Source organism: Ruegeria sp. F11 (genome assembly GCF_056533855.1).
Window position 1 is genome coordinate 288358 of sequence record NZ_JBQFOW010000003.1, and the last position, 57671, is coordinate 346028.

General features: G+C 59.5%; 45 protein-coding genes and 1 tRNA gene (2 of these 46 only partly in view). 18 read left to right on the forward strand and 28 right to left on the reverse strand.

All coding sequences use genetic code 11. The features are described 5' to 3' along the window. On the forward strand, nt 1-2068 hold the 3' portion of the coding sequence (locus ACR0NJ_RS05810) for an NADP-dependent isocitrate dehydrogenase (RefSeq protein ID WP_480816177.1). The gene continues 146 nt to the left of window position 1, outside the view; 2068 of the gene's 2214 nt are visible here — the last part of the coding sequence; the start codon falls outside the window, past its left edge; its stop codon occupies nt 2066-2068. Between the two features lie 364 nt (nt 2069-2432). Here the strand turns inward: ACR0NJ_RS05810 and ACR0NJ_RS05815 are convergent, their stop codons facing one another. The 13 genes from ACR0NJ_RS05815 to ACR0NJ_RS05875 form a co-directional block, all read right to left on the reverse strand. After that, on the reverse strand, nt 2433-3434 hold the full coding sequence (locus ACR0NJ_RS05815) for a glycosyltransferase family 2 protein (protein ID WP_480816178.1): 1002 nt from the start codon (nt 3432-3434) through the stop codon (nt 2433-2435). 164 nt (nt 3435-3598) lie between these two features. Continuing rightward, the gene (locus tag ACR0NJ_RS05820; protein ID WP_480816179.1) at nt 3599-4705 is read right to left on the reverse strand and encodes a peptidoglycan-binding protein LysM; all 1107 of its coding nucleotides are present in this window, start codon (nt 4703-4705) and stop codon (nt 3599-3601) included. 43 nt (nt 4706-4748) lie between these two features. After that, nucleotides 4749-6011 (reverse strand): type 2 periplasmic-binding domain-containing protein, encoded by a 1263-nt coding sequence (locus ACR0NJ_RS05825; protein ID WP_480816180.1) that lies wholly within the window; start codon nt 6009-6011, stop codon nt 4749-4751. Between the two features lie 21 nt (nt 6012-6032). Further along, on the reverse strand, nt 6033-6818 hold the full coding sequence (locus tag ACR0NJ_RS05830) for a PP2C family protein-serine/threonine phosphatase (RefSeq protein ID WP_480816181.1): 786 nt from the start codon (nt 6816-6818) through the stop codon (nt 6033-6035). 3 nt (nt 6819-6821) lie between these two features. Further along, on the reverse strand, nt 6822-7871 hold the full coding sequence (locus tag ACR0NJ_RS05835; protein WP_480816182.1) for an FHA domain-containing protein: 1050 nt from the start codon (nt 7869-7871) through the stop codon (nt 6822-6824). Nucleotides 7872-8063: 192 nt separating this feature from the next. Beyond that, nucleotides 8064-10187, reverse strand: coding sequence for a serine/threonine-protein kinase (locus tag ACR0NJ_RS05840; RefSeq protein WP_480816183.1), 2124 nt, complete (start codon nt 10185-10187; stop codon nt 8064-8066). Between the two features lie 338 nt (nt 10188-10525). Next, nucleotides 10526-11812: a dynamin family protein gene (locus ACR0NJ_RS05845; protein ID WP_480816184.1), complete on the reverse strand. Its 1287-nt coding sequence runs from the start codon at nt 11810-11812 to the stop codon at nt 10526-10528. Continuing rightward, nucleotides 11809-13851 carry a dynamin family protein gene (locus ACR0NJ_RS05850; protein WP_480816185.1) on the reverse strand — a complete coding sequence of 681 codons (2043 nt, stop codon included), beginning with the start codon at nt 13849-13851 and terminating at the stop codon, nt 11809-11811. Before ACR0NJ_RS05850 ends, ACR0NJ_RS05845 begins: the two co-directional genes overlap by 4 nt. 66 nt (nt 13852-13917) lie before the next feature. Further along, complete coding sequence (locus ACR0NJ_RS05855) at nt 13918-14775, reverse strand: hypothetical protein (RefSeq protein ID WP_480816186.1); 858 nt, start codon at nt 14773-14775, stop codon at nt 13918-13920. Nucleotides 14776-14798: 23 nt separating this feature from the next. Continuing rightward, nucleotides 14799-15200: a hypothetical protein gene (locus ACR0NJ_RS05860; protein WP_480816187.1), complete on the reverse strand. Its 402-nt coding sequence runs from the start codon at nt 15198-15200 to the stop codon at nt 14799-14801. 48 nt (nt 15201-15248) lie between these two features. Next, complete coding sequence (locus ACR0NJ_RS05865) at nt 15249-16985, reverse strand: dynamin family protein (RefSeq protein ID WP_480816188.1); 1737 nt, start codon at nt 16983-16985, stop codon at nt 15249-15251. Between the two features lie 8 nt (nt 16986-16993). Continuing rightward, complete coding sequence (locus tag ACR0NJ_RS05870) at nt 16994-19006, reverse strand: dynamin family protein (RefSeq protein ID WP_480816189.1); 2013 nt, start codon at nt 19004-19006, stop codon at nt 16994-16996. Nucleotides 19007-19011: 5 nt separating this feature from the next. Further along, nucleotides 19012-19605 carry a hypothetical protein gene (locus ACR0NJ_RS05875; RefSeq protein WP_480816190.1) on the reverse strand — a complete coding sequence of 198 codons (594 nt, stop codon included), beginning with the start codon at nt 19603-19605 and terminating at the stop codon, nt 19012-19014. 328 nt (nt 19606-19933) lie between these two features. On the opposite strand from ACR0NJ_RS05875, the gene ACR0NJ_RS05880 reads away from it, so the two are divergent. Then, nucleotides 19934-20018 (forward strand) — tRNA-Leu (locus tag ACR0NJ_RS05880). 57 nt (nt 20019-20075) lie between these two features. Here the strand turns inward: ACR0NJ_RS05880 and ACR0NJ_RS05885 are convergent. From ACR0NJ_RS05885 to ACR0NJ_RS05915, 7 genes are all read right to left on the reverse strand, one after another. After that, complete coding sequence (locus ACR0NJ_RS05885) at nt 20076-20804, reverse strand: metallophosphoesterase family protein (protein WP_480816191.1); 729 nt, start codon at nt 20802-20804, stop codon at nt 20076-20078. A 112-nt stretch (nt 20805-20916) separates the two neighbouring features. Then, nucleotides 20917-21717, reverse strand: a complete 801-nt coding sequence (gene hpaH / locus ACR0NJ_RS05890; RefSeq protein ID WP_480816192.1) for a 2-oxo-hept-4-ene-1,7-dioate hydratase — start codon at nt 21715-21717, stop codon at nt 20917-20919. Continuing rightward, nucleotides 21714-22568 carry a fumarylacetoacetate hydrolase family protein gene (locus tag ACR0NJ_RS05895; RefSeq protein ID WP_480816193.1) on the reverse strand — a complete coding sequence of 285 codons (855 nt, stop codon included), beginning with the start codon at nt 22566-22568 and terminating at the stop codon, nt 21714-21716. The genes hpaH and ACR0NJ_RS05895 overlap by 4 nt, the downstream gene beginning before the upstream one ends. Further along, nucleotides 22565-23962 (reverse strand): pyridoxal phosphate-dependent decarboxylase family protein, encoded by a 1398-nt coding sequence (locus ACR0NJ_RS05900; RefSeq protein ID WP_480816194.1) that lies wholly within the window; start codon nt 23960-23962, stop codon nt 22565-22567. The genes ACR0NJ_RS05895 and ACR0NJ_RS05900 overlap by 4 nt, the downstream gene beginning before the upstream one ends. 91 nt (nt 23963-24053) lie before the next feature. Beyond that, nucleotides 24054-25037, reverse strand: coding sequence for a 3,4-dihydroxyphenylacetate 2,3-dioxygenase (gene hpaD / locus ACR0NJ_RS05905; RefSeq protein WP_480816195.1), 984 nt, complete (start codon nt 25035-25037; stop codon nt 24054-24056). Between the two features lie 87 nt (nt 25038-25124). Beyond that, nucleotides 25125-26636 (reverse strand): 5-carboxymethyl-2-hydroxymuconate semialdehyde dehydrogenase, encoded by a 1512-nt coding sequence (gene hpaE, locus ACR0NJ_RS05910; RefSeq protein WP_480816196.1) that lies wholly within the window; start codon nt 26634-26636, stop codon nt 25125-25127. Between the two features lie 4 nt (nt 26637-26640). Continuing rightward, on the reverse strand, nt 26641-27036 hold the full coding sequence (locus ACR0NJ_RS05915; protein ID WP_480816197.1) for a 5-carboxymethyl-2-hydroxymuconate Delta-isomerase: 396 nt from the start codon (nt 27034-27036) through the stop codon (nt 26641-26643). A 105-nt stretch (nt 27037-27141) separates the two neighbouring features. On the opposite strand from ACR0NJ_RS05915, the gene hpaR reads away from it, so the two are divergent. Beyond that, entirely contained in the window at nt 27142-27582 is a 441-nt protein-coding gene (hpaR, locus tag ACR0NJ_RS05920; protein WP_480816198.1) for a homoprotocatechuate degradation operon regulator HpaR, read from the forward strand. 21 nt (nt 27583-27603) lie between these two features. Here the strand turns inward: hpaR and ACR0NJ_RS05925 are convergent, their stop codons facing one another. Together ACR0NJ_RS05925 and ACR0NJ_RS05930 are read right to left on the reverse strand one after the other, a co-directional pair. Beyond that, entirely contained in the window at nt 27604-28956 is a 1353-nt protein-coding gene (locus ACR0NJ_RS05925; RefSeq protein ID WP_480816199.1) for an aminotransferase class III-fold pyridoxal phosphate-dependent enzyme, read from the reverse strand. Nucleotides 28957-28989: 33 nt separating this feature from the next. Then, a complete protein-coding gene (locus ACR0NJ_RS05930; protein WP_480816200.1) occupies nt 28990-29769 on the reverse strand; it encodes an IclR family transcriptional regulator in 780 nt (259 codons plus the stop codon). A gap of 108 nt (nt 29770-29877) precedes the next feature. Here ACR0NJ_RS05930 and ACR0NJ_RS05935 point away from each other — a divergent pair, with 108 nt between their 5' ends. Genes ACR0NJ_RS05935 through ACR0NJ_RS05955 form a run of 5 tightly spaced genes read left to right on the forward strand, consistent with a single transcriptional unit; the run spans nt 29878 to nt 35706 of the window. Next, complete coding sequence (locus tag ACR0NJ_RS05935; RefSeq protein WP_480816201.1) at nt 29878-30807, forward strand: tripartite tricarboxylate transporter substrate binding protein; 930 nt, start codon at nt 29878-29880, stop codon at nt 30805-30807. Between the two features lie 60 nt (nt 30808-30867). Further along, nucleotides 30868-31404 carry a tripartite tricarboxylate transporter TctB family protein gene (locus ACR0NJ_RS05940; RefSeq protein WP_480816202.1) on the forward strand — a complete coding sequence of 179 codons (537 nt, stop codon included), beginning with the start codon at nt 30868-30870 and terminating at the stop codon, nt 31402-31404. A gap of 7 nt (nt 31405-31411) precedes the next feature. Continuing rightward, entirely contained in the window at nt 31412-32932 is a 1521-nt protein-coding gene (locus ACR0NJ_RS05945; RefSeq protein ID WP_480816203.1) for a tripartite tricarboxylate transporter permease, read from the forward strand. Between the two features lie 6 nt (nt 32933-32938). Next, a complete protein-coding gene (locus ACR0NJ_RS05950) occupies nt 32939-34423 on the forward strand; it encodes an aldehyde dehydrogenase (protein WP_480816204.1) in 1485 nt (494 codons plus the stop codon). 23 nt (nt 34424-34446) lie between these two features. Then, complete coding sequence (locus ACR0NJ_RS05955; RefSeq protein WP_480816205.1) at nt 34447-35706, forward strand: Tm-1-like ATP-binding domain-containing protein; 1260 nt, start codon at nt 34447-34449, stop codon at nt 35704-35706. Between the two features lie 16 nt (nt 35707-35722). Here the strand turns inward: ACR0NJ_RS05955 and ACR0NJ_RS05960 are convergent, their stop codons facing one another. Next, nucleotides 35723-36490 (reverse strand): extensin-like domain-containing protein, encoded by a 768-nt coding sequence (locus ACR0NJ_RS05960; RefSeq protein WP_480816206.1) that lies wholly within the window; start codon nt 36488-36490, stop codon nt 35723-35725. Between the two features lie 28 nt (nt 36491-36518). Continuing rightward, on the reverse strand, nt 36519-36815 hold the full coding sequence (locus ACR0NJ_RS05965) for a hypothetical protein (RefSeq protein WP_480816207.1): 297 nt from the start codon (nt 36813-36815) through the stop codon (nt 36519-36521). 300 nt (nt 36816-37115) lie between these two features. Here ACR0NJ_RS05965 and ACR0NJ_RS05970 point away from each other — a divergent pair, with 300 nt between their 5' ends. Both ACR0NJ_RS05970 and ACR0NJ_RS05975 read left to right on the forward strand, forming a co-directional pair. Further along, complete coding sequence (locus tag ACR0NJ_RS05970; RefSeq protein WP_480816208.1) at nt 37116-38552, forward strand: aminotransferase class V-fold PLP-dependent enzyme; 1437 nt, start codon at nt 37116-37118, stop codon at nt 38550-38552. A gap of 95 nt (nt 38553-38647) precedes the next feature. Further along, nucleotides 38648-39100 (forward strand): Lrp/AsnC family transcriptional regulator, encoded by a 453-nt coding sequence (locus tag ACR0NJ_RS05975; protein ID WP_480816209.1) that lies wholly within the window; start codon nt 38648-38650, stop codon nt 39098-39100. A 25-nt stretch (nt 39101-39125) separates the two neighbouring features. Here ACR0NJ_RS05975 and ACR0NJ_RS05980 read toward each other — a convergent pair whose 3' ends face one another. Then, complete coding sequence (locus ACR0NJ_RS05980; RefSeq protein WP_480816210.1) at nt 39126-41177, reverse strand: M10 family metallopeptidase C-terminal domain-containing protein; 2052 nt, start codon at nt 41175-41177, stop codon at nt 39126-39128. Between the two features lie 225 nt (nt 41178-41402). Here ACR0NJ_RS05980 and ACR0NJ_RS05985 point away from each other — a divergent pair, with 225 nt between their 5' ends. The 5 genes from ACR0NJ_RS05985 to ACR0NJ_RS06005 all read left to right on the forward strand — a co-directional run bounded on the left by ACR0NJ_RS05985 (nt 41403) and on the right by ACR0NJ_RS06005 (nt 50877). Next, nucleotides 41403-45221, forward strand: coding sequence for a beta strand repeat-containing protein (locus ACR0NJ_RS05985; protein ID WP_480816211.1), 3819 nt, complete (start codon nt 41403-41405; stop codon nt 45219-45221). A 45-nt stretch (nt 45222-45266) separates the two neighbouring features. Further along, nucleotides 45267-46109, forward strand: coding sequence for a SapC family protein (locus tag ACR0NJ_RS05990; protein ID WP_480816212.1), 843 nt, complete (start codon nt 45267-45269; stop codon nt 46107-46109). A 139-nt stretch (nt 46110-46248) separates the two neighbouring features. Then, complete coding sequence (locus tag ACR0NJ_RS05995; protein WP_480816213.1) at nt 46249-47439, forward strand: TolC family protein; 1191 nt, start codon at nt 46249-46251, stop codon at nt 47437-47439. Beyond that, nucleotides 47436-49583, forward strand: a complete 2148-nt coding sequence (locus tag ACR0NJ_RS06000) for a type I secretion system permease/ATPase (RefSeq protein ID WP_480816214.1) — start codon at nt 47436-47438, stop codon at nt 49581-49583. Before ACR0NJ_RS05995 ends, ACR0NJ_RS06000 begins: the two co-directional genes overlap by 4 nt. Continuing rightward, the gene (locus ACR0NJ_RS06005) at nt 49567-50877 is read left to right on the forward strand and encodes an HlyD family type I secretion periplasmic adaptor subunit (protein ID WP_480816215.1); all 1311 of its coding nucleotides are present in this window, start codon (nt 49567-49569) and stop codon (nt 50875-50877) included. The genes ACR0NJ_RS06000 and ACR0NJ_RS06005 overlap by 17 nt, the downstream gene beginning before the upstream one ends. Nucleotides 50878-51043: 166 nt before the next feature. Here the strand turns inward: ACR0NJ_RS06005 and ACR0NJ_RS06010 are convergent, their stop codons facing one another. The 3 genes from ACR0NJ_RS06010 to ACR0NJ_RS06020 form a co-directional block, all read right to left on the reverse strand. Next, nucleotides 51044-51745 carry a response regulator transcription factor gene (locus tag ACR0NJ_RS06010; RefSeq protein WP_480816216.1) on the reverse strand — a complete coding sequence of 234 codons (702 nt, stop codon included), beginning with the start codon at nt 51743-51745 and terminating at the stop codon, nt 51044-51046. Further along, nucleotides 51742-53610: a hybrid sensor histidine kinase/response regulator gene (locus tag ACR0NJ_RS06015; RefSeq protein ID WP_480816217.1), complete on the reverse strand. Its 1869-nt coding sequence runs from the start codon at nt 53608-53610 to the stop codon at nt 51742-51744. The genes ACR0NJ_RS06010 and ACR0NJ_RS06015 overlap by 4 nt, the downstream gene beginning before the upstream one ends. Before the next feature lie 126 nt (nt 53611-53736). Continuing rightward, a complete protein-coding gene (locus ACR0NJ_RS06020; protein ID WP_480816218.1) occupies nt 53737-55266 on the reverse strand; it encodes an alkaline phosphatase family protein in 1530 nt (509 codons plus the stop codon). Nucleotides 55267-55480: 214 nt separating this feature from the next. Between ACR0NJ_RS06020 and ACR0NJ_RS06025 the strand changes: the two genes are divergently transcribed. The 3 genes in view from ACR0NJ_RS06025 to ACR0NJ_RS06035 are tightly spaced (at most 5 nt apart) and all read left to right on the forward strand, a layout consistent with a single transcriptional unit that may run on beyond the window. Continuing rightward, nucleotides 55481-56605 carry an ABC transporter permease gene (locus ACR0NJ_RS06025; RefSeq protein ID WP_480816219.1) on the forward strand — a complete coding sequence of 375 codons (1125 nt, stop codon included), beginning with the start codon at nt 55481-55483 and terminating at the stop codon, nt 56603-56605. 1 nt (nt 56606) lies between these two features. Beyond that, complete coding sequence (locus ACR0NJ_RS06030; protein WP_480816220.1) at nt 56607-57422, forward strand: ABC transporter ATP-binding protein; 816 nt, start codon at nt 56607-56609, stop codon at nt 57420-57422. A gap of 5 nt (nt 57423-57427) precedes the next feature. After that, a protein-coding gene (locus tag ACR0NJ_RS06035; RefSeq protein ID WP_480816221.1) for an MlaD family protein crosses the window boundary here: on the forward strand, nt 57428-57671 show its start. The gene runs 1073 nt beyond the window's last position; 244 of the gene's 1317 nt are visible here — the first part of the coding sequence; it begins with the start codon at nt 57428-57430; its stop codon lies beyond the right edge, outside the window.

The following is a 57671-nucleotide window of genomic DNA, read 5'->3' on the forward strand; positions in this document are numbered from 1 at the left end:
TCGCATCCTCGCGACCTTTCCTGAGAACCTGACCGACGCGCAGCGCATCACCGACGATCTGGCCGCTTTGGGCGAGTTGGTGAAGACACCGGATGCCAACGTGATCAAGCTGCCAAACATCTCGGCCTCGGTCCCGCAGCTGGTGGCAGCCATCGAGGAATTGCAGTCGCAGGGCTATGATATCCCGAACTACCCCGAAGAACCTTCGACCGATGAGGAAAAGGCGATCCGTGCGCGCTATGACGCGATCAAGGGCTCGGCGGTGAACCCGGTTCTGCGTGAAGGTAACAGTGACCGCCGCGCAGCGCGGGCGGTGAAGAACTATGCCCAGAAAAACCCGCATTCGATGGGCACCTGGGCGTCGGACAGCAAGACCAAAGTCTCTTCGATGTCGGGCAATGATTTCTATGCCAACGAGAAATCGGCCACCATCACCGCCGCGCAGGCCGGTGACGCGAAGATCGAATTCGTGGGCAAGGGCGGCGGCGTGACCGTCCTGAAGGACGGCTGGCCGCTGGACGAAGGCACCGTGGCTGATGCGACCTTCATGTCGGTCAAGGCGTTGTCGGCGTTTCTGGCCGAAGCTATCGAAGACACCAAGGCAGACGGCACCATGTTCTCGCTGCATATGAAAGCCACGATGATGAAGGTCAGCGACCCGATCATCTTTGGCTATGCGGTCAAGGCGTGGCTGGCCCCGGTGTTCGACAAGTTCGGCGCGGAATTGGACGCGCTGGGTGTGAATCCGAACTCGGGTCTGAGCGATCTGCTGGAACGGGTTCAGGGCAATGCCGATATCATGGCGGCCATTGATGCGCTGAAAGGCGACCGCCCGTCCATGTATATGGTCGACTCGGACCGCGGCATCACCAACTTGCACGTGCCCTCGGACGTGATCATCGACGCCTCGATGCCAGCGGTGATCCGCGCGGGCGGCAAGGGCTGGGATGAGGCCGGCGCCAAGGGTGACACCAACTGTGTGATCCCCGACCGCTGCTATGCGCCGGTCTATGATGAGGCCATCAAGTTCTTCAAAGCCAATGGCGCGCTGAACCCGGCCACCGCTGGAGCCGTGGCCAATGTCGGCCTGATGGCGCAAAAGGCCGAGGAATATGGCTCGCACCCGACCACGTTCCAAGCTCCGGCTGATGGCACCATCCGCATCGTTCTGGCCAATGGCGAGACGCTGCATTCCCACGAGGTTGAACAGGGCGATATCTGGCGGTCCTGCACCGTCAAGACGGCGCCCATCGAGAACTGGATTCAGCTGGCGATGGACCGTCAGCGCCTGACCGGCTCCGAGGCGATCTTCTGGCTGGACGCGAACCGTGCCCATGACGCCGAGCTGATCAAATACGTCAAACCGGCGCTTGAGGCGGCTGGCGTGGCTGACAAGTTCCTGATCATGGCCCCGCGCGAGGCGACGCACCAGTCGCTCGAGACCATCACGGCGGGCAAGGACTCGATTGCCATCACCGGCAACGTGCTGCGGGATTATCTGACCGACCTGTTCCCGATCCTGGAACTGGGCACCTCGGCCAAGATGCTGTCGATCGTCAAGCTGATGAATGGCGGCGGTCTGTTCGAGACGGGCGCGGGGGGTTCGGCCCCGAAACACGTTCAGCAACTGGTCGAGGAAAATCACCTGCGCTGGGACTCGATGGGTGAGTTTTGTGCGCTGGGTGAATCGCTGAACTTCCTGGCCGACAGCAAGGGCAACGCCAAGGCCGGTGTTCTGGGTGCCGCTGCCGAGGCCGCGACGCAGGGCATTCTGGACAACAACAAATCGCCCAGCCGCAAGGTGGGTCAGCCCGACAACCGCGACAGCCACTATTGGTTCGCGCGCTACTGGGCCGAGGCACTGGCCGCGCAGACAGATGACGCGGAACTGGCTGCCGAGTTCGCTCCGCTTGCGCAGGAACTGGCGACTAAGGAAGAGCAAATCCTGTCAGAACTGGCTGCCGCGCAGGGCGGGGCCGCTGATCTGGGCGGTTACTATCACACCGATCCGGTCAAGACCGCAGCCGTCATGCGCCCCAGCGCGACACTGAACGCGATCATCGACTAAATCCATCGGCCCGCGCCAATACGGCGCGGGCCAATTCGACTTCAAGAAAATCCCAGATATCCGCTGGCGGCTACAAATGGTCGGGCTGTGATTTGCCTGAACATAAAGCGTGTTACATCCAATCATTGCTCAGCTAAGCGGCCCAGAACAAACACATACTCGTCCGCCCAATTAAAAAACTGCAAAACTTACGGGATTCCCCCAATACCCGCCGCTGAATCGTCTTGGTAAATTGGAGCCAACCAGAGATAACTACCGGTGGCGCCTTGGGGCACTACCACTCACTCAGAAGAAATGGCCAGCATTTTGGGTGCTGGCCATTTACTTTTCCGGAAGTGTCAATGACCAGCCCCGGTCTGGAAAATCAGGTTTTGGTTTTCAGCTCCAGCGCCTGTGCCACGCCGGGATATTGCAGGTAGGACAGCCGCCTGGCCTCCCTGCGGCCTCGCGCCAGCGAATCCAGAATAAGCGCGCACACCACCGAGAGCATTGTCGCGACAAATCCGGATGCCGCCACGATGAGAGACGGAAAGCGCGCCACCAGACCCGTCTCAAAAAACTCGGTCAGGACCGAGATAAAGACCAGCAGCGACGGGGCAAAAACGAACAGCGCCAGAGACAGGAAAAACGACATCGGCTTTTCCTCTTTGATCAACAGGCTGATCATTTTGAGAATGCGCCAACCATCCCTAAAGGTCGAAAGTTTCGAATTCGAATCCGGCAGGCGCGAGACATAGTTTGTTTCGACTTCGCTGATCGGCATCCTCATTTGCATCGCGTGGACCGTCAGTTCGGTTTCGATCTCGAACCCGTTCGACGCGGCGGGAAAGCTTTTCACAAACCTTCGGCTGAACACCCGATAGCCGGACAACAGATCATCGATATTGTTGCTGAAGAACAGCTTCACCAGCCCAGAGAACAGCGCATTGCCGAATTTATGTCCCGGTCGATAGGCCTGTGTTTCCTTATTCACCCGCGCGCCGTTCACCATATCGAGGTTTTGCGAGACCAGCGTCTTGATCAGGTCCGGCGCGGCAGCGCTGTCATAGGTCGCGTCACCATCGGCCATGACATAAACATCCGCATCCACATCCGCGAACATCCGGCGCACAACATTACCTTTGCCCTGCAACGCCTCGGTACGGACAACCGCACCTGCAGCGCGCGCAGCTTGGATCGAGCCATCGGTCGAGTTGTTGTCAAACACATAGATCGTCGCTTCCGGCAGTGCGGCCTGAAATTGCGCTACAGTTTCACCGATGGCGATGGCCTCATTGTAGCAGGGCAGGATGACAGCGATATCAAGCGCCTGTAGCTCAGGCGTCACCAAGGCGTCGCTGATGAAATCTCCTGTGCTCTGGTTCATGAGCGTCCTGTGTCCTTCAGGTCATGCTACTTGCTGTGACGGTACCTTATTCACAGGCAATTGAGTACGCGGTTCGTCGAGATGGCGGTTAAAAACAAACATCTGTTGCCAAAAAAGGGCCGATCTTGCGACCGGCCCAAGTGTTGGTCTGTTCGACCGAGGGATCAGTTAGATGCCGCGTTCAGCTTTTCGTTCTGCTCGCGCAGCGTGTCCGAGATGATCGCGTACCATTCGCCGGATTCGCGCATTTCATTCAAACCCTTGTTCATCATCGCGATATACTCGCGCGCGAACGGGTTGGTGCGATGGGCCAGGAAGCTCATCGAAGACAGCGTCGAAACATACGGGTTCTCAACGATGTCGGACGAAGTCAGGCCCATGTCTTTCATGGTCGATGCGTACAGCTCAACCTCAAACGCCGCGACGTCCGCTGTGCCAGTCAAGACGGCGTCCAGGCATTCGCGGGCCGAGTTCGGCTGAACCACGGTTGTGTTCGTGCGGTTCAGGCCAACTTCTTCCAGAACAACCATGCTCCAGCCTGCCATGCGGCAGACGGTTGCGCCTTCAAAATCGGCGAATTCCGTTGCGCCTGCGTAATCGCTTTCCGGCAGGGTGAAGAAACCGCCGACGACGTCGTAAACCGGTACGGAGGCGACAAACTGAGTGCAACGGGCCTCTGTTTCCTTCGACCACTCATAGGTACGGTTGGTGCAATCCGGAACCGTCCAGGCGATCGAGATATCGAATGCGCCAAGTGGCAACAGCGTATCCAGGTGCGAGCTCCAGTCATCGACAAAGCTGACCGAATAGTCGCGGCTGTTGCCCGCCCGCTGCAGGCTGGTGGTGGCCAGACGGGTCATGATGCCGCCGCCACCGAGTGCCTCGGTCGTGAACGGCTCCCAACCGTTACCGGCGACCATTTTGATCGGCGGGGCGTAAACGTTCGAGCGTTTCACACTTGCCGCGCGCTGCTCTTCGGCAGCGATGATTTCCTGCGCGGACTGACCGTTGGGCAAGCTGCCGTCGGTACAGGGCAGGGCCAGAACAAGGCCGGGTTCCAACGCGTTCGGATTGGTGATCACGTTGCGGTTCGCGTTGAAAATCGGCTGATAGTTCGAGGTGCCGTAAGCCGCGATGGCGATTGTGGCCATCGTGTCGCCATCCGAGACGGTGTAGTTTGTACAGGCTTCCTGCGCGGCCGCGGCTCCGGCGCTCAGGGCAGTGACGGCGCTGGCCGACATCACGACTTTCTTAAGGTTGAATTCAAACATGTTCACGTCCTCCAGACTGTAGGTTTTCAGGCCGTTCGGGGCCTTAGCCATTTTCCATTTGATGACGAAGAGCGGTTGAGACGATGTCGCGCCACTCGCCGGATTGCTGCATGATTGCCAGACCCTGATTCAGCGTTTCAAGGATCGCCTCACCGTCGGGATTATCTTTGTGGGTCATGATGTTAAGCGGTTTGATAGCCGCCAAGTTGGGGTTTTCGATGATGCGGTGTTTGTAGCCCAGCCGCCCAATCGCCTCGACGGCCAGATGAGCTTCGACGGCGACGATGTCGGCGGTGCCTTCCATGACTGCATGAAAACAATCATCCGGGGACACGGGGCGCATCAGCGTGATGGCAGGCTCGTAAAGACCGACGGCATCCATATGCGAAAGCGACCACCCCTCGGGCCGGCAGATCGTCGTGCCGGCGAAATCGGCATAGGTCAGCGTTTCTTCGAAGCCCGAACCGTCACGGGCGAAAAACGTATCCACCACTTCGTAGAACGGGTTCGAGAAGTTATAGGTCTCACAGCGCGAGCGGTCTTTTTCGGACAACGCTGCCGCCTCGTCGCAATTTGGGCGCGACCATGGGAAGGTTCCGTCAAAAGCCAGGGTTGGCATCAACAGATCCAGATGCGACGACCAATCGTTCACGAACTGGATCTTGTAGGACTGCTCCGGGGCCGCGCGCAAAAGGGCCGTTTCGACCAGATGCGTGTAGAGCCCGCGATGCGGCAAGGCCTCATCCGTGAAAGGCGCATAGTTTCCGCCTGTGATGAGCAGAAGCTGGCGATCCCGAATCTCGGGGCGTTCTCCGGCGTCGGCGTCGCGGATCAGCGCGGCCCCTTCGGCGCGTGCCGCCTCGATTTCTTCTTTGGCCGCCGCTTTGGCCGCAATCACCGCATCCTCACTGGCTTTCTTGGCCTCGGCCTGCGCTTCCGCGACGCGGGTTTCGGCCTCGGCGATGGCCTTTGCGGCGCGCTCTTCCGCGGCCCGGACCAGCTCAGCCGCCATTTCAGAAGCCAGACGTTCAGCTTCGGTTTCGGGTTCGACCGGCGCGCGCCCGACTTCTTCAAGGCAGGGCAGGGTCAACACGTCACCGACGCGGATGATATTCGGGTTGGACCCGATCACATCGCGGTTGGCATCAAAAATGATGCGGAAATCTTCGGTCGCATAAACCTGGATCGTCAGTTCCCGCAGGCTGTCGCCGCGCTGAATCTCGTAGGTCGAACATGCCTCTTGTGCCGTAGCTGCGCCTGCTGCAGCGGCTAGGGCCAGGCTGGATATGATCAGTTGTGCTCTCATGGGTCCTGTTGCTTTACCTTCTTAGGGTCTTGTCAGTTTCACGACGGCGATGGACAGGTTGTCCTGATCCGGATCGTTCTTAGCCTGCACCGCCTGCAGCAATGCATCTGCAATCTCTTGCGCCAGTGCCTGTTTGTGGTCCTGAAGGACGGATTGAATCTCGATATCGCTGAGGTATTGCAGCCCGTCGCTGCCCAGAACGAGGATATCGGCGGGCGTCAGTGTCAGAGGGGCTTCGGGGCAATCCACCTTTGGAATGGCCCCGCCCATGACGACCGAGGTTAACTGGTTGCGGTCCGGGTGCGCTTGCGCCTCGGCCTCAGTCAATTCACCTTGCGCAACCTTGGCGTCGATCACCGGGGCCATCGAGTGATCTTCGTTGATCTGGGCCAGTTTACCGTCTCGGAACAGGTAAAGCGGGCTGTCTCCGATAGAAATCCAGTAGAGCCGCGACCCCAGCAAAAGGGTGCCCAACAGCGTGGACCCCATGTTGAACCCAGCACCCTTTGCCTCGTTATGATTGGCGATGGCGGCGTTGGCCTGCATTGCGGCCAGAGGCAACGCATCAATGGCCGAGAACTCGGTCAACTCATCGCCGTCCAGTTCTGCATCCAGCGCGTCGCGCCAGGTCGAGACGACAATATCCGAGGCGACCTCGCCCGCGTCATGACCGCCCATTCCGTCGGCCACCACAACGTAGCCCGCATTCACCGCGTCATACATATGCGCGGCAATCGCATCTTCCTGCGTGTCGCGCCGACCCTGATCGAGGATCAGCGCAATATCATATGCCGGGGTCGCCAGCATCTATCAGGAGTCCCGCCAGTCAAAGCCGTCGTCACAGAAGGCGGTAAACCGGATCGAAGTTTCGCTGATGCGGATCAGGTCTCCGCTGGTCAATGCGACGGTGCTGAGAACGGGCTTGCCGTTCAACCGCACAAGATTGGCCTTACCGCCGTGACCCAGATAACATTTGCGATCCTCAGGGTCATAGGCGATCACCGCATGGTTCGAGCGCGAAATTCCTGTGTCACCAAAATCAAGCTGGATCGCCTGATCGTCATTGCGCCCGATCTGCATCAACCCTTCGGTCAGGGTGATGCTCGAACCACGGCCCGGACCGCCGGTCACAACCAGCCAGCCCACCGGATAGGTTTCCTGCGCGGCTTCGGTCTTGGCAACCGGTTCCGCCGTTTCCATCAGGTCCTGAACATGGGTGTCCGCGCGCTCAAAGCCGAGGAAGGTGGTTTTCACACGCGACCGGCGATCCTCGACCGGGGCTGGCGCGGGTTGTTCCGGTTCGGGGGTCACGACGACCTCCGGCTCGGGGGTTACGAGAACTTCCGGTTCCGGGGTTACGAATACGTCCGGTTCGGGTTGCGGTTCCGGTGTCTCCGACTGAACCTCTGCGGTCGCTTCGACCGTCTCTTCGGGTTCAGCAATCACGACATCTTCCGGCTCGACCTGTACGTCGACCTCGGGCGTTTGAAGCAAGGTCACAACCGGCTCGGATTCACCTTCCGGTTCCTCTGCAAGGATCAACACCTCAGCTTCGGCCTCATCGGTTTCCACCGGATCTTCGGCAAAGAGCGATTCCTCAACCGGTTCTTCCTCTGCGCTGACCTCGGTTTCGTCTTCCGCGAAGTCGGGCATTTTGTCTTCCGGCATCAACTCGTCCGTTTCCTCATAGGACTCGGACGTCATGTTCCCACCCGCCAGCGCCTCGCGCAGGGCGTTGAAATCGGCGATGGGCTCCTGCTTTTCTTCCGCAACGGCGGGGGTTTCTTCTGCCGTATCTTCTTCTTTGGCTTTGCCGGCACCTTCTAGAAGCCGGCTCAGAGGGCTTTTGTATTTGAACATGGTGTCGACACCTTTTTAACTGACGGCACGAAAACCTGTGCCTGGGGCTGCTACAAACCGCCGCACTCTTTGCAGTGGCACTTACGAAACTGAAAAAAAAGATAACTTTTACGACTGCGACGGTCCGGCTCCCGTCAGGATGTTGTAATCCTCAGCAAACACGCGCTGGCAGATTGTTGTGAACCGGTCTGATTACTCCTGCGCCAATTGCATGACCGCATCTGTTTCGGTCCCGTTCCGCAGGACGGTTAGACGCGCTTCGGGGTGGTTTTCGGCAACAAGACCGGACAGTAAGGCATCCAGACTTTCCGGCCCGTCAAACGCGGTTCCGGTCTGGGCTTCGCTGAGCAGGACATCGCCAGGCTGCAGAGTGCCAACAGCTTCTGATGGAACATCGGTGACAATGGTTGTCCATCCCATTTCGCCGGTACCCCGGATGGTGAAGGCATACCCCGTCTCAAGCCCAACCGACCGGATTGCGGGCAGGGCGAGCAACCCGTTCTGCGCGCGCGTTGCGCCCAGTCGGCGATAGCGGGCGGTCACGCGGGTATAGCCGTCCGGGTCAACCATGAGGTTTTCCAGAACCTGCGCCGCCAGCGACGCATCGGCCCGAACCGGCTCACCGTTCAGAGTAAAGATCGCGACACCGCGCTGCACCCAGTCGCCAATGACGGCCATATCGGTTCCGGCTTCAAGGCCGGTCACCGCGATAATGTTCCCGGTTGAGGCGCGACGGAGAGATGTTGCAAACGGAATTTCCACGTCCCAATGGGCAAAGGCGACCTGATTTTCCAGCAGGTCAACTGGGGTCGCAGGGGCAGCGGGCACTTCGGGCTCCGCTGCGGCCTCTGCGGGTTCGGCGACCACCGGTTCTGCGGGGGCCACTTCTGTGGTGGCCGGTTCCGCAGGTTCGGCCTGAGCCTGCTCGACAGGTTTCGCCGGAGAAATTTCTGTATCTTGTGCGGGCGCTTCAGGCTCCACCGCCAATGTTTCTTCAGGGGTCGGAGAGGGCGTTTGAACAGCAACGGCCTCAGTCTCGGCACCCAAGTTGAACTGACCGTTTTCCATCAGGAAGTAGCCGCCACCCGCAAGGGCGGCCAGAACAATCACCGCCGCGACGATTGCCTTACCGCTGCCGCCCGATCCGCTTTGCACCACGGTGTCAACAGCGACCGGGGCTTCTTCTTTCGGAGCAATCTTCGCCAGACCTTCGTCTTTCTTGTCCGCGTCGCCTCGAACAAGGTCGGAATTGCCAGCCAGCAGGGCCGTGACCACAGCTTCGGCGTTTTCGCTTTCAGCCTTGATCCGGGCCTTTTCCGCCTCTTTGTCTTCGCGGTCCATGCCCACAATGACGGAAACCGGGCGGTAGGCGAAAGTGTCGAACATCACGCCGGGGCCGCGGAACATGCGCAGCCAGTCGAGCGCCGATTGCAGACGGTCGGTGGCATGCACCTCCATCGCTTTGTCAATCGCTTCCAGGAAGCCGTCAGGATACCCTTCAAAGCGTCCCGCTAGAGGCGAATAGGGATCATCTTGACTGTTATTGAATGCATTCAGGCGGGTCTGGCCGTCAATCGGGCGCTCGCCGCTGATGGCGTGATACAGCGTGGCCGCCAGAACATAGAGGTCACTGCTTGGCCCTTGCTCGGACCCGCGCACGTAGAATTCGTGGGGCGAGTATCCATCCTTGATAACACGCAAGGTCAGCAAAGCCGCCGACTTGTTGGCAGCCTGTTCGCGCGCCGCGCCAAAGTCGATCAAAACCGGATCACCGTTTTCGTCGATCAGGATGTTGTCCGGCGAGATGTCCCGGTGCAGCATCCCGCTTTGGTGGATGAAAGAGACCGCCGACAGCATCTTTTCCGTGACCTGCACGATAAAATCCGGTCCGCCATCGTTGTCGGGGTTTTCGACAAAATCCAGCAGGTCACACCCCCGGATCAGATCCATCGCGATATAGGCGGTGTCGTTGTCCTCGAATACCTGGTGGACGTCGACGATGTTGGGATGCACCAACCGCGCGTGGTTGCGGGCTTCCTGAATGAACAGGTCAATGATCGAACGCAGATCGTCCTTGTAGGCGGGATCGTTGGGTTCGACAAAATCCCCATTGCGGCGGCACAAAGCACTTGGGAAGCATTCCTTGATAACGACATCGCGCTCAAGACTGTCGCGCGCCAGATAGGTGATCCCGAAGCCGCCATTGCTGAGATACCGCAGGATTTCGTACTGCCCGCGCAGAAGCTTCGCCCCCGGCTGCAGTCCTTCAATTTTTGGTTCGTCGTGCGTTGCGCCGACAGCCTGGTTGTGGCTCATTTCTTTTCGCCCGTTCTAATCGTTTTGCGGTTTCTTAACTGGGCAAACGACCCGCAAACTCACAACCAAATACAACCGCAGGACACTTGAGAACGGTTAGACGGTTCAAATTTGACTTTATTGGGGCCGCCTCATGGCTTCACTAAGGATCGAATTTGCAGGATTCCCATATTTAGTGATCTGGGTGGCTTTAGAACAATATATAGATTATTCGGGTGCAAAAAATGTGGACTGACACCTCGATTCAAGGTGCTTGGTCTCTGATTGCGAAACAATAGAGGGGCGATTCCACAGCGCTTCGAATCGCCGCAGTGCAGCTCAATTGCAGCGGGAAACGGTCATGTTCCGGTTTTGGTCTGCAGGGTTGCCAAAGTGCTGCCAGCCCATGCCAGATTGTCGCTGAGTTGCGCCAGAATGCTGATCGCATCCTGCAAAGGCGCATCGCCGCTTTCAAACTGCAGCAGCAGCAGAAGGTCAGTTGCCTTTTCGAACTCGGCTGGAATCCAGTCCGCGTCGGGGTCGATCTCGCCGCCCTGTTCCAGACGTTCGGCAAAATCCTCGACAATTTCCTGACAGCTTTGCAGGAAAGCCGCCGGTTCAATGTTCGAGGATTCGCGAAGATCATCATAGATGCTGGCAATCGCAGCCAGCCAGTCTTCCAGAATCGGGTTGCTCAACGGCGGCAGCGCCGATTCAAGCGCCGACTGTACCGATGGGCTGTCGGTAAGCTCGGGTTCCGGTTCGGCTTCACCCAGTGTTTCGAGATAGGGCAGGAAGTCCTGCTGCAAATCCCTGCGCGCCGCGTCCAGATCGTTCTGACGGCGGGTCGAGGCCACTTCCAACACCTGCTCGGCCAGAGTCTGGCCGCCGCAGGTTTCCCACAACTCAAAATCGGGCTCGGGCTCCTGCGCCATGGCCCGGACAGCGACCGGCGTGCCGATGGGGACCACCGCGCGGAACATGTCGCCCTTTTCCTTGTTCAGACGCGCCACAACCCGGTCCAGCGCGTCGCGCACAGGCGGCAGGTCGGCATGAGTCACGGCCAGCAGGCTGTTGTCGCGCAATTCCTGCGGAACCTGCGTCCACAGATGCCGCTCAGTCTCGCGCCAGGCGTTGGTGCCGTTGGTGCACCAGATGGCGCAATCGACATATTCCAGCAACTCCAGCGTCGACTTGTAGCTTTCATCCAGTGCGCCCGATCCCGGCAGATCGAACAGAGAGAGTTCGCGCAGGGCAGGGGTGTTCAACCCGACCGAAATGAAATCAGGACTGTCAGCAGCAGCCTTTTCCAAAGCGATGCCGGAATAGGTTTTGGGTTCCTTGCCCCACCAACCAACCGTCGTTTCCGGTGAGTCGGCATAGGCGACAATCACCAGCGGCAGTTTCAGGTGCTGCGGCCCTGTAGGCAGAATGTCAGCCCCGGCCAGCATATTGGCGAGGCTCGATTTGCCCGCGCCAAATTCCCCGGCGAAACCGATATTGACCGCGTTAGACAGCCGCTCGGCATGGGCCAGCGCGCGGGCGCGCATGTCGTCCAGCTCCGCATCCGAGGGTAGGGTTTCAGTCGCAGTCAGAAAGCGCTCAAGCTGACGCACTGCCTGTTCGGTTCCGGGAAATTCGATCATTCCGCCGCCTCTGCCTGTCGTTCAATCACCGCGTCCGTGCCGAAAACTGTCCCCAGTTCATCCGAGATGCGGCGCGCCCGGTCGAAGGCACCCTGTGCCTCGGCCTTGGCATTGGTTTCTCCGGTTCCGGCCCTGTGTTCAAGATGCCCGGCCAACAACGCCAGGTAGTGATCCAGAACCGTATTCAACCGTTCTAACAGATTTTCGCGCGCGGTATCTATCAAATCGTCGCCGATCAGCTCGAATTCCTGCACGATCATCCGTTCGGCGCGCGAGACCACGCTGTTGCGCGAAATCAGACGCGACAGCCAGTTCACGCGCAGTTCGACCGTGATGCCGCGGGTTAGCGCAGTAGTGTCGGGACGGAACCAGCGTACCGCGCTGGTGTTCATGCGGTTGTCCATCGGCTCCTGCCAGCCGGGCAGGGCGCGCAGGGCGGCGTTGCTTTGCATGTCGATGGCGTAAAGCTCGCTGAGCATTCGCTGGCGCACAACCTGCGTGGCTCCTTGCGTCAGTTCCCGCATGCGATCGCGCAAGGGCGTGAAGTTCAGTTCGGTCTCACCCCCCCTGGCCAGCAGCGGAGATTGCCCATTCGGCCCCCGCACCACGGCCGAGACCGCCTCGGACACCGTGTCATCCATGACGCCGCGAAGGTTGGACAGTATATCGTCCATATCCTGCGTCATCTCTTGCGTCTTACCTGCGATCAGCGTCCGCAGGTCGGTCAGGGTCTTGTCGTTTTCGTCCGAGCTGGCCGCGTTCGCCGCGCTTTCATCTTCCAAAGCGCGCAGGTGGACCTGAGACCGCTCCAACTCACCCTGTGCAAAACTATTCAGGTGCTGCCATGCCATCCGCATCTGTTCATTGCGGGGGCCATCGGTCAGCGCCTTCGTCACGTGGCGGCGCAGATCCGGCAGGCCCGAGGCGATCATTGCTGCGAACCGCAGAACCGCCTCGCGGCTAATCGGGCCGGGGCCTTGCTTGATCTCTTCTACACCGTCCAAATACTGCTTCATCTGTTCGGGATGAGCTCGCAGCCAGGCCAGAACCTGATCATGGTTAACGCCGGTTTCATCGCCGGTCAGCGCATAATGTGCCCATTGCGCGCTGCCCATCAGCACGTCGATATCCGAATTGCCAAGAGCCTTTTCCAGCCCGTCGACCACATCGGCACGCACTTTCCCGGCATCCTCGGGACCGCCGCCCAACTCATCCACGCGGTTGATAAAGACAACAATCTGCCCCAGTTCCAGCGCCTGCATTAAGCGGAACAGTTTCAGGTCGGCCCGCGACAGGGCCTGGTGGGCTGACAGAACCACAACGAAAAAGTCCGATTCCTTGAGGTATTGGCGCGAGATCTCCTCGCGGATCAGCAGCGGGTCGTTGACGCCGGGCGTGTCCGTGACCGTCAGGGGAAACGGGAAATGACCGATGTCGAAATAGACCTCGGCCTTGCGGGTGATGTCGCTGTACAGGCCCCGGTCGCTGCCGGGGTCGGGGCTTTCGCCTTCGGTGGGATCATCCCCGGCGCAGACATAGCGTGCCAGATCGTCGGTGTTCAGGGTGTCCAGATCGTGGTGCTGGCCCAGCAGGTGCTTGTAGCTTTCGCCCAGACGCAGCTTGGCGCGGGTCTTCATTGCCTCGACCTGCTCTTCGATCATCTCGCGCTTATAGCTGTCCTCGTCGTCGGGGAACATGTTGCGCAGTTCTTCCCCCTCGGCGATCAGGGACTGCCACTGGTGGTTGTCGAAGAAATGAAACTCGGCCCCTTGGGTGCGCCCCGAGGGGTGGCCGAAATGCATATCGGTGATCACCGTGGTCCAGGGGTTCACATCCGAGGGAAGGTATTCAGCCTGTCCCGTAAATCCGTTGATCAAGCGGGATTTCCCGGCCTTGATCTGCCCGACAAAGGCAATCGATGGCTTCAGGTTCGAAAGATCGCCAATGATACGCGAAATGAACTGACGGGTTTCGTCATTGCTCGTTTCATGCATTTCTTCAGCGATGCGAATAAGTTCGCGACGATTTGACTCACTCATAACACGTACCTTGTCACTCGTAAAAATGGACTGAATTAGACGAAAACTTGAATGTTTTGGGGGCGATCATTCTTTCTGCCCCAAAAGAGAGCCCCAAAGGTTAACGACAGCGCCCAGTTTGCGGGCTTCGTGCGCGGCAATGGCAATCTGTTCTCCATCATGCAGAACGGCCAGACCCGCGCCTTTGCCACCGGATGGGCGCATAACGATCAGTTGCGGGTGTTCCAGTTCGGCTTCGGTGTCGCCATCCCACCCGGCCAAATCAGCGGCGAACCGGGCCAGCATTTTTCTGTCCGGATGGAAAGCGCCCGACGCGGCAAAGTCACCTGCGGCTTCTAGCGCGGTTCCGTCTGCGTTATCGGCCAACAAGCGTCCGGTGGCAAAACGTTCCGACTGGTCAAAAAAGGCGAGCGGCAAAGAGATCTCGGGTTCGTCAGCCTCTGGTTCCGGCTCTTCCACCGTGTCGGGTACGACCGACATTATCGGCTCTGCAGGCAGTTCAATCTTCGCGCAGGCTTTTTCAATTTCGCTCAGCGTGACGCCAACATCATCCGCCTCAAGCGCTGCGTCCGGTTTTAGCGACACCAGTTCCAGCGGGGCAGGGGCATCGGCAATGTCCGTGACCAGCTGCGCCAGCTTCCCGATCAGGTCTTCCCGAGCCTCAGTCTCGAAATCCGGCACAAGCCCCGAGCGAACGCGGAACACATCCGTGACCCGCGAATTGGTCACTTCAAGCGCCAGACATTCGCCACTGGCTGCCGTAAACTCCAGACGGCGTGGCAGGACTGTGCCGCGAATGGCCCGCAGAACACCGGCGCGGCGCGCCAAAGCGGTTTCGCCCGCGATGACCACCGCCGGAGACAATCGGGCAACCGACGACCGCCCGATGTCCTCGAGCATGTCGAGTATGTCCGTATCCATCATACCGTGACCCCCTCTGGTCCCGATCAGACTGCAGCCGCGACGGACCCCAGACTGAGATGCGATTTTGTTAGTGCCAGCCCGACATTCGCGCTGCTGTTGCAGATGTAGCAGACCACATGGTCCGGATACGCCTGCGTCCGCAGGAAAATGTGCAGACGGTCCTTCGAGAACACCGCGATTTCCCCAAATCCCGGATTGTCCAACTCTTCCGTACCGGCCTGACGCAACAGCGCCTCAAAGGCCCCCACGCCGCGCCCCTGAAACAGGTTGGCGGCGGCGATGGCCAATGTGTCCAAAACCTCTGAATTTTTTGGATCGGATGCGCTGGTGCCCAGCACCATCCCCGTTTCCATGTCAATATACCCGGCTGCAATGCAGTCGGGTATGGTTTCAATTGCAGAGGTCAATGCGGCCTGTATCGACATTTAAACCTTTGTTTTCCCTTTTAATTGCCCTTTAGGTTGATTCGGACGTTACAACACATGCCACTCCGCCCCACTGTTTTCACTTGTTTTTGGGATCGAGCGCAACGCCTCTTTCGTCTGCTGCGCACCGTGTTCGCTGACGATCTGATCGAACTCGGCCAGAAACGCCTGGAACACCGATTTGAGACCTTCGACATCGTCAGGCAGTTCGTCGTCTTTCACAACCTCCTGCCACATAGCCCATGCGCTCAGCGGAGCGCCCGCAGACCCTTCAGCCAGAGTATCAAGATCAGCGGCATCCGGCTGCGAATCCACGCGGATTTCAACAATGCCGTTTGTTTCCGGCTCGGGCTCATATTCCTCGACGTCGCCGCCGGGCTGCTCGGCCATCAGCGCCGTGATTGAAGAGACTGAAACCTCGATGCTGCGATCCTTTGGCTCCTCGTCCGGCGCAGGCTGATCCTCAGTGGCCTCCGGTGCTTCGGCAAGCGCGGAACTGAGAGAGGTCAGAACGTCGTCGGATTTGTCCGTTTCTTCCGCTTCCAGCTTATCCGGATCGTCGCCCTCGGCGGCGATATCTTCGTCGATTTCCTCATCTGCTTCGAACTCATCAATCAGTTCGAATTCGTCAAAGTCGGTCGCGTCTGCCGCAAGGCTGGTCAGGTCCAGAGGATCGTTAGCGGTGTCGCGAAAAAAGGCCCGCAATTCTTCGTCATCAGTGTCCTGATCGACTGGGGCCGTGTCCTTCGAAGGCACCATTTCCGCCCGTAGACGTTCGGCCTCTTCCGCGTCGATCCGAGCTCGTTCGGTATCCTCCGAACGCCGCTCGACCCGCGCGGGGCGCACCGGGAAGCTGGTGACGACTGCACTGTCCGTGCCCTCATCCTCGGGGGTGTCGGCCACCGGGTTAACCAGTTTCAGAGGCTCGGCTTCTTTTGCCACCTGATCGGTTTCCGAAACCTCGGGCTTTCTTTCAGGGCGCAGAGGTTGAATCTTGGGTGAGTCCGACAGGCCCTTGTCGATCTGGTACCGGGCCAGATGATCGGCGCGGGTGTCCATGATCTGCTCGGTGATCTCAAGGAAACTGTCGATCATCTTGCCACCGCCACTGCGTGCCCACAGCTCGGCATCGCCGGTCTTGTCGCGTGCCGTGATCGCGTCACGGGCCGAAAACAGGATCGAGCGATTGAACAGATGGCCTGCCTCGCGATTGACGCGGCGCAGGACCTTTTGCCGGTCCTTCGCTCCCAGCGCATCGGCGCGGGTGACAAGCAGCAGTGAGTTGCTTTGCAAGCGCTCCGGCAGCGCAACCCAGGTCGCCCGTTCCGTTTCGCGCCAGGCCTGGGTGGCATGGGTGCACCACAGCACGCCATTGGCTTGTCCCACAGCACGTTGCCAGACATCTGAGGAAATCTTGGGGTCCGAAATACCGGGCGTGTCGATCAGATCGACGGCTTCAAGAATGTCAGCCTCAAGGAATATGCGCACGAACTGCGCATCGTTCACCCCAACCGACTCAAGTTCATCCAGCGAGATGTCCTGCGTGCTGCCATCATGTCGTTTCACATAGGCGGACTGATTGCCCCAGCTGAACCAGATCGGAGGAAGCTGCGTTGCAGTCACCTGCGTCGGCAGCGCCCTTTTGCGCAGCAGAAAGTTCATCAGCGTGGATTTCCCGGCGCTGAACTCTCCCATAAGCGCGAAGACCGGTTTGCGGCGGGACCAATGCTCGATACGTTCCCATGCCTTAGGTGAAACGAAGCGTGTTTGTGAATCTTTTGCCATTTTTCTACTTATGCCGCTTCGTTGCTTAGGTCTTTCAGGATGTCGCCAAGGATTTCATCCTTTGATTTCTTGGGCTGCAGCCCCGCCATCAGGGCCGAGTTCCGCGCAGCATCCGTTTCAGCCGAGGCCGAGATGTTCAGCAGGGTCTCTTTCTGCTCACGCATGAAATCCGACAAGACTGCCCGGACGTTTTCCAGTACCGCTGCGACCTGATTTTCCTCGATATCCTTGGTGATCGAGTTCGCCTCGGAGGCTATCAGGCGGGTGTAATCGGCAGCATAGGCCTCAAACCCTTTGCGCCGTTGCCACCACCGTCGCCACCACGTGCTTTGAAGATCCAGTGCGATGGTCCGGCCAATGCCCAAGGGCGGCGGAACGCGAGGCACAATGGGTGCTTCGATGCTGAATTCACCCAGATGGTTGCCGAGGATTTTGTGATACAGCGCCTCGACATCGGCAGCAGCGGCTGAATACAGCGCCCCGGCTTCCTTGCGCATCGAACGAGCGAAGCTGAAATAGGCGGCCTTTTGCAAGGTACGCAAACCGGCAGGATCATACTGCCACGTCCCTTGCTCGCCATTCTGTTCCAGATGCGAGATCAGAGAATCCGTCGCGCGTTTGACAAAGTTGGTCTCAGCCGAGTTCAGGCGCTCCAGCACCTTGTCGCGCAGCTTCACGGTCAGGTCCGCCGCCTTCTTGTCATACTCGGCGGTCACGGTGGCAATTGCCTCTTCCGGCGAAACCCCGTCTAGATCGCGCACAACGCCGTCTCCGCCTGACAGATTCTTTGCCACAGCTGTGGCGCGGATCTGGCTGGCGATGTTGCGGGCGCGATGGCGCACACGGTCCAGCAACCGGGCACCCGCGCCTTCGGCGATGCGTTCGTTCATCGCAAGCAGAAGGTCCGGCAGGCCAGACAGCGCCCAGATTTTATCAAGCGAGGGGGCCTGATCACCAAAACCCGCCGCCAGATAGAACGTGTTCAGCGCCTGCCGCGATTCTTCGGTCAGAATGTCCGGATTGCCGGTCAGCGCCGCCTCGGCCCATTGGGCACTGCCAAACACGACGCTGGTATTGGCGTCGATATTGTTCTGTTTCAGCGTGTCCTGAATCCGGTCGCGGATTTCCGGCACCTGAGTAACCGGGTCCGACAACTCATCAATGCGGTTTACGAACAAGACGATCTGCCTGTTCTCGAACTGAGAAATGATCCGCATCAGCGCCATGTCCATGGTGGTCAGCGCCTGGCTTGCAGCCAGAACAACGATACACACCTCAGACCCGCGCAGGCTGCGCAGCGTGATCTGTTCGCGCACCATGAAGGTATCGTTCACGCCGGGCGTGTCGCAGAGTTTCAGCGAGATCGGATATTGCGGAATGTCCATGAACAGCTCCGCCGATTTCGTCACATCGGCAAAGCGACCGGTTTTGGGGTCGATATCCGGATCGTCCTCGTCCCCCAGGCAGACATAGCGCTGGATCAGTTCCTCGTCGAAATAGTCGTACTGGTGGCTCTGGCCCAGAATCAGGTCGAAATGCTTGCCTAGCCGCTCCTCAGACTTGGCCTTCATCTCATTGATCTGACGGCGAATATCGTCCATCTCGTCATCTGCACCGGCCCGGTTGGCCAGTTCGCCCAGACGACCGCCGCCCACCATCAGGTTGTCCCATTCTTCCTGCTCAAAGAATGTGAACTTGGACTTGGTGTCGCCCGGCGTGCGGGTGTTGATGTTCAGCGTCGTGACCACGGATGTCCATGGGTTGACGTCGGATGGCAACAGGGCAGGGCGGCCCGCCAAGATATTGATGATCGAGGATTTCCCGGCCTTGACCTGACCGACCATCGTGACGCTCGCGGTGAAATTCTCCATCCGCGTTTTCAATGTGGCCAGCCGCGCCGAAGACCGCGCGTCCGCCACCTCTGTCAATTGGTCGATCTGTGCCGTCAGCGAGGACATCGCCGACGTCATCGGGGCCAAAGCCTCGTTGCCTACAGACAAAAGGTGGTCGTTTCGCGCCATAATGGTCAGCCTCCGGTTCCGGTCGCTGCAATCGCGGGCCGGTGCGGGGGTCGCCCGGCGGGACTGCTGGTCAGTGTGTCGATGCGCGCGATCAGATCCAGCGCATTTCCAAGAATTTCAGCTTCGGCCCGGGGTGAGATGCTTTCATAGGCCTGCGCATCCGCGAGAACCTCGATCGAGCTAAAGCGGTCGCCATTCTCAAGGCTCGCGACATGACGGCCGGTCGGAAAGCCCTCGGACTTTACGGCAGGCAGCGGCATGCGCGCATTGGCAAGCAGGTAGTGCTGGCCGGAATGGGTTCGCAGCGAAATGCCAAACCCGGTATTCGGATAGTCCCGGTTCAGGGTTTTGAGTTCACCTAGAAAACTTTCGCGAGCAAAGAAGATAGCATCTTGCTCAGGGGCAGCGTAGTTATTCAGATCGGTCACGGCAGAAAACCTTGTACTGGAGTTGAGCGAAAAACTCGTAAAGGTGCCAAAGTGGCAAAAAAGACTCATTAACTCCTGACGACAAACAAGACCCTTCAAGGCGGTGTTAATTTGACGCGAATAAGATTTTTTGGCGTTTGAAATGTGGCGGGAATGTGGAGGTGTGCTCACAGGAACGCCTCAACCATTACGTGTTTGAGGTGTTCTATTGTCAGGCCGACATGCGGGACGGATTGGCGCGTCTGTTCGTGTGTAAAGCTATGGAACTTAAATTTCGACCGGGTTTTAGCGCAGAAACCTCTCGGTTGAGTTGGTGAACATCCACGGCGCATTTCCAATCGGCAAGCCTCGTTGGCTCGAACAGCTCAAGGTGCCGGATGCAGCCGCCGCGCATCTGTCGGCACCGGATCACAAACTTGGCCTTCGACCGATTTTCCCTCTCGCGCTCCGGATCAAGCTTTGTTATCAGCGCGTCATTCCGGCACTTTGATGCCAGATTGCGGGTGTGGCGAAATTGGTAGACGCACCAGATTTAGGTTCTGGCGCCGCAAGGCGTGGGGGTTCAAGTCCCTCCACCCGCACCATGCTTTTAACATAACTATGATTATACAAATATCGTCCGCACTACGCGCGCACCGATTTCACGGTGTCAAAAGACGTCGACCCTCATCCTCCACCACCCAGCAGTACCGCCCCTCGAACACCGCAGCGGTCAGCGGCCTGCCATATCCTGCTCCGGTGTCCAGGTTGATGCGATTGCCGTGATGTTCGGGAGACGCCACATGGCTGTGGCCGTGAACGATCAGCCAGGGATGAGGCCCCTTGTGATTCAGGAACTCATCGCGAATCCAGACTAAATCGTCGATGTCCTGATGCTCCAAGGAGATATCCGGTCGGATACCCGCGTGAACGAATAGCAGATCGCCTTGCTGATGATAAGGCCGCAACCGGGTCAGAAAATTAACATGGGCTTTCGGCACGGCCTGCCTCGCCTCGGCGTGGATATGAAAAATCCGGTCTCTGTCCGTGACCTCGACCCCGTAGGATTTCAGGGTCTCTACGCCTCCGATCCGAGGGTGAAACCAGTGGTAGCCGATCAGCAACCGGGCATCGTTGCGTGGGTAGGCCTCGAGGAACATGGCGCACATCCGGTCATGATTGCCAAGCAGGAATGTCCAGTTTCTGCCATCGGCCTGCCCCTGAACCAACAGGTCCAGAACCTCGCGGCTTTGCGGGCCGCGGTCGGTGTAGTCGCCGAGGAAGACAATTCTGGCATCCCGCCCGCCATCATTTTCGATGCGAGACAGGGCTTGTTCAAGCATCTCTAGCTGACCATGAATATCACCGATGGCGTAGACGGGTTCGGACATGATGATCTTTCCGGTTCAGGGCTTTATGCGCGCAAGCCCGGCGTATCGCACTTGTTCAGCCCAGTCGATAAGGAACCGACAGGCGGCAGCGCCGAAACCGAATCGCGCACTTTCAGGCAAAGGCGATATCAACCGACCCGAACGGCCCGAAATCCGCATGAATTTCGGTGCCAGAAGGGCATTCCACCGGGCGGATGAAGCTGCCGGACAGGATCACCTGCCCCGGTTCGATGCTCTGACCGTACTGCGCCATGCGGCGGGCCAGCCAGACCACGCTTTCGACTGGATCGTTCAGCACACCCGCACCCAGCCCGGTTTCCTCGATCTCTCCATTGCGAAAGGTCAGCGCGCCGACCCAGCGCAGGTCGAAGGCGTCGACCGGGTGGCGCTCGGCCCCCAGCACGATACCCGCATTGGCGGCGTTATCGCTGATTGTATCGAACACCGTGCGGGTTTTGCCGGTTTCCGGATCAACGCGCTGAATCCGCGTGTCGAGGATTTCAATCGAGGGGGCCACGTAGTCCGTAGCCGAAATGATATCGTCGCGAGTCACATTCGCGCCGCCGATAGCTGATTTCATGACAAAGGCAATCTCTGCCTCGATCCGGGGCTGAATGAAACGACCAGCGGGAACCGTGGCCGCGTTGTCAAAAACCATGTCGTCGAACAGAATCCCACTGTCGGGAATGTTGATGTTCAGCGCGTATTGCATCGCTTTCGAGGTCAGGCCGATCTTCCAGCCGATTACCCTGCGGCCCTCTGTCCGCTTTTGCTGCAAAATGGCGGTCTGGATCGCGTAGGCGTCATCCATCGCCATCTCGGGGTGGCGCTGGCTTAGCAGGCCGATCTGCTTGCCCGAGCGTTCTGCCCGCAGCAAATCAGTGGCTGCGCGGGCGTGATCTTCGGGCGTCATGGTTGTTCGTCCTCGACCGTGTTGCGCAGGGTGCCGATGCCTTCGACTGACACCTCAACCACATCACCGGGTTTCAGGTATCTCGGCGGGTCGAACCGGGCCCCTGCCCCAGTGGGCGTGCCGGTGACGATGATGTCACCAGGCTGAAGGGTCATGAAGGTCGAGATGTATTCGATCTCGCGCCGGATCGGGAACATCATGCGGCTCAAGTAGTCGTCCTGACGCAACTCACCATTCACGCGGGTCTGGATACGCGCCTCATCCAGTTGCGCGGCGTCGGCGAACGGCACCAGCCACGGCCCGATTGCGCCGGAGTTGTCCCAATTCTTGCCCTGCGTGACGTTGAACTTGGCATGACACACCCAGTCGCGGATTGTCCCCTCATTACACAGCGTCAGGGCCGCGATGTGATCATAGGCATCCTCTTGCGCGATCCGGCGACCGGCTTTGCCGATCACAATGGCCACCTCGCCTTCGTAGTCCAGCGTGTGGTTTTCCGGTGGGCGGATCAACGCGCGGTTATGACCTGTGAAACCGCTGGCAAAGCGGGGGAAGAGCGACATGTATTTGGGCTGCGCGCTGCCATCCTTGTATTCCGCATTGCGGTCAGGAAAGTTCACGCCAACACAGAGGATACGGCGGGCATCCGGCATCACCATGTCATAGGAGAAATCGGTATGGGTCACCGGTTTGCCTTCGGCGGCGTTGACCAATCGGTCGAATGCGCCTGCGGCGATGACCTCATACAGGCTAGCGTGATCCGGCAGTTCGTCATTCAGCGCAATCGCGCCCTCGTCTGTAATTGCGCCAAAAAACGATCCGCCATTAGCCGTGAAGGTTGCGAATTTCATGCGATCTTCTCCCAAACGTCCCGGATTACATCCGCCGCCATCAGCACGTCATCGCGGGTTGTGTCGAACTGTCCGACTTGAAACCGGATGATCTTGCGACCGTCGAACATGCCCTGCGTCAGATAAATTCGCCCATCTTCGTTCAGCGCATCCACAAGGCGTTGCTGCATCGCATCGTCGCCGGGGCAGCGGAACGAAAACAGGCTGAGGATCGGGCCGGTGGTGATTTCGAACCCCTCCAACGCCTCGATTTTCAGCGAGAGCTCCTGCGCCCAGGCCACGTGATTGCGGATGCGTGTGCGCAAACCCTCCAACCCGTAAGAGCGCAGAAGGAACCAGATTTTCAACGCCCGAAAGCGACGACCCAAGGGGATGGTCCATTCCGAATAGTTGGTCACCTCGGCGCCAGTTGTCTTCAGGTATTCCGGTTCGATTTTCAGCGTATTCAGTTGGGGCGCTGCATCTCGCAGAAACTGAATGGCGCAGTCGAACTGCGCGCCCAGCCATTTATGCGGGTTGAAGACGATGCTGTCGTAGCGGTCCGCCCCGGGCCAGAGGGCCTCGCGAAACTCGGGGCAGATCATGGCAGACCCGGCCCATGCGGCATCCAGATGCGTGTATAGATCATGCTTTGCCCCGATGTCCGCCACAGCGTTCAGGTCATCGCAGGCCCCTACCCCCGTGCCACCGGTGATCGCAATGATACCCGCCGGAATGTGACCGGCGGCCAGATCCGCTTGAATCGCGGCCTCCAACGCGCTTGAGTCGATCGCGAAAGTTGGGCCATGGGTGGGCAGCTTGACCAGATTGTTCTGACCGATCCCTGCAACCCAGCAAGCGCGGTCAATCGACGAGTGCACCTGATCCGAGCAATAAATCCGCAGTGCGCCTTTGGTGTTCAGGCCATCTCGGTTTCCCGTGAACCCCGTGGCGCGTTCACGCATGGTCAGCACCGCCGATAAGGTGGCCGAGGATGCGCTGTCCTGTATCACTCCGGTCATGCGATCTGGCAGGCCAAGCGCCTGACGCAGCCAGTCGACCATGACGCCCTCGACCTCGGTCGCCGCGGGTGAGGTCTGCCACAACATGCACTGCGCCGCGATGGTCGTCACCAGCATCTCGGCCAGCATCGAGGGTGGCGCGGCATTGGCCGGAAAATAGGCGAAGAACCTTGGATGCTGCCAATGGGTCATACCCGGCATCACGATCCGTTCGAAATCGGATAGAATAGCCTCCATCGGCTGGCCGATTTCGGGGGGCACACCGTCAAGTTGAGCCGCGATCTGACCCGGTGCGGTCTGCGCCCGAACGGGCCGGTCCGCTAGCGACTTATGGTAATCGGCAGCCCATTTCGAGATGTGCTGGCCCCAATGTGAAAACTCGTCCCAATCCATCAATCACCTTTTTTCGCTGCACGCATTCCGACCATCCGGTCAACACAACATGGCCCGCATTCCGGGCAAGGATCAATCAACCTCGGCATTCTCAAGGCGCAATTATGGGCGAGGCTGCCAGATCCGAGTCACTCTGCGCAACGCCTACAAACGGGGTTCCGTGTTCGAACCAGCTGCGCGGCGCGGGCGCGCCCCACAGCGTTTGGCGCTGAGGGTCCTTTAGGTCCCATTTGATCGGCTCCAGATCGGGATCGACCGTCTGATAGTCCGAACAATAGATCTCGATCCGATGACCGTCCGGGTCCAGCACATACAGGAAGAAGGCGTTGGAAATCCCATGCCGCCCCGGCCCGCGTTCGATACTGTCCACATAGCCGGTGGTCGCCATCAGATCGCACAGGTCGATGATGTTTAGCGGGTTTGGCACCCAGAAAGCCACGTGGTGCATGCGCGGACCGGTCCCGTTGGTGAAGGCCATGTCATGCACGCCGCCCTTGCGGTGCATCCACGCCGCCCACAGGCGCTTGCTGTCTTCGTCTTCGGTGTATTCCGTCACTCGGAAACCGAAATCGCTGTAGAAGGCTACGCTGTCATCCACGTTTGTAGAGAAACAGTTGAAATGGTCGATCCGCAGCGGCTTCACCCCGCGATAGAGGGCGTATTTCTGGTGGATCGGCTCCAGCCGGTCCATCTTGTGATAAAACTCGAGTGGGATGCCCATATTGTCCGAGGTCAGCAGAGTGCGGCCCTGGTACGGGCGCTCAATCCACTCGGTCGGGCGGCCTTTGGATTGAAAATAGGCGTCGGCCCGGTCCAGATCTTGTTCATCGAAGGTCTTGAACCCCATGACCTCAACAGTGCCGGGCTGATCGGATTTCTGCAGGATCACGCAGTGATGGCCCCGTTCCTCCATCGCGCGCAGATAGATGTGATCGTCGGTTTCGTCCGAAACCTGGAGCCCCAGAATTTCGGAGTAGAACCGTCGCGATGCGTCCAAGTCGCTGACGTTCAGACAGACATGGCTCAGGCGGATCGTGTTGAAATCGGGGTATAGATTGGGGGCTGGAACGGGCATCAGGACCTCCTGTTAAACGGGATTGCGGCGGCGCTAAAAACGGTGCCGAAACTGAGGGTTCAAATGATCATCTACTCACAGGCGCAGTTAGAGCTTGCCCAACTGCATGATCTTGTGCTGACCGGTGGCGAAGCCGATGTGTTTTTGCTCCATGTAGAACTCAAATGACCAGTCGCCGCCGTCCCGGCCGATGCCGGACGCCTTGACCCCGCCAAATGGCGTGGGCAGGTGTCGGACGTTTTCCGAGTTCACCCAGATCATCCCGGCCTCAAGCTTGTCCGTGAAGCGCAACGCACGGGTCAGATCGTTGGTCCAGACATAACCGGTCAGACCGTAGGGGGTGTCATTGGCGATTTGCAGCGCCTCTTCCTCGGTCGAGAACGGGATCGAGGTCAGGACCGGGCCAAAGATTTCCTCGCGCGCGATGCGCATCTGGTTGTTGGCATTGGTGAACAGGGTTGGACGGATGAAATAGCCGTCATCGCCCAGTTTCTCGCCACCCGCCGCGATGGTCGCCCCGTCCTGTTTAGCGATATCGAAATAGCTGGTGACCTTGTTGTAATGCTCCTCGGTGACCAGCGGCCCGATCTCGGTCGCCGGGTCCAGCGGATGACCAACCTTGATGCTGTTCACGCGCTCGATAAGCCTGGCCTCGAATTCATCCTTGATGCTGTCCTGCACCAGCAGGCGCGAGGACGAGGTGCAGCGCTCGCCGTTGATCGAGTAGATCATGAAGATCACCGCATCCAGCGCCCGGTCCAGATCGGCGTCGTCGAACACGATGACCGGGTTCTTGCCGCCCAGTTCAAGATGCATCCGCTTGAGCGTATCGGCCCCCTGTTTGGTGATGATACTGCCGGTACGGCTTTCGCCGACAAAGGCTATGGCCTTGATCAGCGGATGCTCGGTCAGGGCCTTGCCCGCATCCGGGCCAAAGCCATTCACCGTGTTCAGCACCCCTTTGGGCAGACCGGCCTCTTCGGCGATTTCCACCAGCAGGCGAGCGGACAAGGGCGAATCTTCTGCTGGTTTGTGCACCACCGTGCAGCCCGCAGCCAGCGCCGGGGCGATCTTCCAGGTCGACAGCATGAAGGGGGTGTTCCACGGCGTGATCACACCCACCGGGCCGATTGGCACGCGGGTGGTGATATTCATCAGCGTCGGAGATTTCAGGTGCTGCCCATCCCGCGCCTGCACCACCTGATCGGCGAAGTAGCGAAAGTTCTCGGCCCCGCGCAGCGCCGCTTTGGACATGAAACGCAGGGTCTGTCCGGTGTCCCAACATTCGCACAGGGCGATTTCCTCCGCCCGTGCCTCGATGGCGTCGGCGACATTCAACAGGATGCTGCGGCGCTCGGTCGCGGGCAGGTCGCGCCAGTCCGCAAAGGCCGCATGTGCTGCATTGGCCGCCACGTCGATGTCGTCTGCAGTACCGTGGGCAACGTCACAGATGACCGATTTGTCCACCGGTGACATAGATTGAAAAACGCCCGCAGACCCGTCCCGATCCTCGCCCGCGATGCGGTTCTTGATGCCCGCGTCCCGGAACCGCGCCAGAAAGCCCGTCAACTTTTCGATATTTGTGTCCAGTGCGCTCACTGCGTCAGGTCTCCTGCGTTGTCGCCAAGTGATCCCGGATCGTGCCGGTCTTGGGCGAAAGCCTGGGGTCGATATCGCGCATCTCAAGCGACAGCGCGACAGAATGCTGCGCGAAGGCCGGAGCCAGATAGGCCCTGACCGCCTCAAAAATGCGCTGCGTGGCGTCTTGTTTGACTTCGTCACTCCGACCCGCGCGCAGCCGGATCGAGATATCGACAAAGCCATGCGCAGGGTTGCCGTCCGCAATGGCATAGTGGTCTACCCGCGTGGCGCGGACGCGGATGCCCGGCATTGGAAAGGTCTCGATTTCCGCTGCTGTCGCACGGATGCGTTCGCACAGGCCATCCATGTCGATATGGTCCTCTAGATTCCCAGAGTATTCGACGTGGAAATGCGGCATGAGTCTCTCCCTATTGATTAACATGTTTAGTAACTGAGTAGACGCCTGTCAAGAACTTGCCTTGTTAATCTTTGCAATTTACAGAACGGCATTCTAGAAGGCCGCATGACCAGCCAAAGCCACACCAAAAGCACCTCCCGCTCGCTGCCGATTGCGCTGTTACGCGCCCGTGAAACCGTCATGGCTCCGATCCGGGACATGCTGCAGGGCATCCAGCTGACCGAGCAGAAATGGCGCATCCTGCGCGTTCTGGACGAGTTGGGCGAAGTCGAACAAAGCGCCATCGCGCACGAGGCCTGCCTGCTGCTGCCCAGCCTGACCCGCATTCTGCGCACGATGGAGGCAGACGGCCAGATCACACGGCGCCAGGATAGCAACGACAAACGCCGCACCATGGTCACGATCACCGAGGCCGGGCGACTTATTCTGGCAGATAATCTGACGACCTCGCTGGCGATCTCCAACAATATCGAGGCGCAGATGGGTCGCGAGAAACTGGACCAACTTCTTGATCTTCTGGAAGAATTGCAGGCCGTCAAGGTCTGACCCCTCATGCACACGATGGGGTCACAGCGTTCCAAGACCCGTATCCAGCGCTGACAGAATCTTCGCCACATCCTCTGACGTTACGATCAGAGGCGGCGACAGGATGATGTTGTTGCCCGACACGCGGATCATCACCCCGTCCTCATAGGCTGCCTTCTGAACCTGCAGCGGCAGGTGTTTCGCAATCGGTGCTTTGGTTGTGCGATCCGACACAAGCTCTAGCGCGCACATCAGGCCCTCGCCCCCGCGCACATCCCCTATGACGTCGTGCTTTTCCGCCAGTTTCTGCAGCCCGGCAAACAACTCATCCCCGCGCGCGGCTGCGTTTTCCCAAATCCGCAGGCGGTCGGTTTCCGACAGCGCCGCCAAAGCCGCCGCCGCCCCGACCGGATGGCCGGAATAGGTGTATCCCTGATCGACCGACCCTTTGCCGGTTGTGTCCTTTTCAAACACCTCGGCCACCGCGCCCGAGATCATCGCGGCCCCGAACGGGAAATACCCGTTTGTGATCGCCTTGGCCGTGGCCATGATGTCCGGCTGCACGCCCCAATGCCGCGAACCGCTTTCGCTGCCTGTCCGACCGAATGCGGTGATGATTTCATCCGCAATCAGCAACACGCCGTGCTTGGAACAGACCTCGCGCACCATGGGCATGAAGCTCTTGTGCGGCGGGATCACGCCCCCTGCCCCCAGAACCGGCTCCATGATGAAGGCTGCCACCGTGTTTGCGCCCTGAAATGCGATTTCGGCCTCAAGCGCTTTGACGCACAGCTGCGCCAGACGCTCGGGGTCGGTCTCGTCAAACGGGTTGCGGTATGTCCATGGTGCGGGGATGTGGAAACAGCCCGGCATCATCGGCTCATACACCGCGCGAAACTTCTGGTTTCCATTGACCGAAGCGGCGGCGAAGTGGGTCCCGTGATAACCCTGTTTCAGACTGATGAACTTGGTACGCCCGGCCTCACCGCGTATCTTGTGGTACTGGCGCGCCAGTTTCAGCGCGATCTCAACCGAATCCGACCCGCCCGAGGTGAAGAACGCGCGGGTCAGCCCGTCCGGTTCAAAGAACTGCGCCAATTCATAGGACAGCTCGATCACCTTATCGTTGCTGGTCCCGCGGAACGTCGAGTAGTAGGGCAGCGCGTTTAACTGCTCGGCGATGGCTTGCTTCACCGGTTCGCAGGAATAGCCCAGATTGACGTTCCACAGACCCCCGACAGCGTCTATCGCCGTGTGACCATCCACATCGGTGATGCTGACCCCTTCCGCACCGTTCAGGATGGTTGGCGGGTTCTTCTGGCTGTCCGCCGGGTGCGCCATGGGATGCCAGAAATGACGGGCGTTGTTTTCCTTCAGAAAGTTCGAATCTTTCATGTCGCGTATCTCCGGGAATGCGTCCACCGTTGGTTACGGGTGGAATTCGGTTGGAAATCTGTCGGGCAACTGACCGCCGAAATTCGCCGTCAGGTCCGTCGACAGGCTGTGCAAAGCCGTCAGAATGTCTGGCAGACGGTCGTCATTGGCGCGGCTTTCCGGGACAGCGATGGCAATCGTGCCCAGCGCCACCTGATCAATGCCAAAAATCGGCGCAGCATAGCCAAAGACACCGTCTTCGTAGCTGCCGTTGCTGTTGGCCCAGCCCGCCTTGCTGACCCGCGCGACCTTGTCCCTGATCTGGTCCGGGTCGGTCAGCGTGGTTTCCGTGAACCGCGTTTGCTGTTCCTGATCCAGACGCTCCAGCAGGAATTCGGGTCCGAAGCTCAGGATACACAGGCCCGAGGCGGTTGCGTTGATGGGAAGGACCTCGCTTGGGTCGAGGCTGACACGCACGCTGTGTCGCGTGGTTTCCACCACCAGCGCGGTTTGCAAGCCGGTCTTTTCCAGCAGCGACAGATGCAGGCTTTCGCCAACCTGGTGCATCGCCAGTTGCATCTTCTGACGGGCACTTTCGATGCCGGGTCTGGCAACCTCTCGCAGCGCGGCAAGACGCAGCGCAGCCGGTCCGATTGCATAGGATTTGGTCATCGGGTTCTGTTCGATCAGCCCATATTCCTCAAGCGCGCGAAGATGGCGCAGCGCGGTCGCCTTGTTCAAACCGGACAGGCGCGCGAGGTGACTCAGCCCGATCTCGGGTTGAGCGTTCGAAAAATAGTCCAGCATTTTAAGGGCGTTGAGGGCCGTACCCATGTGTTTTGCATCCTCCGCTTCAGGTAATACTTGACAGAATAAGGTTAACAACGCAACATTATATTTGTTAACGCGGTTCAATTAATGAACCTATAACGGGAGGTGTCAATGAAGAAATTTCTAACAGCCGCCGCTTTTGCAGCGACCGCAACCGCCGCCCTGGCGGAATACCCCGAGAAGCCGGTGACCTTTGTTGTGCCGTGGCCTCCGGGTGATCTTGAGGACGTGCTGACCCGAATGATCGCCGACGAGTTTCAGGCCATGTATGGCGTGCCGGCGGCGGTGGTGAACAAGCCCGGCGGTGGCGGCGGCCCCTTCCCCGGCGCGGTTGAGGTGGCAAACGCCCCGGCGGATGGCTACACGATTGGCTCCTTCGTGATTGGTGTGCCGGTGGTTGGCCCCGAAATCGGCATCCCTGAACTGAACCCGAACCCGTTTGATCCGATTGGCATTTTCCTGACCTACCCCTTCGTGATCGCGGCCAGCAAGGATGCTCCGTTCTCGACCTGGGACGAGCTGGCGGCCCACGGCAGGGACAATGATGTAGCGCTTGGCCATTTCGGATCGGTCCTGCCGCCCACGCAGGTCACCTTTGCCGCAGCGGTCAGCAGCGGGTTCGACTTTGCCAGCGAAGCGGCCTTTGACGCGCTGGATTGCAACACGCTGGCCTCGGGCGATGTGGATGTGATCAACACCACGCTGCAACTGGTGCTGCCTTGCCTCGATCAGGTGAACGTTCTGGCCAGCATCGGGGGCGAGCGGATTTCGCTGATCCCGGACACCCCGACAATCGTCGAGATGCAACCGGACCTTCCGCTGGCGCTGTGGAACGGGCTGTTTGTGCACAAGGACACCCCCGCCGACGCTCGCGAGAAGATCACTGCAGCGGCGCAAAAAGCGCTGGCATCTGACAAGGCCAAGGACCTGGCCAAGGAAACCGGCGCGCTGGTCTATTGGCAGGACCCGGATGCGTCGAATGCGCAGATCGAGCAGGACAAAGCCTCATTCGCCAAGATCGAAGAGATTCTGGGCGAATAAACCGAAACTGGCCCGGCGGAGCGTTCTGCCGGGCCTTTTTCTTTTCGGCAGGAGGTCGCGATGATCGCAAAGACACTGCAAGACATGTTCCGCCGCTACCGGCGTCCGGGCGACATCATCTTTGCCACGATGTTCTTCGCATTTGCGCTGTTTCTGCTCAGCCAGCTTGGGGCCGAGACCAAAGTGGTCAAACGCACCAAGTGGTTCGCCCAGCCGTCGCTTTGGCCCACCATTGCCATCTGGGGCATGGTCATTTTCAGCGGGCTGCATCTGCTGGGCTCGGCCCTGTCGCACCGCATCCCCGGCCGCTGGCGCGAAATCGCCTTTTGGCTGATGTCGCTGGAATACGTCCTCCATTTCCTGATCTATGTGGTGGCTGTGCCGTGGCTTGGATACCTGCCATCCACAATGCTGTTTGCGGCCTTTCTGGCCCTGCGCACCGGGTTCCGCTCAACCGGTGCCGTCAGCATCGCGCTTGTGTTCGGGGCGGTTGTTGCCATCGTTTTCAGGGCCTTGTTGCAGGTGAATATCCCGGCAGGCCGCGTGTATGAATACCTGCCTGATTCAGTGCGCATCTTCGCACTGACTTACCTGTGAGGGCGTCATGGACACTCTGATCTCAGGTTTCGCCATTCTGGCGCAGTGGCAGGTGGTTGTCGCACTTGTCATTGGCTCGGTCGGCGGCGTCATCATCGGAGCCCTGCCCGGCGTCGGGGCCGCAGTGGCCATTGCCATCCTACTGCCTGCAACTTTTGCATTCGAGCCTATCGTCGGCCTGACCCTTTTGCTGGGGATATACGGCTCATCCATGTATGGCGGCGCGATCCCGGCCATTCTGATCAATACGCCTGGCACGGCGGTCAACGCCTTGACCACGTACGACGGCTACCCCATGACCAAACGGGGTGAGGGCCACCGCGCGCTGTCGCTGGCCTATTCGGCGTCGTTTTTCGGCGGTATCTTCTCGATCCTCTGCCTGATCATCCTGTCACCGGTTCTGGCCTGGGTCGCCCCGCATTTCGGCAGCCGAGAGATTTTCTTAGCCGCATTCATGGGCATCCTGCTGGTGATCCTCGCCCATCGCGGCCAGACATTCTCTGCCGCGATGCTGGCCTTTTTCGGCATTTTCCTCAGCACCGTCGGGCTGGAGCCCGTCAAATACACCAAGCGCTTCACCTTTGACCAAAGCTGGCTGTCGTCCGGGGTCGATCTGATCGTGGTTGTGCTGGGCCTGTTTGCGATCAGTCAGGCGCTGTTGCTGCTGGTCGACAAGGAACATGCGCCGGGCGAGGCCCATGTCCGGGGCAACATATTCGCGGGCCTCAAAGAGCTGCTGGGCCTGAAACGTATCGCCACCATATCCTCATCGCTGGGTGTGCTGATGGGCATGGTGCCGGGCACGGGCGAGTTCACCTCGCAGTTCCTGTCCTACACCTACGCGCAGAAAACTTCGAAAGACCCGGATAAATTCGGCGATGGCTCGCCCGAGGGGCTGGTGGCCTCCGAGGCCGCGAATAACGCGGTCCCCGGTGCCGCCATGATCCCCCTGCTGGCGCTGGGTATTCCGGGTGAGGCGCTTACGGCGATGATGCTGTCGGTGTTTTACGTCCATAACGTGATCCCCGGCCCGCAACTGTTTGCCGATCAGCTGGATTTCGTCATGGCGCTGTATATGTCGCTGATCCTGCTGAACGTGATCGTGCTGGTCTTTCTACTGTTCTCGACCAACCTGCTGCTGAAGATCATCCAGATCCCCACGCGGTTCCTGGGCGTCATGATCCTGATCCTGTCCTTTGTGGGTGTGTTCAGCCTGCGCAACTCGGTGACGGACTGCGCCATTGCAGCGGGGTTCGGCGTGTTCGGCCTGATCCTGAAACGCCTGAACCTGCCGATTGTGCCAATCATTCTAGGCATGGTTCTGGGCGGCATCATGGAGGTCAAACTGCGCAGCGCTATGGCGCGGGTGAAAACGCCGCTCGACTTTATCGACCGCCCGATTGCCGCGATCCTGTTCGTGATGATCCTCGGGATCATACTGCTGCACATTCGAACCCTGGTGCAGGAACATCGCGAGCGGATCAAACCGCAACCGGTTCTCGACGAAGATTCAACTCAGCAAGGATAACCGCCCATGGATCAGTCCGCGATTGACAGGCTGCGCACGCAAGGGGTTTCTCCGCGCGGTCATTTCATCAACGGCGCGTTTCAGGCCTCAGAGACCGGCGCGCAGCATCAGGTGTTGTCGCCAATCGACGGTCAGCCGCTGACCCATATCGCCGAGGGCAGCGCGGCGGATGTCGATAACGCCGTGCGAGCCGCGCGGGTAGCGTTCGAGGATGGCCGCTGGTCCCGCATGGCCCCCGCCGCGCGCAAGAAGGTGTTGCTGAAACTGGCCGATCTGATCGAAGCCCGCGCGCTGGAGATCGCCGTTCTGGGCGTGCGCGATAACGGGACCGAGATCAACATGGCGTACAAGGCCGAAGCGCTCTCGACCGCCGCGACCTTTCGCTATTACGCCGAGGCCATCGACAAGGTCTACGGGCAGGTCGCCCCGACCGCCCCGGATGTTCTGGGCCTGATCCACCACGCGCCTGTGGGCGTTGTGGGGGCGATTGTGCCGTGGAACTTCCCGCTGATGATTGGCAGTTGGAAAATCGCACCGGCGCTGGCGGCAGGTAATTCCGTGGTTTTGAAACCGGCGGAAAGCGCCTCGCTCAGCCTGTTGAAGATCGCCGAACTGGCCGCCGAGGCCGGGGTGCCGGATGGTGTGTTCAATGTCGTCACCGGACGCGGCTCGGTCGTCGGTGAGGCGCTGGCCCTGTCGATGGACGTGGATATCTTGGCCTTCACGGGCTCGGGTGCGACGGGGCGGCGGTTGCTGGAATACTCCGCGCGGTCGAATCTGAAACGCTGCTATCTGGAACTGGGTGGCAAATCCGCCAATATCGTCTTCAACGACGCCCCTGATATGGCCGAAGCCGCCAAGGTTTCGGCAGCGGGCATCTTCCGCAATTCAGGTCAAGTCTGCGTCGCCGGGTCCCGCCTGCTGGTTCAGGAAGATATCTACGAGGATTTCGTCGCCGAGGTCTCGCGCCACGCCGAAGCCTTTCGCGTTGGCGACCCGCTGGACTTGAACAGTCAGATCGGCGCGGTTCACAGCCTGCCCGAGCTGGAAGCCAACCTCGATTTCGTGACCAAGGCTGAGACCGAAGGTGCCGAGCGCCGCACCGGCGGCAACCGCATCCTGACCGAGACCGGCGGCTACTACATGGCCCCAACTGTAATGGCCGGTGTTAAAGAAACCGACAACTTGTTCCAGAACGAGGTGTTCGGCCCGGTTCTGGCTGTCACACCCTTCAAGGACGAAGACGAAGCAATCTGGCTGGCCAATGCCACGGTCTACGGACTGGCGGGCGGTGTCTGGACCTCAAACCTAAGCCGGGCGCATCGCATGGTGGCGGGCGTGCGCGCCGGAGTGGTGCATGTGAACACCTATGGTGGGGCCGACTTGACCGTGCCGCTGGGAGGCGTGGGCCAATCGGGCAATGGACATGACAAGTCCTTGCATGCGCTTGAAAAATATTTCGATCTGAAAACGGCGTGGATCAAGCTGTGACCGCGGGCGTCAGGGAGGACCCAATGACAAAGAAAACCATCCTGCTGATCGGCACCTATGACACGAAAGAACCGGAAATGCGGTTCATCGAAGAGGCAGTTTTGGCACAGGGAGCGGAGGTGTTGACCATGGATGTCTCGGTCCTGGGCGATCCGAAGGTACCCACCGATATCTCCAAGCACGATGTCGCCGCAGCTGCGGGCATGACAATTGACGAAGTCATCGCTCAAGGCGACGAGAACAGGGCTTTCCGCGTAATGTCGGCAGGGGCCGCGAGTGTGGTCGCGCAAACCTATGCGCAGGGACGATTTGACGGGATGCTGGCCACGGGCGGGACCATGGGCACCGATCTGGCACTGGATTGCGCACAGGCGCTGCCGATGGGTGTGCCGAAATACATCGTGTCGACCGTCAGCTTCTCACCGCTGATCCCGCCACACCGTCTTGCCCCGGATATACAGATGATCCTCTGGGCCGGGGGGCTTTATGGTATGAACTCTATTTGCCAGTCTTCGCTCAGCCAGGCCGCCGGGGCGGTTGTCGGCGCCGCAAAGGCCGCCATCGCGCCGGATCGCAGTAAGCCGCTGATTGGGATGACCAGTCTGGGCTCGTCCTGTCTGCGCTATATGAAGACCCTGAAACCCGCGCTGGAAGAGCGTGGGTTTGAAGTGGCCGTGTTCCACTCAACCGGTATGGGCGGGATGGCTTATGAGAAACTGGCCAGCGAAGGCGCTTTTGTCTGTGTCATGGATTTCTGCATGCAAGAGTTCAGCAATCTCATGGCGGGCTCGATGGTCTCGAGCGGTGAGGATCGCGTCACCAATGCGGGGCGTGCGGGCATTCCCCAAATGGCTGCCCCCGGCGCGCTGGACCTGCTGGATTTTGCGGGCTGGCAAGACATACCCGAGCAGTATGCCGACCGTCCGTTTCACGAACATAACCGGCTGATCAAAAGCTCGGTCTTCACTGGCGACGAGCGACGCGTCTGGATACGCGAACTGGCCAACAGGCTTGAGGCCGCGACGGGCCCCGTTCATTTCTTCCTGCCTGTTCAGGGTGTCGAGGCATGGGATAAGGAGGGCGAAGAGGCTCACGATCCGCAGGCGCTGGCCGATATGGTGGACGAGGCACGCAAAGTGATGTCAGGTCGGGTCCCGATGACCGAGCTGGACGCCCATATCAACGATGCCGGTTTTTGCGATGCCGTGTTGTCCTTGTTCGACGACTGGGTGGAAAGCGGAGTAGTAAAATCGCGGGCCGACCTCAACCAGAACTCAGCTTAGGCCGGAGACCGCACGGTCAGCGACAGACAGATCCGCTGCTGCGGCGCGCTGTGTCGAAGTGGAAATGCCCTTTGTGGTACTGATCCGCCTCGGGCCCCAACACGGTTCCAAAAAGACCGCAGGCCCCGCTGTGAAGATCGCGCAGAACATTGGCGGTGCCCTCGGCCTCCCACCCGTCGCGGACAGTAATCAGAGTGCCGTCCTGCAGAACAAAGGCGGATATATCAATTGCCCGCCCCCGAGCATGCTCCGACAGGCGCGCCCGGGGCTGATTGTTCTGGGTCTTGCACGAATAGTGACCGGCAAGGCGCATCCCCTTCAATCCGCCCCCTTGCCCTGCAAAAGCCGGTTTAGCAGTATTCTCGATCCACGTCTTGAACGTCACCGCCGTCTCGCAATCCATCAGCGCAAGCTGGCTGAGATAGATGTCGGAAATCACGCGCACTTGAACCGGGTCGGCAATCCCGCAGCCCCGGTATTTTCCGGAAATCGGTTTGCGCGTCTCACCCAGAATGGTCCAATCCCCGCACACAGCCCCGCGATCCCGCATTCTTTCACGCCCAAGCTCGAATTTGCGAAACTTGCAGGGCCGTATCTTCGGCCTTGGCGAGGTCAAAACCTCTGGCCCGCGCGTAACTGCTGTTTTGGTGATGGCCTTTACGGGGTCCGTGTCCGCATCAAATGCGGGTTCATATGCGACCAAAGATGCAGGCGCGTCAGCGCAATCCGGTGCGGCAACAACCGGCGGCGCGCATAACAAAAACACTGCAAACAGCATCCGCATCAGATCACCGTGTTTTGGACCGATGACCTCACGGCCGGCAAAACGGCACGTTGCAGGTCAGATCACGTGCAAAACGCACAGATTTGCCGTTGATTTCGATGATAAATGCCGAGGCGGCAAACCACCATCTGCCTTCCCCCACGCCAGGCTGGGACGCATCGCAACTATTTCCGAGATAATAGGTCGCGCCGCTGGCCGTCCTTACAACCGCACCGTGTTGATTGCAGGAAATCGCGATGTCGGGCGAACTGTTGTGCTCGGTCGCGGTGGCGGACGCTGCAATCATCGAAAATGCGCATGCTACCGCAAGGTGTTTTCTGATCATCAAATCATGCTCCTTATTACTATAACCCTTGAAAATGCAACAAACAGACCGGGAACAGATCGTTTGGAGTGATGGAAGCACTCTCGGATCGACCTTTCAACTGTTTATCGTCTTTGCGATTGTGGCGGAGGGCTGGTCATCTTCGGAGCACAAGAAGCAGATGCGTTGATCGTTGGAGGCTTTCCACCAAAAAGCCAGAGTTTCTTCGTTCATTTCACTCAAAATTTATGGTAATTACGCAAAGATTGGGTCACTTTTCTACCGCTCGGCACTTAAATTCTCTTTCAAAGGAGAAACCCGATGTCCCTGTCTGAATTCCGCCAATCCCTGCAATCCCAAGACCTCGTACGCGATCTGCGCGAAGGTGTGATCGGCGACGGGGTTTCCATTCCCGGTCTGTTTGGGGACGTTTCGCTTGTCTACGCCGACTACGTGGCGTCCGGTCGCGCCTTGGCTCAGGTCGAAGATTACATCCGGGACGCGGTGCTCCCGTTCTACGCAAACAGCCACACGGAGGCTTCGTATTGCGGGGCCTATATGACCCGGCTGCGCGCCGAGGCCCGCGCGGAAATCTCGCGCCTGACCAATGCCGAAGGCTGCAGCGTGATCTTCGCAGGCTCGGGCGCGACCGCTGGCCTGAACCGTCTGGTTCCCCTGTTTGGCGTCAATGAAGCCCGGAAAGCAGTGGTTTTTGTCGGCCCCTATGAGCATCATTCAAACCTGCTGCCATGGCGCGAATCCAACGCCGAGGTGGTCGAAATCCCCGAGGCTGCGACTGGCGGCCCCGACCTGAACGCGCTGGAAGCCGCTTTGAAAGAGCACGCGGATGCGGATGTGAAGATCGGCAGTTTTTCCGCCGCCTCCAACGTGACCGGCATTGTCACGCAACCCGATGAGGTGACCCGGTTGCTCAAATCGCACGGCGCGCTGGTGGTCTGGGATTACGCCGGGGGCGGGCCCTACCTGCCCATTGACATGAACCCGGCCCCCGACGCGCAGAAGGATGCAGTTGTCGTCTCTCCGCACAAGTTTCCCGGCGGCCCGGGCGGCAGTGGCGTGCTGATCGTGCGCGACGCGGCGGTTTGCCGGGAAACCCCATCGTGGCCTGGCGGCGGCACCGTGACTTTCGTCTCGCCCTGGAACCATTGCTACACCTCGAACATTGCCGCCCGGGAAGAAGCTGGCACGCCCAATGTCGTCGGCGATATCCGCGCGGCCCTGGCCTTTATCGTCAAGGATGAAATCGGGCAGGCTTTCATTTCGGCACGAGAGGCTGAGATGAACAAGATGGCCATACAGGCTTGGCCGCAGAACCCGCAGCTGACGCTGCTGGGAACAGAGCATCCGCAGCGGCTTCCCATCTTTTCCTTCCGGGTCACCCGCGCCGACGGGTCACCGTTCCATCACCAGTTGTTCACCCGGATGCTCAGCGATGTGTACGGCATCCAGACCCGGGGCGGCTGCGCCTGCGCCGGTCCCTATGCGCACCGGCTGCTGGGCATTGACCGGCCCCATTCGGATGCGCTGTTTAATGACCTGAATGCGGGCAAGGAATTGCTGAAACCCGGCTGGGTCCGCCTGAACTTCAGCTATCTGATGGATGACAGCAAAGCGCGCTACATCATCGACAGCGTAAATGAGCTGACAAAGCGTCTGGAGGAACTGGAACCGCACTATACGGCCGACCCGGCCACCGCGCGGTTCGCCATCGCCTCGGACGCGTTGGAAGTGGCCTGATCGCGCATAACCGACCGTGCCCGTCCTTCCCTTACATGCAAAAACTCTCTAAGTTTTTCGCATTTACGGGTCAAATGAACGGGCATTCCGGGAGTATGGACAGAAAAGACTTACGGATCATTGAGGAACTGCAAAAAGACAGTTCCTTATCACAGCGTGAACTTGCGGAACGGGTTAACCTGTCACAGAACGCGTGCTGGCGAAGACTACAGAAACTGAATGAGAGCGGCATCATCGTCGGCTCTACCGTGGTTCTGGATCGTCAGAAGCTGGGGCTGGGACTGGTCGTTTTCATGATGGTCAAAACCCGGCATCACTCTGCCGACTGGCTGGATGAATTCCGCCGCGCCGTTTTACTCATCCCCGACGTCGTTGATTTTTTTCGGATCGGAGGGGACTACGATTACATGATCAAGGTCATCACCGAGGATATGAACTCGTATGATCAGGTCTATCAGCGCCTGATTTCGACAGTCGAACTGGATGCGGTAACCTCCTATTTCTCGATGGAAGCGATTGCCGAACAGAGGCCCTTGAAAATCTCGTAACCGCAGGGCCAGTTTTTTGCACGGCTCAGACGGCTTCGAGATTGCCCAAAAGGATCGAGGTCATATCCGCTGAAATCGCACCATCCATTGCGACGACATCCATACCCGTCTCGTAGACGACGTTGTTCCTTGTGATCCCGGACAGATCAGCGCTGGAGTCCAGAAACACCCATTCCGCGTCGTTCGGCGTGGACTGACCAACCGCCACCTGCAAAATCGCCAGAGCGTCCAGCGCATTGATCGTCCCGTCTCGGGTAATGTCCGCTGCAATCAGATTTTCGGCCTCAGCCGTGCCCCAGGTTGGATCAAGCCCAACCGCAAGCCGCAGAACCTGCAGAGCATCAAGGGCGGTGATTTCACCGCTGGCGGTCGAGTAGGTTTTGACGATCTCCAACTCTCCGGGGAAGGTGCCATCCGGCAGGTCCAGATCGAACTGGCCGGTGTTGTCCGCCGTAGCCACGACAGTTCCCCCGCCATCCGGGGTAAAGCGAATTTCGGCATCCGTGAGCCCCGGATTGGCGGTTTCCGAGTTGATGCTGACATCCCCCTGAATGCCGCCGGAGCTGTCCGGGTCCAACCCGCCGAAATCTCCGAAATCCACTGGAACGTGATCGGGACCGCCAAAGCCGGATCCGAATATGTCGGCACTGGTCAGCCCGCCTCCGGTCGCGGAGTGAATATGCACGGTCTGTCCGCGATATTCGATGTCGGCCCCCTGCGCGGTTTTCGTGAAACTCAGTTGGGACGGCGACCGCAACAGAATGAAGTCGAACAAGTCCACCCGGTCGATGCCGGCCTCGAAATCGGTGATCGTTGTGGAGTCGCTACCCCATTGCATGACAAAGATATCGGCCCCCGCCCCGCCGGTCATGGTTGTCGCCCCGGTGCCTGCGATCAGAATATCGTCACCGGCCCCGCCCAACAGAGTGGAACTCAGGACACCGCCTGTCAGCATGTCATCAAGGCCCGTGCCGGTGACGGTGCCAAACCCCTCGCGTACCATGCCCAGATCCGCGACCGAGGTGGTGAGCTGTGTCAGCCCGGCCTCCGTTTGCGAGGCCGCAAAGATCTGTAACTCATCGCCGATATGGGCGACGCTCAGGGACTGGATGTTTTGCAGACCGGTCGCCAGCGTATCCTCAAAACTGTCCAGATGGATCAACTGACCAACGGGTGTGAGGGTGAACAGGGTTACGCCCCCGTCCGATCCACCGGCGACAACAAAGGCGCGTCCGTCCACTTCGATAACCGACATGTCCTGCACCGATTCGAACCGGGTATAGCGGGAGTCCAGAACGTGATCCGTGGGGCTGAGGCTGCCATTGCTGCCCAGCTTCATGACGCTGATCGAATGAGTATCCGACCCTGCCACGATCACCCAGGACTGACCGAACACTTCGACCACCTCCAACGCGGTGGGCGTGGCAATTCCCAAAGTGGACGTGGCCGCGCTGTTGTCGATTGCGCTCAGCGTGCCTGTCCCCTGATCCAAATGATAGGTCGCGATCGTGTTGCTGGCGGCATCAGACGCAATCACAAAATGCCCTGACTCGGCCTGCACCGTCTGGATGGAATCAACCTGCCCCGCCACCAAACCAGCCAGGCTGAGCGTCCCGTCACCGTTAACAAAATAGGTCCCGATCTGGCCCGTATCCTCATGCGCCACCACCAGAATATCCGTGGCACCCAGTGAAATCTGCACAAGGGCCGGGATATCCCCGCCGCCCGTCAGGGTGCCGGTTTCCTGCAGACTGCCGACGGAGCCGTCAGCGTTTAGCTCATAGCTGACCAGCCCTGTCGCCGTGTCTACATCCAATACAAGATGATCGGTTCCCGCCAGCGTGACCGGCGTTGCGCTGCAACCCACCTGAAAGGTGATCGTTCCGCCGTAATACTCGGTATCCACCAGTTGCGGCAGGTTCCCCTCGACCAGTCGCCAGGCGGCAACGCCACCCAGCGGGCCCGAGATGGAATAGAGATACGTGTCCCCGTTAAGCGTTTTTAAAGCCGTATCGCCGATACCTGAATCGAACGCCGCGCTCGCCGTTGCAATCACAGTTTCGAACCGAAGCATCATAACCGTCACCCCCTACGCCACCCCTGGCACTGAAAACAGGATGATCCGATGCCCCGGCCAAAACCAAAACGGAAATGTGGTGAAAACAAGGAGTTCGGTTTCGGTTTAACTCAATTTTTTCTGGTCCGATCGCAGCAATCGCCAGACGGCAAGACAGATGAACAGAACCTTGACCGGGCAGCCTGTCCCCATCGGCAGTTTGCAACAACCAAATGTGAGGGAAAGATGACTAAAGCACCCGATTCGAACACCCATCCGGCCGCAGATCAACCGGATGCCGAACACAAGTACGACGTCCGCAAGTGGATTGACGGCAAACTTCGCCGCTGGGCCGGAGGAGGGGTTTTGGGTGGGCTTGGAACCATGCTGACCGCATTGCCTGCGCTGTCTCAGGCCACGATTGAGGATCTCTATGCCTTTCAGTTCGCCGAAGCCATTCCCGGGGTGCGGACCGCAAAGCTGCTCAAGAACGGCGACGTGCTTCTAAAAATGGCGGACGGCCGCACTATGATCGTGGCCGCAGAAAATGTGCAGGTCCTCGAAGGCGGGGCGATCATGATCGCGGAAGAGGTGGTCGGTGAAATTGCTCAACTTAGCGCCGCCGAAGCAGGAGGCGCTGCGGCTGCGACGAGCGGCATCAGCGGTGTTGGCGCAGCATTGGGCGGCGTTGGGTTGGCCGGGGCCGCAGTCGCTGGCGCAGGTGGTGGCGGAGGTGGGTCTGACGACCCTGAGCCCGCGCCCAGCTATCCCAGCCTGAACCTTGCGCAAGTGCAATCTGCGGCGTTGAACAGCGGCAACACAAACGCGATTGCGCCCGAAGGCACATCAACCGTCGAGGTGACGATAGGATCGCTGGTCAAAACAGTGACACCCAATGCCGACGGTAGCTGGAGCCTGTCTTTGACGGCAGCCGAGGCCGGAAACCTGCCGCAGGGCGTATCCACGGTGACGATCCGCAACCTAGACGATGCAGGTCAGGAAATCTCGGTTCAGACTGTCCAGTTCGACATAGACACGTTGCCTCCGACCCTGTCGATCACCGGTTTTTCGGATGGTGCAGTTCTGAACTCTGCCGAGAAAGGCACCGATCTGACCGTCACCGGCACCACAGATGCCGAATCCGGGCAAACCGTAACGGTAACGGTTAATGGGCAAACCTATACCGGCACTGTCGCAGGCGGGCAGTGGAGCATCACCGTCCCTGCCGCAGACCTGACCTCACTACCGGATGGCACCACAATCTCCGTTACCGCGGATGTGTCTGACAGCGCGGGCAATACCGCGACGCAAGCCAATGGCAGCTTCGACACCGATTTCACCGCACCCACCGTGACGCTCGACCCGGTCGCAGGCGGTTCGATTGACCTTATTGATTTGAGCAGCGATTTGACCCTGTCCGGGACCACAACAGCCGGGGACGGCCAGACCGTGACCGTCGTTTTCAACGGCCAGACCTATACCGGCGCGGCCAGTGGCGGCAGTTGGAGCGTCACCATCCCAAGCGCCGATCTGGCGGGCCTGTCGACAGGAGTGCCCGCAGCAATCGGGGTGAGCGTTACCGACCCGGCAGGCAACCCGGCGGTTCCTGTGTCAGCCTCGGTACCCGTTGACCTGACCGGCCCTTCGATCGCGATCACGCCTCTTTCCGTCGGGGCGGCGATCAACGCAGCCGAGGTCGGGTCAGACCTGACAATCTCCGGGTCAACAGCCAATGTCGGTGATGGCCAGCAAGTCACCGTCACGTTGGATGGGCAGACCTACACCGGCACCGTCTCCGGCGGCAGTTGGAGCGTCACTGTCCCCGCACTGGACCTCGGCGCGCTCTCGGACGGCGGCAGTTTCACCATCACCGCCGATGTGACGGACAGCGACGGACTTGTCGCGCCCCAGGCCAGCGTGCCGGTGGCAAAAGACGTCAGCCCGCCGACATTGAGCATCGACGGCTTCTCGGACGGTCCCGTCCTAAATGCCGCAGAACAAGCAACCGATCTGGTCATTTCCGGCTCAACTACGGCGGAAGACGGACAGATCGTGACTGTCTCCGCGATCGGTCAAACATTCACAGGCACGGCTACGGGCGGCACCTGGACCGTCATCATACCAGCGGCGGAACTCGCGACCTTGTCGGACGGGGCGACCGTTGCGGTCACGGCGGATGTCGCTGACGCCGCCGGGAACGCGGCGCCGCAGGCCAGCAACAGTTTTGACACCGACTTCTCGCCGCCGACCATCGCAATCACCAACCTTTCGGACGGGGCCTTCATGAATGCAGCCGAGCAAGGCACGGACCTGACCGTTTCCGGAACTTCCGACACGCCCGACGGCACCGTAGTCGCGGTTCAAATCGCGCAGTCGGACGGAACTGTCGACATCAGCGGCACCGCCACTGTGTCCGGCGGGGTTTGGGCCTTCACCGCAACCGCCTCGGATCTGACCGGGCTGGTTGATGCGGAAACCTACAGCGTGGCCGCGTCGGTCACGGATGCCGCTGGTAACGACAATCAGGATACCGCCGCCTTCGCAACCGATTTCACCGCGCCAAGTATCTCGGTGAATCCGCTGTCTATCGGAGCGGTTCTGGATGTAGCGGAAAAGGACGTCGACCTCAGCATTTCGGGAACCACCACGGCGGAGGACGGGCAGACCGTTTCAGTTACGCTCGGCAGCCAGACCTACACAGCCATTGTCTCCGGCGGAGCATGGACGACCACGGCACCAGCGGCAGATTTGGGCGCGTTGGCAGATGCGACGACCTTCACCCTGACGGCCACGGTCGACGACGCTGCGGGGAATACGGTCACTACCTCCACGACGTCGCTCACCACCGATTTCCGCCCGGTTCTCAGTCTGGACTCAATCGGCTCAAACGGTGCGGTCCCGTTAGCGGATGCGCAAAGCGCTGGGGTTGTGGTCAGCGGGTCCTCGGCCGGGTTGACTGCGGGACAATTTGTCGACGTAGCGTTCAACGGGTCTCCTGCAGGCACCGCGACGGTGGCAGCCGACGGCTCGTGGACAGCGACATTGCCTGCGTCGGCGTTTTCCGGGACACAGGCAGGTGACGACTTGAACTTCACCGCCCAGGCGACCGTATCCGGCGGACCCGATCCCGAGCCTGTCTCCAGTGATGCAACGGCACACATCCCGGCGGCCTATGTGCTGACGGAAGTCGGGCGCAGCGGATCGACCGTCACATTCGCCATTCACGCGGACGAAGATCGCGACATCTCAAGCGGTCTGGCCATGACGGCAGAATTCCAATTTGACTCGGCTGTCGCCACTTTCGACATCGGATCGGATACGGAAAACAGCGAGTTTGACTTGTTCCTGGCCAACCCGGGTGCCGGAGATACCATCAACTTCGCCGGGGCCGCGACCACGTTCACCGATCTGTCTCAACCCCTGGTCACGTTCACCATGACGGTTCAGGACCCCAACCAGCCGATCGAGTTGACACTCACCACGCCCGACGGCGGCCCAACTGTGTTTTTCCCTGGAACAGACGGCGATGACACGTTGATCGCAGCGGATACAGACACATTTATCCGCGGTGGCGATGGCGACGATGCCATTGATGTCTCCGACGCCGGTCGGGACGTCGTCGTGTTTGAGGCCAGCCCCGCGAATAACGGCGTCGATACCATCACCGGGTTCACCCTTGGCACTGCAGCAGAGGTCTCAGACGCGCTGATGTTCAGTGGGCTGGACGTCGCAACTCTGCGCGGGACCGGTACAGATGTGGATATCATGACGATCGGCGGCGCGCTTGGGACGGATACCGGATTTGTCGGCTTGACCACAGTTCTTTCCGACCTCACCCAGGGCACAATTGAAACCGCAGTCGAGAGTTTCGCCGGAGTCCAGTCGGGCGACGAACTCTATGTCCTTGCAACCGACGGAACGGATAGCGTGCTGGTCAAGGTCGACTACGCGGCCTCGGATACGGCTTCGGTTGAAACCGTGGCTGTGTTTGATGGCCTGGCCGATCTCGGTGGACTGACCGCAGACAACATCCTTCACACTGATCCAACTGGCGCGTCAGCCTGAGCTGACAAAGCCGCTGAGGTTGAAATCAGGTTTCGCGAGGCGATAATGACCCAGAGCAGTTTACAACCGGTCAGCTTTTCCCGGCATAGGCACAGGTCGTGGCGGCGATTCACGTCATATGCGTTCGCCCGACACCGCACCGACTGTCCCATTGTGGAAACCGAGATATTTCAAGCGGCCGCAACTTTTCCGATCGCGTTCAGGGATTCGAGAACGGGTCCTGAGCCTGTGGCTTTGCTGTCCATGATGCCCGGAGTGGAGTCGCCGTTTGTCTCTGACGCCGGTATGTGGTTGACCACATATGTCCCATCTGCCTTGCGATGCCCCCCGTTTCAGGTGGAGCTTCCAGTAGCAGATAAATCTGCCGGGCCAGAACGGCTTCAACTGATGGTCGACGAAACATCGAGTCTCGTCTCGGACGACCAAGACGGAGAGGCATTTTTTGACAAATCGGGCCAATTGGCTCCGGAACTGCAAAAGGTACGAGCCTTTCTTCAGGCCCGGACATATGCGGCCAAAAAAACGCGACAACTTTGTCTTCTCTTTAAGAAGTTGGGTCTTTTCTCGGAACTGACGTCAGTTCAAGGGGTTCAATTTCCAATCGGGCTGCTGGCCATCGACGCGGGCGCACTGGAGCAACTGTCGCAGTCCCAGATGGCAGTTTTGACGCAAAAAGATGCATGGCGTTTGATACACGCCCACCAACTCTCTTTGCTGCACGGGGCGTGGGTGCTGCGTGCGCAACAACGGTTGAGCCAGCAATCATTAGCTTCGGAACAGAACAGGATTTCTGATGTCGCCGGATTTCTGGATGCAATGGCTGACGTTAACCGAAGGGATGCGAATGCTAGTTACCCCAGCTTGGAGGAACTTGATGCAGTCGATTAATCAACCCCTCCGCTTGTGCGTTGCACTTATCCTTACCGGCCAAATCTTTGCCTGCACGCAGGTACCGGATCTTGCGCCTTTAAAAACATCTTTATCTGGCGACCATCCAGGGTCCGGGATTACGAGGCCTTCGGCAGAATTGACGCAAAGCGATTTTGGCGCACGAATCCGGGCCGCCGTGGAAACCAGCCCGGTTTTGGCCCAAAGTGACTCCAGTATCGCGGTTGCCACAGCAAACCAATTCGCCGCAGAGGGCGCATTTCTTCCGCAAGTCTCACTGGGAATAAACGCCCGGTCGGAGCGCATTAAGTCTGACATTGCCGATGTCTCACCCTACTTGCGCGTGTCTCAACTGGTCTACGACGGCGGTGCGGCCCGCGGCGATCTGACCGCCGCGCGTGCAAGGGTTCTGGAAAGTCGTGGCAATCAGTTGCAAACGGCGGCGGCAACCGCACTGGCGGCCGTTGAAACTTACGTACTTGTGCAGGACAGTCGAAGAATCCTTAAGATAACCGCCCAGAATGTGGCTGCGCATGAGGAATTGGTTCACCAAATTTCAAGCCGCACGGCGAGTGGAGCGGGATCGAACGCGGATGTCTTGACCGCCCGCTCTCGGATGGCCGATTCCCGCACCCGGCTCGCCGACGCAAAAACGCGGGTTGATCGGGCCGAAGCACGGTTCCGCGAGGTGTTTGGCACCCCTGCAGGTGTTCTTTCCGATCCTGTACCAGCCCCAAAGCTTGAACGTAGTGATACCCAGATCGTGCTTGAAAGCCCGCAGGTTCGCCGGGCCGATGCTGGGTTAGTCGCCGCCAAGGCCGAATGGGCGGCAGCACAGGCCCGCCGTCAACCGGATATCCGCGTGGCAGCCTTTGCCAATCAGGACGACCGGCACGACGCCAATTTCGGCGTGGATCTGGCCTTTAACTACGAAATCGACAGCACCGGACAACGTCGCGCTGCCATTGCCGCTGCCGAAGCCCGGGTTAATGAGGCCGCATTCGCCCGCGAAACGCTTGTCCGCGAAATAGGTCGCGAACTTGCTTTCATCCGATCGGACCAGAAAGCCGGGGCCGAACGATTGCGCGCAGCGCGCTCTGCGGCCCGCGCCAATGCTGAGAGCCTTGAAGCCACACGCGCGCAATTCTCAATCGGACGCCGCAGCCTGATCGAAATTCTGGATGCGCAGCTGGATTACGTCAGCGCACAAGAACGCCTGATCCTGTCCGAGCAGAGCTTTTTCCTGACCAACTATGCCGCGCTGAGCCTGACAGGCGACATTCTGGACCTGCTTGGAATTTCACTGACCAAATGGGAGGAGGCTCAATGAACGAACGTTGCGAGGTATCTGACCCTTCTGTACCAACCACCTACGAGGCCTGTCTTTTGAATGTGGCCGCAACTCTGGACAGGCCATTGACTATGGCGGCGTTACACGCCGTTCAATCGGGGCCCAAAGGCGATCTTGCAATACGCGACATTATTGCAGTGGCCCATCGTTCAGGGCTGCAGGCGGCATATGGCGCGCGGAAACTGGCCAAATTCGACGACGTTCTGGTGCCGGCGATCCTGTTTCTGCAAGACGATAGGGCCGTCGTCTATCATGGGCGTACGACGACCGGCGCACTGCTTGTTTTCGACCCGGAACTCGAGGACGGGATCGGCGAGATTTCCGAGCAGAACCTGACCAACACCTATACCGGCTACGCCGTACTGTTTCGGCGCGACAATCGCGATGGAGCGTTCGTGGATCCAAGCGAAGGAACAGGGCACTGGTTTTGGTCGGCGCTTGCGGTCAATCGATGGTCATACACTCAGGTGGCGTTGGCCGCTGCGCTGGCAAATCTGTTGAGCCTGTCGACCTCAGTCTTCATTATGGTGGTTTACGATCGGGTTTTGCCAAATGAGGCAACGGAATCCCTGATCGCGCTGACGACCGGGGTGTGTCTGGCACTTGTGTTCGACTTTATCCTAAAACTGCTACGGGCCGGGTTCATTGACCGGGCCGGGCAAAGAGCTGACATGCTCATGGGTCAGCGCGTTTTTGACAAGCTGCTGAACATCCAGATGAAGTCACGCACGGAATCGACCGGAGCGATCACCAGCACCATTCGCGAGTTCGAAACACTACGAGAGTTCTTTACCTCGGCTACTCTGGTCGCGGTGGTTGATCTGCCCTTCATAGGACTTTTCATCTTTGTCATCTATCTGGTCGGCGGGCCGCTTGCCCTGATACCGGCGCTGGCGGTTCCGTTTGTTTTGCTAAGCGGCCTCGCCGTCCAGCCGGTTTTATCGCGCATGGCGGAAAAGAGCCTTGCGGATGGTCAATCCAAACAATCGGTCCTTGTTGAAGCGGTTTCGGGCCTTGAAACCATCAAGACCACGGCCGCCGGGCGGCAAATGCGATCCAGGTGGAAAACCGCGATTGAACGGCAATCCGCGCATGGCGCGCGCAGTCGGGCGGTCACTCAGTTTGCGTTGAATCTAACGGGTTTCACTCAGCAGGCCGCGCAGGTCCTGATTGTTTTTTGCGGCGTGTTTCTGATCACGGAAGGTCAGGCCAGCATGGGTGCGCTTGTTGCCTCGGTCATGCTGACCGGTCGCGCTCTGGCACCATTGGGGCAACTCGCCCAAACGCTGACCCGCGCCAATCAGGCGCGAAGCGCCTACCGTAACCTTGACACGTTGATGCGGGCTGAAAGCGAAAGACCGGATGGGCGCAGCTGGATAAGCCGGTCCAATATCCAGGGCGGTATTTCGTTCAGCAATGTTCATTTCGCATATCCGGATCAGTCCGAGGACACGTTGAATGGGGTCTCCTTTACCATTAACCCCGGTGAGAAAGTTGCAATTCTCGGGCAGATCGGGTCTGGGAAAAGCACGATAACGCGACTGCTTTTGGGGCTTTACGCCCCGCGGGTCGGATCGGTGATGCTTGATGGCGTGGATATCCGCCAGATCGACCCGGGCGACCTGCGCCGCAACATCGGATCAGTGTTGCAGGATATCTGGCTGTTTTCGGGGTCGATAAGGGACAATATCAATAGCGGCACAATCCGCCCTCGGGATGAAGACCTGATCGAGGCCGGTCGCATTGCAGGTGTGGAAGACTTCGTCGCCCGGCACCCCGGTGGCTATGACCTAAGTATTGCCGAGCGGGGCGAAGGGCTTTCTGGCGGTCAGAAACAGGCTATCGCCCTGGCCCGCGCGCTGGTCGGAAGGCCTCCGGTTCTTTTGTTCGACGAGCCGACCAGCGCCATGGACGTCAAGACCGAGGCAGAGGTCGTTCAGCGCCTGAAGCAAGCCACCAAAGACAGCACAATGGTTATTGTCACCCATCGCACCAGCTTGCTGGACCTCGTCGACAGGGTCATCGTGATTGAGGGCGGAAAGATTTGCGCCGATGGACCCAAAAGCCTGCTGTCGCAACGCCCACGCAGGGCAGGGAGTCATCTGAATGTCGCAGCATCCTGATCTGGCAGCGCTTGCGCGGGAAATGCGTGGCCGCTCGCCCTTGCGGGGTTCGATCCTATTGCTGGCGATCTTGTCCTGCCTGTTATGTGCGGGGATTTGGGCGCACCTGACGGAGTTGGACGACGTCACGCGTGTGGATGGCCGGATCGTCCCTTCGGGCGATGTACAGGTGATCGAGGCCACGGAACCCGGGGTCTTGCAATCCGTATATGTGCGCGAAGGTCAGGTTGTGGACAAAGGTGCCTTGTTGATGGAACTGGATGCCACCCAGATCGACAGCCAGTTGAACCAAGAACAGCAAAAGGCGTATGGCCTGATGGCGCGTGTGCAGCGGCTGCAGGCTGAAATTGACGACGCTGAGTTGCATTTCGAGGCGCGGCTGATCGAAGGCGCGCCGACGGTTGTGCGCTCGGAAACCGCCCTGTTTCAGGGCCGCATGGCCGAGTTACAGGCGGAAATCGCCATTCTGGAACGCCAGCGGCAGCAACGGCATCGAGAATATGAAGAAGGTTTGGTGGATCAGGTCACGGCCGAAGAAACGCTCAAGGTGCTGGCCGAGGAACGCGCAATGATGGCTCCGCTTGTAGAAAGCCGGATGGAACCTGCGACGACACTCCTGACCCTGCGGCGCAGTGAGGCTGAATGGAAGGGGCGCAAAGTCAGGGCCGAAGCCGTGACCAGCCGGCCGAAAACCGGTTTGACCGAGATTGACGATCGCATTCGGGCCACGCGCAGCCGGTTCCGCAGCGCAGCGTTGACCGATCTGGCGCTGGCAACGGCAGAGCTCGCGGCACTGCAGCCCAGCCTGCCCGCCTTGCGCGACCGGGCTTTACGCGCACAGGTGCGGTCGCCAGTGCGCGGGATCGTCAATCGCATTCACCGCACCACAATCGGCGGGCTGGCCCGAAGTGGCGAGGAATTGATTGAAATTGTCCCGCTGGACGATTCCTTACTGGTAGAGGCTTACGTGCGGCCCGAAGACATCGCCTTTTTGCATGCGGGCCAGAAAGTCAAAGTGAAGATAACGGCCTATGATTTCGCCCGCTACGGCGGATTGGAGGGTGAGATCATTCGCATCGGTGCCGACACCATCACCCGGTCAGAGCGCAATGATGAAGAGGTTTTTGTTGTGGAGATCCGCACCAGCAATACGATGCTGGACGGCAATGGCGTCGCCGTTGAAATCATCCCGGGCATGATTGCCGAGGTCGACATGCTGTCGGGACGAAAATCGGTGTTGGACTACATCATTCAACCGGTTGTGAAGATCAAAGATCAGGCGCTGCGGGAGTGATTTCCAGACCAAGCAGCAGCTGACGTTCCGGTCCGCTTCACGGGAGAGTGGCAGGAGCGTCTGACAAACCGACAGCAAGACCCGGCTTCACGGGGTCTGATGTGTTGCGCTGAACACCCGCAGTATCGGGTGTGCCGGAGAAAAAGCGCGCCGAATGATCCGGCGCTCACCGCCAATTTACGTCGCCGAGAAAGATATAGCCCGCCCCATAAATGGTCTTGATCAACCGGGGGTTTTTGGGGTCTTCACCCAGCTTGGTGCGCAAGCGTGAAATCCGCACGTCCATCGCACGGTCGAAACTCTCACCCGCCGCGCCCCCCAGTGTTTCCTGCATCTGGGCGCGGCTGATCAGCCTCTTCGGGCTTTCCAGAAACAGCCGTAGAACTTCGCCTTCTGCATGGCTGAAGGTTGTTTCGGCCCCATTCTCATTTTCAAGGGCATACCGGTCGAAATGGGCGGTCCAACCATTGAACTGCGCCACATCAGAACGCGCAGTCCGCGCCTGCGGCGAGCGCAATCTTGCACGGATGCGCGCGACAACTTCAGCCGGGTCAAAAGGTTTGGTGATGTAGTCGTCCGCCCCCAATTCAAGCCCTGTCACACGATCCTGCACCTGAGCGCGACCGGAAATGATAATGACCGCGGCCCCTTGTTCCAGCGCCAGCCGGTGAACCAGGGCCAGCCCATCCGTGTCCGGCAGGGACAGGTCAACCAGACACACATCGGGTGTGACGCTGTTCAGCGCCGCCTCAAATTCCCGCGCTCGCGAGAAGCTCTGTGTTCGAAAGCCCGCATCTTCGAGCGTATCCGTAAGAATCCGTCGAATTTCGGGCTCATCGTCGAGAATGGTCACCAGCGGTTGGGTCATGAAATCGTCTCGGATCGGATCAGGGCGGATAGCTGCGCCTGTGTAAACGGTTTTCGCAACACTGGCGCAAGGGTAAGCGCCTGGCGATACAGAAGGTCCGAGGGCGGAAGCGATGTCATCAGGATGCAGGGCAGCCCCGACCCGATTGATTTCGACAGATCAAGCCCTGTGCCTTTGCCTTCTAACAGAACGTCGGACAGCACCAAAACGATGTCTTCCACATCCCGGGCCAGCGCAAGCGCCTCGTCAACGGATGTCGCTTCGATCACCGAATAACCCAGTTCGACAAGCATATCCCGGAACTGACCGCGCAGGTCGGCATCGTCTTCGACCAGCAGAACCAGCCCTTCCTGCACCGGTGGCGCAGGTCGGTAGGGAAGTCGCAGAACGACGGACGCGCCGGACGGTGTGTTGCGCATATTCAGGCCTCCACCAGCCAGCTTGACCGTGTCGTAAACCATGGGCAGACCCAGCCCCGAACCCTCGCTGCCTTTGGTAGTGAAGAACGGGTCAAGCGCCTTGTCCAACGCTTCGGACGAAAAACCAGGCCCGGTATCGGATACGGCGATCTCGATCCAGATCGTTCCGACGGCATGGGCGCTGATTGTAATCTGACCAGTGGTCCCGCAGGCGTCCCGGGCATTCAGAATAAGGTTCAGAAGGGCATCCTGCAGCATGCCGGGATCCAGCATCAGCACCTGGTCCGGCAGGTTGTTGACAACAGATAAACCCATGCCGCGCGGAAGGGATGGGGACGCAAGAACCCGCAGATCTTCAAGCAGGCCCTTCATGTCGGTCGCCTGGGGCTGAGGCGTTCGATTTCCCGTCATATCCGCGATGCGGTTCAGCAATTGCCCGCCACGCCGCGCGGTTTGCTGGGTGGCTGCGATCAGTTCTTTTGCATTGTCCGGCAGGTCCATCCTGTCCAGCTTGGCCTGCATGCCCAGTATGATGGTCAGCAGGTTTGAAAAATCATGCGCCAATCCGCTGGTCATCTGCGCCGCCAAAGCGCGGCGGCGGGTCTGTTGCAGGGCCACACGGGCCTGTGTTTCTTCGGTGATGTCCACCGACATCACATAGACGCCCCCCGCCCCATCCGGGGTGAAGGAAACCCGGATACGCCGCGCGTCCTGATCTTCAGTGAACTCAAAGACCGAGGTTTCACCGTCATACGCCTTTTGCAGATGGGGCCCAACCCGCGCGAAGGCATTGGCCCCCAGCGCGTCCGAGATATGCATGCCGAGGATATCCGACGGGCGGCTTGGCAGAACCGAACTGAGCCGGCGGTTGGAGTAGTCATAGCGCCCCTCGCCATCCAGATGCGCGATATGGGCGGGCATCATCTCGGTCGTCATGCGCGTGCGTGCTTCGATCTCGGTCAGTTCGCGCTTGGCCTCTTCCAGCGCCGAGTTGGTTGCCGCCAACTGCCGGTTTGCGGCCGAAAGCTCCTCGGCGTGGCTGAGAACCTGATCGGACAGTTCCTCGGACCGCGCCCGCAGCAGGTCTTCGGCCCGTTTGGTGCGCGTGATGTCTGTGTACACCGCGACCCAGCCTCCCTGCGGCAGCGGAGCGCCCTCGACCGAGATGACCTGCCCGTTCGGCCTGACCCGTTCCAGATAATGCGGCTCGAACGCCAGGGCTTGGGTGACGCGCTGGTGCACGACCTCATCGACATCCACGTCGTCGCCGTATTCGCCCCGCTCTGCGATGAAGCGGATCGTATCGGCAAACAACGCACCGGGCTGCACCAGCGCATCCGGCAGATCGAACATCTCCTGATAGCGCCGATTGCTGACCACAAGGCGCAGATCGCTGTCACAGATCGACAGGGCCTGACCGATCAGGTTCAGACCGGCGGTTGTCATCGCCTTTATCCGCTGTTCAGAGATGTCCAACTCAGCCCTCCGCTGGCTCAGGCGTAACATCAGAATGGGTGCAGGTGTAGGGGTCTTGGGGCAGGAAACCCGTTCGGCCCGTGTTTACCGGCTCACCTAATACCGGGACCGGGACGTCGCGCCCTGCGCCGTGATCGAGTGCAGCGACAGCGTGTGATCCATGTTCCGCATCCGGTGGCGCAACATCTGCCGCCCCAAACGCGCGAGGTCTGCGGAAAATTCGGGCTTTTGGGCTACATTCTCGAACTCTCCGCTGCCCTGATGGTCGAACAGAATGGGCGGCAGATCGGCGGCGAATTCAATCAGGGTGAAGCGGTCATCGCGCAGAATGCCCAGACAGGACTCGCTGTTCCCCGTGCCCAGCCTTTGCTGCCACAAGGTCGGCTTTTCAGGTTTCGAAAAATCCAGTTCGCTGAAGGAATAGCTGCGCCAGTCTTCGGGTGTGTTTCCCTGCAGTAATGGCAGCAGAGATCGTCCATCCATCGCGTTCGGGACCGGCTGGCCCACCCAGTCCAGAATGGTGGGCGTTATATCGATGGATTCCGTCGGCACCGCGACCGAGGCCCCGGCCTGCGCCTGATTGCCCGGCATGCGGATCATCAGCGGCGTGTGATAGGCCGCGTCAAAGACCGTCATCTTGCCCCAGCTGTGCCGATCCCCCAGCATCTCTCCGTGGTCCGCCGTGATCACCAGCAGCGTGTCGTCATATTGACCGCTGTCCTTGAGGTACTGGATCACCCGACCGATATGGTGGTCGACCTCGGTCGCCAAACCCAGATAAACGGCCCGCAAGGCGCGGATGTTGTCATCGGTCGGGTCAACCTCAGAAAATCCGTGCACGAAGTCTCGGGCGGTTTGGGTATCAAGCGCGGGCCCGAAAAACGGGTGCAGGTCGCGTTCGTCCTCCTGGCCAAGCCGCGCAGGCAGCGGCACCTGTGCCGGGTCATACATGTCGTTGTAGGGCGCGGGCGCGACCAGCGGCGGATGGGGGCGGATATAGGTGAGGTGCGCGAACCAGCCCTCTCCCCGGCGCGGCGCGATGTTGCGCAGGAACTCGTCGGTCAGAAAGGCTGTGTCGCTGTGCTCGGCCTTGTACAGCGCGGGATCGTTCAACCTGGGCGTACCGCCTGTTGGAGACACGGGTTTGTAGACGTCCCAGTAGGTGTCGAAACTGTATCCCTTGTCCATCAGATAGGCCTGCCAGGGATAGGATTCCTCGAGCCGCATTTCGAGGACTTCGAGAAAGCCGGTCATCGGCTGTTCGTAGGACCGGAGCACCGGGTCATTCGGATCATGCACGCGCGGATCTGCCGAGGTATCGGTATAGCCAAAAAGCATCGGAAAATACCCGGCCTTGCGCATCTCGGTCGCGATGTTTGGCGTGTCGTGGCGCAGCGGCGTGCCATTGCGCACAGACCGGTGATTCATCGCATATTGTCCGGTCAGTATCGACGCGCGCGACGGGCCGCAGGGGTTCGTGACCGAGAAATGGCGTGTGAAAGTGACAGCCTCGTCCATGAACGCCCGCAGGTTGGGTAACTCCACATGCTCCGCCAAAGCACCGTTCAGGCAATCGGCCCGCAATTGGTCGATGATTATGAACAGAACATTTCCCGCGTGATCCATGAAATCCCCGATTCCGCACCCCGTATTTCGACGCGGACTTTGGAGCGGTTCCAACGCCCGCGCAACAGAATAGTCAGGCCGTAATTCAAGCAAACATCCGATAGAGTGCCCGACCCCTGACCAGTGTCGCCCGAACGCAATCTTGTCTGGTCAATTCCCGGTTGGGCCACATAAACCCGTTGCAGCGCAACCGTATTTCACTTCACATGTCCTCATGACGGCACCGACAATCACATCCGAGCAGACCGCCGACGGCACAAATGTGCAGATTGCCGGCGAAATGCTGACGCGATCCCTGGCCTCGGTCGAGGCCGCCTTTTCCGCCGTGCGCCCGGGCTCGGGTCAGGTCACGCTGGATTTGTCGGATGTCGAAGCGCTGGACACAGGCGGGGCCTGGCTGGTTGCCGATCTGGCGCGGCGGTTTACCGCGAACGGCGCGCAGTTGCAGTTTCAGGGGGTTCAGCCAGCCCATGCGGCGCTGATCGACACCGTATCGCAAAACATCCCCGATGACGCCGGAACCCTCGCCCCGCCGCGCAGCTTTACCGACTGGGTTGAACATGTTGGCGAGCGAACGGCCGGGGGGTGGAAAGACACCCTGTCCATGCTCGAATTTCTGGGCCTGACGCTGCACCGGCTGGCGCGCACCCTCGTGATGCCCTGGCGGCTTCGCCGGGCGGCGCTGGTCACACATATGGAGGAGACGGGGTTCAAAGCCCTGCCCATCGTAACCCTAATGGGCTTTCTGATCGGCGTCGTGCTGGCCTTTCAAGGGGCCACGCAGTTGAAACAGTTCGGGGCCGAGATTTTTGTGGTCGAGCTGATCTCGATCTCTATCCTGCGGGAATTGGGCATCCTACTGACCGCCATCATCGTCGCGGGCCGTTCGGGTTCGGCATTTACCGCCTCAATCGGGTCGATGAAGGTGCAGGAAGAGATCGACGCGATGCGCACCCTCGGCCTGGACCCGATTGAGGTGCTGGTCATTCCGCGCGTGCTGGCCCTGCTGATCACCTTGCCCATTCTCGGGTTCGTGGCCGACATAGCGGGCCTGTTCGGTGGCGCATTGATGAGCTGGATTGATCTGGGCGTCAGCCCCGGCATGTTCATCACCCGGCTGAACGAAAACACCGACGGCTGGCAATTGGCAATCGGCCTGATCAAAGCGCCGTTTTTTGCGGTGACCATTGGTGTGATCGCCTGTTGGCAGGCGATGCAGGTCAAGGGATCGTCGCAAAGTGTGGGACAAAGAACCACCGCCTCGGTCGTGCAATCCATTTTCATGGTGATCGCCATCGACGCGCTGTTTTCGATCTTCTTCTCTGAGATCGGCGTCTGACATGGATGGCACGGTTCAACAGCAAAGCACACAGACCGGCGCGCAGCGCGAAGCGGTGATCCGGGTGCGCGGCCTGAGAAACCAGTTCGGAGAGCAGGTGGTTCACGACAACCTGAATCTCGATGTCTGGCGGGGCGAGGTGCTGGGCGTCGTCGGTGGATCAGGGACCGGGAAATCGGTGCTGCTGCGTACGATTGTAGGGCTGAACAAACCGGCTGCGGGCAGTATTGAGGTTCTGGGCGTCGACGTGCTGAACGGCCCCGAGGCAAACAGGCGGCGGATCGAACGGCACTGGGGCGTGGCCTTTCAGGATGGGGCGCTGTTTTCCTCGCTGAGCGTACTGCAAAACGTCATGGCCCCGCTTCGCGAACATACCGGGATCAGCGAGAACCTGATGGAGGCGCTTGGGGCCCTGAAAATCAGTCTGGTCGGGTTGCCGCAACTGAGCTGTGGCAAATTTCCGTCGGAGCTGTCCGGCGGCATGCGCAAACGCGCGGCCCTGGCGCGGGCGCTGGCCCTGGACCCCGAGATCGTGTTTCTGGACGAACCCACCGCCGGATTGGACCCCATCGGGGCCGCCGCATATGATGAGTTGATCGGCGAGTTGCAAAGCGCGCTTGGCCTGACGGTTTTCATGGTCACGCATGATCTGGACAGCCTTTATGCGATTTGCGACCGCATTGCGGTACTTGCAGAAAAACGCGTCCTGGTTGAAGGTCCGATAGAGGACATGACCAAGGTCGATCACCCTTGGGTTCAGGAATACTTCACAGGCCCCCGCGCCCGCGCGGCGCAAGAGAAGGGGCAGGACAGGTAAAGGCAATGGAAACCCGGGCGAATTACATTCTGATCGGCGCGTTCACCCTTGCGGGTATTCTGAGTGTGTTCGCCTTTTTCCTGTGGCTCGTCAAATTCGAGGTGACCCGCCAATACGCTTACTACGATGTGCTGTTCGACAATGTCTCGGGTCTGTCCGCCGCTGGCGGTGTCAGCTTCAACGGCCTGCCGGTCGGACAGGTGATTTCGCTGAATCTGGATGAAGACGACCCATCGAAGGTACGTGTGC

Coding starts and splice junctions, on each gene's coding strand:
- ACR0NJ_RS05815 (WP_480816178.1), bottom strand. CDS start 3,434: ATGAACCAGAGCACAGGAGATTTCATCAGCGACGCCTTGGTGACGCCT.
- ACR0NJ_RS05820 (WP_480816179.1), bottom strand. CDS start 4,705: ATGTTTGAATTCAACCTTAAGAAAGTCGTGATGTCGGCCAGCGCCGTC.
- ACR0NJ_RS05825 (WP_480816180.1), bottom strand. CDS start 6,011: ATGAGAGCACAACTGATCATATCCAGCCTGGCCCTAGCCGCTGCAGCA.
- ACR0NJ_RS05830 (WP_480816181.1), bottom strand. CDS start 6,818: ATGCTGGCGACCCCGGCATATGATATTGCGCTGATCCTCGATCAGGGT.
- ACR0NJ_RS05835 (WP_480816182.1), bottom strand. CDS start 7,871: ATGTTCAAATACAAAAGCCCTCTGAGCCGGCTTCTAGAAGGTGCCGGC.
- ACR0NJ_RS05840 (WP_480816183.1), bottom strand. CDS start 10,187: ATGAGCCACAACCAGGCTGTCGGCGCAACGCACGACGAACCAAAAATT.
- ACR0NJ_RS05845 (WP_480816184.1), bottom strand. CDS start 11,812: ATGATCGAATTTCCCGGAACCGAACAGGCAGTGCGTCAGCTTGAGCGC.
- ACR0NJ_RS05850 (WP_480816185.1), bottom strand. CDS start 13,851: ATGAGTGAGTCAAATCGTCGCGAACTTATTCGCATCGCTGAAGAAATG.
- ACR0NJ_RS05855 (WP_480816186.1), bottom strand. CDS start 14,775: ATGATGGATACGGACATACTCGACATGCTCGAGGACATCGGGCGGTCG.
- ACR0NJ_RS05860 (WP_480816187.1), bottom strand. CDS start 15,200: ATGTCGATACAGGCCGCATTGACCTCTGCAATTGAAACCATACCCGAC.
- ACR0NJ_RS05865 (WP_480816188.1), bottom strand. CDS start 16,985: ATGGCAAAAGATTCACAAACACGCTTCGTTTCACCTAAGGCATGGGAA.
- ACR0NJ_RS05870 (WP_480816189.1), bottom strand. CDS start 19,006: ATGGCGCGAAACGACCACCTTTTGTCTGTAGGCAACGAGGCTTTGGCC.
- ACR0NJ_RS05885 (WP_480816191.1), bottom strand. CDS start 20,804: ATGTCCGAACCCGTCTACGCCATCGGTGATATTCATGGTCAGCTAGAG.
- hpaH (WP_480816192.1), bottom strand. CDS start 21,717: ATGACGCCCGAAGATCACGCCCGCGCAGCCACTGATTTGCTGCGGGCA.
- ACR0NJ_RS05895 (WP_480816193.1), bottom strand. CDS start 22,568: ATGAAATTCGCAACCTTCACGGCTAATGGCGGATCGTTTTTTGGCGCA.
- ACR0NJ_RS05900 (WP_480816194.1), bottom strand. CDS start 23,962: ATGGATTGGGACGAGTTTTCACATTGGGGCCAGCACATCTCGAAATGG.
- hpaD (WP_480816195.1), bottom strand. CDS start 25,037: ATGCCCGTTCCAGCCCCCAATCTATACCCCGATTTCAACACGATCCGC.
- ACR0NJ_RS05915 (WP_480816197.1), bottom strand. CDS start 27,036: ATGCCGCATTTCCACGTCGAATACTCTGGGAATCTAGAGGACCATATC.
- hpaR (WP_480816198.1), top strand. CDS start 27,142: ATGACCAGCCAAAGCCACACCAAAAGCACCTCCCGCTCGCTGCCGATT.
- ACR0NJ_RS05925 (WP_480816199.1), bottom strand. CDS start 28,956: ATGAAAGATTCGAACTTTCTGAAGGAAAACAACGCCCGTCATTTCTGG.
- ACR0NJ_RS05930 (WP_480816200.1), bottom strand. CDS start 29,769: ATGGGTACGGCCCTCAACGCCCTTAAAATGCTGGACTATTTTTCGAAC.
- ACR0NJ_RS05935 (WP_480816201.1), top strand. CDS start 29,878: ATGAAGAAATTTCTAACAGCCGCCGCTTTTGCAGCGACCGCAACCGCC.
- ACR0NJ_RS05940 (WP_480816202.1), top strand. CDS start 30,868: ATGATCGCAAAGACACTGCAAGACATGTTCCGCCGCTACCGGCGTCCG.
- ACR0NJ_RS05945 (WP_480816203.1), top strand. CDS start 31,412: ATGGACACTCTGATCTCAGGTTTCGCCATTCTGGCGCAGTGGCAGGTG.
- ACR0NJ_RS05950 (WP_480816204.1), top strand. CDS start 32,939: ATGGATCAGTCCGCGATTGACAGGCTGCGCACGCAAGGGGTTTCTCCG.
- ACR0NJ_RS05955 (WP_480816205.1), top strand. CDS start 34,447: ATGACAAAGAAAACCATCCTGCTGATCGGCACCTATGACACGAAAGAA.
- ACR0NJ_RS05960 (WP_480816206.1), bottom strand. CDS start 36,490: ATGCGGATGCTGTTTGCAGTGTTTTTGTTATGCGCGCCGCCGGTTGTT.
- ACR0NJ_RS05965 (WP_480816207.1), bottom strand. CDS start 36,815: ATGATCAGAAAACACCTTGCGGTAGCATGCGCATTTTCGATGATTGCA.
- ACR0NJ_RS05970 (WP_480816208.1), top strand. CDS start 37,116: ATGTCCCTGTCTGAATTCCGCCAATCCCTGCAATCCCAAGACCTCGTA.
- ACR0NJ_RS05975 (WP_480816209.1), top strand. CDS start 38,648: ATGGACAGAAAAGACTTACGGATCATTGAGGAACTGCAAAAAGACAGT.
- ACR0NJ_RS05980 (WP_480816210.1), bottom strand. CDS start 41,177: ATGATGCTTCGGTTCGAAACTGTGATTGCAACGGCGAGCGCGGCGTTC.
- ACR0NJ_RS05985 (WP_480816211.1), top strand. CDS start 41,403: ATGACTAAAGCACCCGATTCGAACACCCATCCGGCCGCAGATCAACCG.
- ACR0NJ_RS05990 (WP_480816212.1), top strand. CDS start 45,267: ATGACCCAGAGCAGTTTACAACCGGTCAGCTTTTCCCGGCATAGGCAC.
- ACR0NJ_RS06000 (WP_480816214.1), top strand. CDS start 47,436: ATGAACGAACGTTGCGAGGTATCTGACCCTTCTGTACCAACCACCTAC.
- ACR0NJ_RS06005 (WP_480816215.1), top strand. CDS start 49,567: ATGTCGCAGCATCCTGATCTGGCAGCGCTTGCGCGGGAAATGCGTGGC.
- ACR0NJ_RS06010 (WP_480816216.1), bottom strand. CDS start 51,745: ATGACCCAACCGCTGGTGACCATTCTCGACGATGAGCCCGAAATTCGA.
- ACR0NJ_RS06015 (WP_480816217.1), bottom strand. CDS start 53,610: ATGACAACCGCCGGTCTGAACCTGATCGGTCAGGCCCTGTCGATCTGT.
- ACR0NJ_RS06020 (WP_480816218.1), bottom strand. CDS start 55,266: ATGGATCACGCGGGAAATGTTCTGTTCATAATCATCGACCAATTGCGG.
- ACR0NJ_RS06025 (WP_480816219.1), top strand. CDS start 55,481: ATGACGGCACCGACAATCACATCCGAGCAGACCGCCGACGGCACAAAT.
- ACR0NJ_RS06030 (WP_480816220.1), top strand. CDS start 56,607: ATGGATGGCACGGTTCAACAGCAAAGCACACAGACCGGCGCGCAGCGC.